This window comes from Bacillus sp. Xin1, from assembly GCF_013314535.1.
Taxonomy (GTDB): Bacteria; Bacillota; Bacilli; order Bacillales; family Bacillaceae_G; genus Bacillus_A.
Genome location: NZ_JABUAE010000006.1, coordinates 115,343 through 169,646, shown reverse-complemented (window position 1 = coordinate 169,646; position 54,304 = coordinate 115,343). Strand labels below are relative to the sequence as shown.

General features: G+C 38.2%; 53 protein-coding genes and 3 pseudogenes. 46 read left to right on the top strand and 10 right to left on the bottom strand.

Annotated elements, in window-relative coordinates; genetic code table 11:
* The coding region (locus HRG09_RS09235; RefSeq protein WP_174100508.1) for a Cna B-type domain-containing protein at positions 1-838 on the top strand (838 nt) is incomplete at its 5' end.
* Between the two features lie 189 nt (positions 839-1,027).
* Here HRG09_RS09235 and HRG09_RS28790 read toward each other — a convergent pair.
* The 3 genes and pseudogenes from HRG09_RS28790 to map form a co-directional block, all read right to left on the bottom strand.
* Positions 1,028-1,209: pseudogene (locus HRG09_RS28790) on the bottom strand (type I methionyl aminopeptidase); the annotation flags it as partial.
* Positions 1,210-1,509: 300 nt separating this feature from the next.
* A complete protein-coding gene (locus HRG09_RS09230; protein WP_174100507.1) occupies positions 1,510-2,910 on the bottom strand; it encodes a M28 family metallopeptidase in 1,401 nt (466 codons plus the stop codon).
* 441 nt (positions 2,911-3,351) lie between these two features.
* The gene (gene map / locus HRG09_RS09225; protein ID WP_174100506.1) at positions 3,352-4,098 is read right to left on the bottom strand and encodes a type I methionyl aminopeptidase; all 747 of its coding nucleotides are present in this window, start codon (positions 4,096-4,098) and stop codon (positions 3,352-3,354) included.
* Between the two features lie 220 nt (positions 4,099-4,318).
* On the opposite strand from map, the gene HRG09_RS09220 reads away from it, so the two are divergent.
* The 4 genes from HRG09_RS09220 to HRG09_RS09205 are packed head-to-tail and all read left to right on the top strand — an operon-like array spanning position 4,319 to position 7,682.
* Positions 4,319-5,221 (top strand): ABC transporter ATP-binding protein, encoded by a 903-nt coding sequence (locus tag HRG09_RS09220; RefSeq protein ID WP_174100505.1) that lies wholly within the window; start codon positions 4,319-4,321, stop codon positions 5,219-5,221.
* Positions 5,218-5,952, top strand: coding sequence for an ABC transporter permease (locus HRG09_RS09215; protein ID WP_174100504.1), 735 nt, complete (start codon positions 5,218-5,220; stop codon positions 5,950-5,952). Before HRG09_RS09220 ends, HRG09_RS09215 begins: the two co-directional genes overlap by 4 nt.
* The gene (locus tag HRG09_RS09210; RefSeq protein WP_174100503.1) at positions 5,953-7,083 is read left to right on the top strand and encodes a sensor histidine kinase; all 1,131 of its coding nucleotides are present in this window, start codon (positions 5,953-5,955) and stop codon (positions 7,081-7,083) included.
* A complete protein-coding gene (locus HRG09_RS09205; protein WP_174100502.1) occupies positions 7,080-7,682 on the top strand; it encodes a response regulator transcription factor in 603 nt (200 codons plus the stop codon). The genes HRG09_RS09210 and HRG09_RS09205 overlap by 4 nt, the downstream gene beginning before the upstream one ends.
* A 53-nt stretch (positions 7,683-7,735) precedes the next feature.
* Here HRG09_RS09205 and HRG09_RS28785 read toward each other — a convergent pair.
* Positions 7,736-8,033 (bottom strand): annotated as a pseudogene (locus HRG09_RS28785) (bacillolysin).
* A gap of 399 nt (positions 8,034-8,432) precedes the next feature.
* On the opposite strand from HRG09_RS28785, the gene HRG09_RS09200 reads away from it, so the two are divergent.
* Both HRG09_RS09200 and HRG09_RS09195 read left to right on the top strand, forming a co-directional pair.
* A complete protein-coding gene (locus tag HRG09_RS09200) occupies positions 8,433-9,308 on the top strand; it encodes a helix-turn-helix domain-containing protein (RefSeq protein WP_174100501.1) in 876 nt (291 codons plus the stop codon).
* Between the two features lie 115 nt (positions 9,309-9,423).
* Positions 9,424-9,561 (top strand): quorum-sensing peptide PapR, encoded by a 138-nt coding sequence (locus tag HRG09_RS09195; protein WP_174100500.1) that lies wholly within the window; start codon positions 9,424-9,426, stop codon positions 9,559-9,561.
* A 178-nt stretch (positions 9,562-9,739) separates the two neighbouring features.
* Here the strand turns inward: HRG09_RS09195 and uvsE are convergent, their stop codons facing one another.
* Both uvsE and cls read right to left on the bottom strand, forming a co-directional pair.
* A complete protein-coding gene (uvsE, locus tag HRG09_RS09190) occupies positions 9,740-10,693 on the bottom strand; it encodes a UV DNA damage repair endonuclease UvsE (RefSeq protein ID WP_174100499.1) in 954 nt (317 codons plus the stop codon).
* A 45-nt stretch (positions 10,694-10,738) separates the two neighbouring features.
* On the bottom strand, positions 10,739-11,932 hold the full coding sequence (gene cls / locus HRG09_RS09185) for a cardiolipin synthase (protein WP_174100498.1): 1,194 nt from the start codon (positions 11,930-11,932) through the stop codon (positions 10,739-10,741).
* 204 nt (positions 11,933-12,136) lie between these two features.
* Between cls and HRG09_RS09180 the strand changes: the two genes are divergently transcribed.
* From HRG09_RS09180 to pyrG, 8 genes and pseudogenes are all read left to right on the top strand, one after another.
* Complete coding sequence (locus HRG09_RS09180; RefSeq protein WP_174100497.1) at positions 12,137-14,242, top strand: (Fe-S)-binding protein; 2,106 nt, start codon at positions 12,137-12,139, stop codon at positions 14,240-14,242.
* Between the two features lie 9 nt (positions 14,243-14,251).
* Positions 14,252-15,536 (top strand): annotated as a pseudogene (locus HRG09_RS09175) (acetyl-CoA C-acetyltransferase).
* A gap of 18 nt (positions 15,537-15,554) precedes the next feature.
* Positions 15,555-16,406, top strand: coding sequence for a 3-hydroxybutyryl-CoA dehydrogenase (locus HRG09_RS09170; protein ID WP_174100495.1), 852 nt, complete (start codon positions 15,555-15,557; stop codon positions 16,404-16,406).
* Positions 16,407-16,499: 93 nt separating this feature from the next.
* A complete protein-coding gene (locus tag HRG09_RS09165) occupies positions 16,500-17,630 on the top strand; it encodes an acyl-CoA dehydrogenase (protein ID WP_174100494.1) in 1,131 nt (376 codons plus the stop codon).
* Between the two features lie 26 nt (positions 17,631-17,656).
* The gene (acdA, locus tag HRG09_RS09160; RefSeq protein ID WP_174100493.1) at positions 17,657-18,796 is read left to right on the top strand and encodes an acyl-CoA dehydrogenase AcdA; all 1,140 of its coding nucleotides are present in this window, start codon (positions 17,657-17,659) and stop codon (positions 18,794-18,796) included.
* A 63-nt stretch (positions 18,797-18,859) separates the two neighbouring features.
* On the top strand, positions 18,860-19,492 hold the full coding sequence (locus HRG09_RS09155; protein ID WP_174100492.1) for a TetR/AcrR family transcriptional regulator: 633 nt from the start codon (positions 18,860-18,862) through the stop codon (positions 19,490-19,492).
* Between the two features lie 594 nt (positions 19,493-20,086).
* A complete protein-coding gene (gene rpoE, locus HRG09_RS09150) occupies positions 20,087-20,605 on the top strand; it encodes a DNA-directed RNA polymerase subunit delta (RefSeq protein ID WP_174100491.1) in 519 nt (172 codons plus the stop codon).
* A gap of 257 nt (positions 20,606-20,862) precedes the next feature.
* Positions 20,863-22,470, top strand: a complete 1,608-nt coding sequence (gene pyrG, locus HRG09_RS09145) for a CTP synthase (protein ID WP_174100490.1) — start codon at positions 20,863-20,865, stop codon at positions 22,468-22,470.
* Positions 22,471-22,502: 32 nt separating this feature from the next.
* On the opposite strand, the gene HRG09_RS09140 is transcribed toward pyrG, so the two are convergent.
* Positions 22,503-23,027 (bottom strand): DUF2529 domain-containing protein, encoded by a 525-nt coding sequence (locus tag HRG09_RS09140; RefSeq protein ID WP_174100489.1) that lies wholly within the window; start codon positions 23,025-23,027, stop codon positions 22,503-22,505.
* A gap of 206 nt (positions 23,028-23,233) precedes the next feature.
* On the opposite strand from HRG09_RS09140, the gene spo0F reads away from it, so the two are divergent.
* From spo0F to HRG09_RS09075, 13 genes are all read left to right on the top strand, one after another.
* A complete protein-coding gene (gene spo0F / locus HRG09_RS09135; RefSeq protein ID WP_174100488.1) occupies positions 23,234-23,602 on the top strand; it encodes a sporulation initiation phosphotransferase Spo0F in 369 nt (122 codons plus the stop codon).
* 211 nt (positions 23,603-23,813) lie between these two features.
* Positions 23,814-24,671: a class II fructose-bisphosphate aldolase gene (locus HRG09_RS09130; protein ID WP_174100487.1), complete on the top strand. Its 858-nt coding sequence runs from the start codon at positions 23,814-23,816 to the stop codon at positions 24,669-24,671.
* Positions 24,672-25,108: 437 nt separating this feature from the next.
* Complete coding sequence (gene murA / locus HRG09_RS09125; RefSeq protein ID WP_174100486.1) at positions 25,109-26,398, top strand: UDP-N-acetylglucosamine 1-carboxyvinyltransferase; 1,290 nt, start codon at positions 25,109-25,111, stop codon at positions 26,396-26,398.
* Positions 26,399-26,560: 162 nt separating this feature from the next.
* Positions 26,561-27,526 (top strand): class II fructose-bisphosphatase, encoded by a 966-nt coding sequence (glpX, locus tag HRG09_RS09120; protein WP_174100485.1) that lies wholly within the window; start codon positions 26,561-26,563, stop codon positions 27,524-27,526.
* A 450-nt stretch (positions 27,527-27,976) separates the two neighbouring features.
* Entirely contained in the window at positions 27,977-29,248 is a 1,272-nt protein-coding gene (gene rho, locus HRG09_RS09115) for a transcription termination factor Rho (protein WP_001053901.1), read from the top strand.
* A 741-nt stretch (positions 29,249-29,989) separates the two neighbouring features.
* The gene (locus HRG09_RS09110) at positions 29,990-30,235 is read left to right on the top strand and encodes a type B 50S ribosomal protein L31 (RefSeq protein ID WP_000643436.1); all 246 of its coding nucleotides are present in this window, start codon (positions 29,990-29,992) and stop codon (positions 30,233-30,235) included.
* A 108-nt stretch (positions 30,236-30,343) separates the two neighbouring features.
* On the top strand, positions 30,344-30,928 hold the full coding sequence (locus HRG09_RS09105) for a thymidine kinase (protein WP_174100484.1): 585 nt from the start codon (positions 30,344-30,346) through the stop codon (positions 30,926-30,928).
* A 263-nt stretch (positions 30,929-31,191) separates the two neighbouring features.
* Positions 31,192-32,259, top strand: coding sequence for a peptide chain release factor 1 (gene prfA / locus HRG09_RS09100; protein ID WP_174100517.1), 1,068 nt, complete (start codon positions 31,192-31,194; stop codon positions 32,257-32,259).
* Positions 32,259-33,110 carry a peptide chain release factor N(5)-glutamine methyltransferase gene (gene prmC / locus HRG09_RS09095; RefSeq protein ID WP_174100483.1) on the top strand — a complete coding sequence of 284 codons (852 nt, stop codon included), beginning with the start codon at positions 32,259-32,261 and terminating at the stop codon, positions 33,108-33,110. Before prfA ends, prmC begins: the two co-directional genes overlap by 1 nt.
* A gap of 381 nt (positions 33,111-33,491) precedes the next feature.
* A complete protein-coding gene (spoIIR, locus tag HRG09_RS09090; RefSeq protein WP_174100482.1) occupies positions 33,492-34,364 on the top strand; it encodes a stage II sporulation protein R in 873 nt (290 codons plus the stop codon).
* Between the two features lie 50 nt (positions 34,365-34,414).
* Positions 34,415-34,873 (top strand): GNAT family N-acetyltransferase, encoded by a 459-nt coding sequence (locus HRG09_RS09085; protein WP_174100481.1) that lies wholly within the window; start codon positions 34,415-34,417, stop codon positions 34,871-34,873.
* A 108-nt stretch (positions 34,874-34,981) separates the two neighbouring features.
* Entirely contained in the window at positions 34,982-36,025 is a 1,044-nt protein-coding gene (locus HRG09_RS09080) for an L-threonylcarbamoyladenylate synthase (RefSeq protein WP_174100480.1), read from the top strand.
* Between the two features lie 368 nt (positions 36,026-36,393).
* Positions 36,394-36,942: a manganese efflux pump MntP gene (locus HRG09_RS09075; RefSeq protein WP_174100479.1), complete on the top strand. Its 549-nt coding sequence runs from the start codon at positions 36,394-36,396 to the stop codon at positions 36,940-36,942.
* A 405-nt stretch (positions 36,943-37,347) separates the two neighbouring features.
* Here the strand turns inward: HRG09_RS09075 and HRG09_RS09070 are convergent, their stop codons facing one another.
* The gene (locus HRG09_RS09070; protein WP_098557877.1) at positions 37,348-37,959 is read right to left on the bottom strand and encodes a flavin reductase family protein; all 612 of its coding nucleotides are present in this window, start codon (positions 37,957-37,959) and stop codon (positions 37,348-37,350) included.
* 201 nt (positions 37,960-38,160) lie between these two features.
* Positions 38,161-39,252 carry a GerAB/ArcD/ProY family transporter gene (locus HRG09_RS09065; RefSeq protein WP_309232069.1) on the bottom strand — a complete coding sequence of 364 codons (1,092 nt, stop codon included), beginning with the start codon at positions 39,250-39,252 and terminating at the stop codon, positions 38,161-38,163.
* 481 nt (positions 39,253-39,733) lie between these two features.
* Here HRG09_RS09065 and HRG09_RS09060 point away from each other — a divergent pair, with 481 nt between their 5' ends.
* The 3 genes from HRG09_RS09060 to HRG09_RS09050 all read left to right on the top strand — a co-directional run bounded on the left by HRG09_RS09060 (position 39,734) and on the right by HRG09_RS09050 (position 43,073).
* Positions 39,734-41,329, top strand: coding sequence for a spore germination protein (locus HRG09_RS09060; RefSeq protein WP_174100478.1), 1,596 nt, complete (start codon positions 39,734-39,736; stop codon positions 41,327-41,329).
* A 189-nt stretch (positions 41,330-41,518) separates the two neighbouring features.
* Positions 41,519-41,749: a hypothetical protein gene (locus HRG09_RS09055; protein ID WP_174100515.1), complete on the top strand. Its 231-nt coding sequence runs from the start codon at positions 41,519-41,521 to the stop codon at positions 41,747-41,749.
* A gap of 112 nt (positions 41,750-41,861) precedes the next feature.
* Positions 41,862-43,073 (top strand): Ger(x)C family spore germination protein, encoded by a 1,212-nt coding sequence (locus HRG09_RS09050; protein WP_174100477.1) that lies wholly within the window; start codon positions 41,862-41,864, stop codon positions 43,071-43,073.
* Positions 43,074-43,308: 235 nt separating this feature from the next.
* Here HRG09_RS09050 and HRG09_RS09045 read toward each other — a convergent pair whose 3' ends face one another.
* Positions 43,309-43,695 (bottom strand): DoxX family protein, encoded by a 387-nt coding sequence (locus tag HRG09_RS09045; RefSeq protein ID WP_174100476.1) that lies wholly within the window; start codon positions 43,693-43,695, stop codon positions 43,309-43,311.
* Positions 43,696-44,086: 391 nt separating this feature from the next.
* Here HRG09_RS09045 and HRG09_RS09040 point away from each other — a divergent pair, with 391 nt between their 5' ends.
* The 15 genes from HRG09_RS09040 to atpA all read left to right on the top strand — a co-directional run bounded on the left by HRG09_RS09040 (position 44,087) and on the right by atpA (position 54,267).
* A complete protein-coding gene (locus HRG09_RS09040) occupies positions 44,087-44,584 on the top strand; it encodes a PTS sugar transporter subunit IIA (protein WP_000473658.1) in 498 nt (165 codons plus the stop codon).
* A 264-nt stretch (positions 44,585-44,848) separates the two neighbouring features.
* Positions 44,849-45,289, top strand: coding sequence for a low molecular weight protein arginine phosphatase (locus HRG09_RS09035; RefSeq protein WP_174100475.1), 441 nt, complete (start codon positions 44,849-44,851; stop codon positions 45,287-45,289).
* Positions 45,290-45,427: 138 nt separating this feature from the next.
* Positions 45,428-45,871, top strand: a complete 444-nt coding sequence (gene rpiB / locus HRG09_RS09030; RefSeq protein ID WP_174100474.1) for a ribose 5-phosphate isomerase B — start codon at positions 45,428-45,430, stop codon at positions 45,869-45,871.
* Between the two features lie 54 nt (positions 45,872-45,925).
* Complete coding sequence (locus tag HRG09_RS09025; protein ID WP_174100473.1) at positions 45,926-46,498, top strand: TIGR01440 family protein; 573 nt, start codon at positions 45,926-45,928, stop codon at positions 46,496-46,498.
* A 381-nt stretch (positions 46,499-46,879) separates the two neighbouring features.
* Positions 46,880-48,121: a serine hydroxymethyltransferase gene (gene glyA, locus HRG09_RS09020; protein ID WP_174100472.1), complete on the top strand. Its 1,242-nt coding sequence runs from the start codon at positions 46,880-46,882 to the stop codon at positions 48,119-48,121.
* Positions 48,122-48,297: 176 nt separating this feature from the next.
* Positions 48,298-48,477, top strand: a complete 180-nt coding sequence (locus HRG09_RS09015; RefSeq protein WP_174100471.1) for a hypothetical protein — start codon at positions 48,298-48,300, stop codon at positions 48,475-48,477.
* Positions 48,478-48,788: 311 nt separating this feature from the next.
* Positions 48,789-49,418 (top strand): uracil phosphoribosyltransferase, encoded by a 630-nt coding sequence (gene upp / locus HRG09_RS09010; RefSeq protein ID WP_003202275.1) that lies wholly within the window; start codon positions 48,789-48,791, stop codon positions 49,416-49,418.
* A 392-nt stretch (positions 49,419-49,810) separates the two neighbouring features.
* Positions 49,811-49,924 carry a DUF4024 domain-containing protein gene (locus HRG09_RS09005; protein WP_174100470.1) on the top strand — a complete coding sequence of 38 codons (114 nt, stop codon included), beginning with the start codon at positions 49,811-49,813 and terminating at the stop codon, positions 49,922-49,924.
* Between the two features lie 26 nt (positions 49,925-49,950).
* Positions 49,951-50,175: an AtpZ/AtpI family protein gene (locus HRG09_RS09000; protein ID WP_001171217.1), complete on the top strand. Its 225-nt coding sequence runs from the start codon at positions 49,951-49,953 to the stop codon at positions 50,173-50,175.
* On the top strand, positions 50,175-50,567 hold the full coding sequence (locus tag HRG09_RS08995) for an ATP synthase subunit I (protein ID WP_000567602.1): 393 nt from the start codon (positions 50,175-50,177) through the stop codon (positions 50,565-50,567). The genes HRG09_RS09000 and HRG09_RS08995 overlap by 1 nt, the downstream gene beginning before the upstream one ends.
* Positions 50,568-50,574: 7 nt before the next feature.
* On the top strand, positions 50,575-51,294 hold the full coding sequence (gene atpB / locus HRG09_RS08990) for a F0F1 ATP synthase subunit A (RefSeq protein ID WP_174100469.1): 720 nt from the start codon (positions 50,575-50,577) through the stop codon (positions 51,292-51,294).
* Between the two features lie 61 nt (positions 51,295-51,355).
* On the top strand, positions 51,356-51,574 hold the full coding sequence (gene atpE / locus HRG09_RS08985) for a F0F1 ATP synthase subunit C (protein ID WP_000052064.1): 219 nt from the start codon (positions 51,356-51,358) through the stop codon (positions 51,572-51,574).
* 127 nt (positions 51,575-51,701) lie between these two features.
* Complete coding sequence (atpF, locus tag HRG09_RS08980) at positions 51,702-52,208, top strand: F0F1 ATP synthase subunit B (protein WP_001142602.1); 507 nt, start codon at positions 51,702-51,704, stop codon at positions 52,206-52,208.
* Positions 52,205-52,747 carry a F0F1 ATP synthase subunit delta gene (locus HRG09_RS08975; RefSeq protein WP_000064098.1) on the top strand — a complete coding sequence of 181 codons (543 nt, stop codon included), beginning with the start codon at positions 52,205-52,207 and terminating at the stop codon, positions 52,745-52,747. The genes atpF and HRG09_RS08975 overlap by 4 nt, the downstream gene beginning before the upstream one ends.
* 11 nt (positions 52,748-52,758) lie before the next feature.
* On the top strand, positions 52,759-54,267 hold the full coding sequence (gene atpA / locus HRG09_RS08970) for a F0F1 ATP synthase subunit alpha (protein ID WP_174100468.1): 1,509 nt from the start codon (positions 52,759-52,761) through the stop codon (positions 54,265-54,267).
* Positions 54,268-54,304 lie beyond the last annotated feature (37 nt).

Here is a 54,304-nt window from a genome sequence, read left to right as displayed (position 1 = left end):
GAACATGATTAAAGTAGACCTACTACAAAATGGTAAAGTAATCGCAACGCAAGAAGTAAGCGCAGCAAGCGATTGGAAGTATGAATTCAAAGATTTAGCGGCATACGATGCAGAAGGCAAAGCATACAAGTATGAAGTGAAAGAACAACCGGTAGACGGATATCAATCTGAAGTAAAAGGATATGACATCACGAATACAAAAGTAGGCGAAACAAAAGTAGAAGGAACGAAAACATGGAAAGACGATAACGCAAAAGATCGTCCAGAAATGATTAAAGTAGACCTACTACAAAATGGTAAAGTAATCGCAACACAAGAAGTAAGCGCAGCAAGCGAATGGAAATATGCGTTTACAGATTTAGCAGCATATGATGAAAATGGTGTAGCTTACAAGTATGAAGTAAAAGAACAAGCAGTAGACGGATACAAATCCGAAGTAAATGGTTATGACATCACGAATACAAAAATCGTAGATCCAAAAGATCCAAACACAGATCCAAAAGATCCAAACACAGATCCAAAAGATCCAAGCACAGATCCAAAAGATCCAAACACAGATCCAAAAGATCCAAGCACAGATCCAAAAGATCCAAACACAGATCCAAAAGATCCAAGCACAGATCCAAAAGATCCAAACACAGATCCGAAAGATCCAAACACAGATCCGAAAGATCCAAACACAAACAACGATTCAAAAGTTCCACCTACTACAGAAAATGATAAGCCGACATTACTTCCTAACACAGGAGGAACATCAGCGGAAATGATTTCAATTGTTGGAGGTATGGTATTGTTCCTTTTAGGTGGAATTCTATTCGCTCGTCAGCGAGTAAAATAATAAAAAAGCTTTAGATTATTGATTACACTGTAATCTAAGTAGCTGACAAATTAAAAAATTACTATTGATATTACTCCCTTTAGGTAGGTATTCAAAAAACTTCACGATAAGGTGAAGGAAAGAATGCCACCTAAAGGGGTTTTTTTTATTGAAAAAAGAGAGCGTTTTTAAAGTGAACTGAATCAGCGGCTCAATAATATGGTCAACTTTCACAGAGATGAATGGTTCTAAATTGATAAAAAAACCATCGTTAAGAAGTGCATTATCCATTGAAGCATAAGCTTAGAATGTGATTTGATACCTCATGTAAGCTTATGATTAATGCCATGTTCCATTAAGTTTTGGATGACTGTATAGCTATTTTTATAAATAATATTTGGTAAAGTTTTGTTTTTGAATGGTTGCAGCGGTAGCTTTTGTTTTTGAAACAAAAGCAGCAACTCCTGTCAGTCCGGCAAAATTTGATACACCTTCAAGAATCGTTTTTTTATAATAAAAATGCCTTCTTATTAGGTAAAATCGTTATTCTTACATTTGGTATTCTACATGATAATACCCTGAAATGAATATGCTATTATGCATATATAACTTGAAGTGAATATGCTATTATGCATATTTATTTTTTCTCAACAAAAAAGCCACCATTTTGGAGTAAGTGGCTTTAGTGATAATTAAGCTGCTTTTTCCTCTGTTTGTACAGCTGGTTTTTGAAGAACATCATAAACACCAGTACCGATGACATCTAACGCCATTTTCATACGTTCTGGTGAAATGTTTTCTCGAATGTTATCTTGTGGTGTGTGGTATACCTTTTCAATATGATAGATAAGTGGATCCCAGCTATCTACTCCCATCCAAATGAATAGGGCTGCAGGAATGCCTGCATAAGTAAATGGAACATGGTCACTAGAGCCGAATTTACCATGAAGAACAAGATCATTATTTAATTGTTTAGCTGCATTTAATGTAGCGTCCGTTACAAGATTCGTAGAACCATCTGGTGTCATTGCATATAAGTTTTTCGCTTTATCATAGTTTGTTGAAACCATATCAGCATTGAACACACCTAAAATACGATCGCGTTCTTTTTGTGATAAGTTATCAACATAGTGCTCAGAGCCAATCAGTCCCATTTCTTCTGATCCAAAAGCAATAAAGCGAATTTCTTTGTCAGTTTCTACATTTTGAAATGCGCGAGCTAATTCTAATACTAACCCCGTTCCAGAGGCGTTATCATTTGCTCCAGGTGCTCCAGCAACGCTGTCATAGTGGGAACTTACGATAACAGCTTTTTCATTTCCAGTGCTGTTTTTCGGTTTCTTTTTCGCAATAACATTTAGTGACTGTAAGTTTGATTCATGTCGTGCTTTTAAAGAAAGGATTGTGTCCCCTTTTTTTGCTAATTCTTCCTTGAAGGCATTTCCTTGTGCATAAGCAAGGCCAAATACAGGGATTGACTGTTTTTTCGTTAATCTTGGATTGAATGTTTGTCCATAGTTACCGCGACCACCAATTAAACTATATAAAAGAACGCCTTTTGCGCCTTTTGCTACCGCATTTTCTACTTGTTTGTTGTAATCTGCTACTGTTGCACCTCGTTCAAATAAGACAATTTTCCCATTAACTTCATTTGGAATTTCGTCTAACTTTGTTCCATTTGGTACAAAAATGAGAGGAGCCGTAACAGCTTCAGCTGAAATAAGGGAATTTGGAGCAGCGCCGGCTTGCCAATTCCGCGATTTGGATAACGGTGATTCAATGAACCCTACATATTGATCGGGTACAGCAAATGGTTGATACTCTACCTCATATCCCATTGATTTTAATTGCATACCAACATAGCGGGAAGCCCATTTTTCTGATTGTGTCCCACCAGGGCGTGGGCCGATGGTTTCTGATAAAAAACGTACATGTTCGATTGCGCGGTTCGCATCAACTTGCTTTGTGATAGGTGGAGTCTCAATCGTTGTTTGCGGGGAATCAGCCTTTACTTGTCCGATTGGAGCTAAGCTGACAGCGAGTGTTGCAGCAAGCAAAGAGCTTACTATTTTTTGTTTCCATGTTTTCTTCATATATTCCTCTCCCATTCTTCTATTCTATCTGACTGACAAAAGAAGACGGATAACGACTATATTCTACCTGTTATTTTTTGTATTTTCAATTAATTTAAGTTGAGAAATAAAAGTAAGAATAATGTATATATGCATATTTACATATTTTTAGAGGAGGTGTATATGCTATTATTTGAAAAGAAGGTTCGCTTTCTTGTTTGAAAGCCCCTAAAATGCATGTCTAGTGTACCCAAACTTTAGATTGTGTAGAGAAACAGAAATTCAGGGTGGGATTTCTGTTTTTCATGCTTGAACCTTTAAACTATGGTAATCATGTTCCCACATTTCATGATTACCATCAGTAAACATGTAAGGCATCCATATGCGAAGAGGAGAAATCAATGCTGATTTCTCTTCTTTTTTTGTATAGAAAAAGGAATGCCATCTGCATTCCTTTTCTTTTTATAGTTCAGTTAAAATAATTGGTTCACCGCGTGTTACGACAACTGTATGTTCACATTGTGCAACAAGGCTTTTATCTGGTGTTACAAATGTCCAGCCATCATCGCCACGTTCGATAATGTGGTCGGCTTTCATAGAAATAAAAGGTTCTACAGCGATAACAAGTCCGTCTTTCAAAAGCGCATTATCCATTGGATCGTAGTAGCTTAAAATATGGTTTGGTGCTTCGTGTAGGCTAAGACCAATACCGTGTCCTGTTAAGTTTTGAATAACAGAATAGCCGTTTTTATGTGCAAAGTTAGAAACCGCGCGACCGATTTGGTTTTGTTTTGAACCAGCTTTTACTTTTTTCATTGCTGCCCAAAATGCGTCTACTGCAGCTTGGCAAAGTTTTTCTTTTTCTTCATCTTGCCCAAGAACAAAAGAAATACCTGTATCTGCATAATAACCGTCAAGTGCTGCAGATACATCAACATTTACTAAGTCGCCTTCTTTTAATACTTGATCTTTTGGAATACCGTGAGCAACTTCTTCATTTACACTAATACAAGTGAAGCCCGGGAAATCATATTCTTTTTCAGGTGCAGAAATAGCACCGTGCTCATCTAATATTTTCTTACCGATTAAATCAAGCTCTTTCGTTGTCATACCTGGCTTTGCTTGTTTTTTCATTTCTTCACGTGCAAGCGCAACAACGCGGCCGATTTTTCGTAAACCTTCCAAGTCTTGTTCATTACGAATAATCATAAAAAACCACTGTCCTTCCTCGATTGTAAATCTTATACGATTGTATCATGTTTATTTTTGTCCTGCTACTTGCGTGAGGTCAGGGCTTTTTTTTGAACGCCTTGACGGGTCTCATAGGAACTTTATGACAATTGTCATATGCATATCATGACGTATCTTACTGTTTTCCATCTCTTCCAATTTATACAATGTAAATATAAGGAACAGCGGAGGTGGAGAGATGGAAAAGATTATTGAAGTAAATGGTGTTTCAAAAACATTTAAACATAAAAGGGCTGTAAATAACGTTTCATTTCATGTGGAGAAGGGGCAAATTGTTGCAATTCTTGGGCCAAATGGCGCAGGGAAAACAACAGCAATTTCAATGATGCTTGGGTTAAGGGATCCATCAGAAGGAAGTGTTTCTATATTTGGGAAGAGTCCAAAGCATCGGGATGTTCGCAATCGCCTTGGTGCAATGCTGCAAGAGGTAAGTGTGATTGATAGTATATCAGTTGGCGAGGCGATTGATTTGTTTCGTAGTTATTATACAAATCCGGTTGCAAAAGAAACATTGCTTCAGTTATCAAACTTAGAGTCTGAAGTAAAGCAACGATGTGAAAAATTATCAGGTGGTCAGAAACGACGTTTAAATTTTGCACTCGCACTTGCTGGAAACCCGGATTTATTATTTTTAGATGAACCGACTGTCGGGATGGATATTACGTCTAGAAAGACTTTTTGGGAAACGATTCGAAAGCTAGCAAACGAAGGGAAAACAATCCTTTTAACAACGCATTATTTAGAAGAAGCTGATGCACTAGCAGATCGGATTTTATTATTTGCGAATGGGAAAATCATTGCAGATGGGACTCCAGAAGAAATGAAAGCAACAATCTCTCGAAAAACGATTTCATTTTATACAAAAGAAAAAATTCCTACAGGTTTGTTGAAGAGCTTACCACATGTAACGACAGTACAGTTTCATGAACAGCGCGTTATTCTCACGACAGATGACACGGATGCTACGTTACAAGCAATTTATCAAAAGGGCTTGCCTGTTACAGATATTTCGGTTGAACGTGGAAGTCTGGATGAAGCATTTGAACAGTTTGTCGCAAATCAGAAGGAGGTTATCGCATGAAAGCATTATGGATGCAATGCAAAATAGAGATTTTGCGTACGTTTCGCAATAAGTTATTTATCTTTTTCTCATTATTAATGCCAGTTTTGTTTTACTATATTTTTACAAACGTAATTCAAGTACCGCAAAATGGTGCAGCATGGCAAGCACATTATTTAATTTCGATGGCAACTTTCAGTATTGTTGGAACAGCACTTTTTAGTTTTGGTGTCAGAATTTCACAAGAAAAAGGGCAAGGATGGACACATCTTTTGAAAATTACCCCACTTCCAGAGGGTGCATATATAACGGCTAAAATTATTTCGCAAACGGTAGTAAATGCTTTTTCAATACTTGTGATCTTTATCGCAGGGATATTAATTAATGACGTATCGTTAACGGTTGGACAATGGATTGGTGCAGGAGTGTGGCTATTACTAGGTGTTACACCATTTTTAGCATTAGGAACGGTTATTGGTTCCATTAAGAAAGCAGATGCAGCTGCGGGGCTTGCTAACATTTTAAATATGAGTTTAGCAGTGTTAGGCGGTTTATGGATGCCAATTGAAGTTTTTCCGAAAGTATTAAGAGCAATAGGAGAGTGGACACCGACATATCACTTCGGAAGCGGAGCATGGGATATTGTCGCTGGGAAATCGATAGGATGGGAAAATATCGCGATTTTAGGAGGTTATTTCCTTATATTTGTTATAATATCAATATATATAAGAAAGCGACAGGAAGCGGTATAAATGACAGAAAAGAAGCAGTTTGAATTTTTCCCAAAACATATGGGGTTCTTCCCGTATATGTGGTTTGTGTATTTACTATTTCCGATTTACAATTTAACGCAAGTATCAGGATGGAAGCTTTTAATGGGGATTGGTATGCTGATTATTTTTGTTATCACATACCGTCAACTTTATTTTGTGAAGAAGACGTTTATTTTATGGGCATGTATTCAAATGGTGCTGATATTCTTATTTTCCTTACTTTATAATCCTTTTATGATCTTTTTTGGCTTTTTTACAGCAAGCGCAATGGGATTCGCACCAAGTAAAAAAGTATTTCGAGTATTATTTTTTCTTTTAATTGTAATGCTTGTAGGCTTTATATTTGTATATTTTGAACAATTAACAACTACAAGTTTAGTTAATATTGTTCCAATGTTTATTTTAATGATTCTTACACCGTTTGGTATGCGTAATTTCAATCAAAAAAAGATGTTAAAGAACCAACTACATCAAGCAAATGAACAAATTAAAGATTTAGTAAAACGTGAAGAACGTCAGCGGATTGCAAGAGATTTACATGATACGTTAGGGCATACATTATCTCTTATTACTTTAAAAAGTCAGCTCGTTGAGAAATTGATTGTGAAAAACCCAGAGCGGGCAAGTGTAGAAGCGAAGGAAATTACGCAAACATCGCGCACAGCTTTAAAGCAGCTGAGAGAATTAATTTCGGATATGCGGATGATTACTGTAGAAGAAGAACTGGAACAAATAAAAGCTATTTTGCAAGCAGCTAATATTTCACTAAAGATAGAGCAGAGGGCAAGTTCTAATGCGTTATCACCACTTGAGCAAAATATTTTAGGGATGTGTTTGCGAGAAGCGGTAACAAATGTCGTTAAGCATAGTAAGGCAGTGATGTGTACAGTTTCTTTATTTGAAACACAGGGAGAACTTATTTTGCAGGTTAAAGATAATGGAGTAGGATTACAAAAGCAAAGTCATGATGGGAATGGCATATTAGGTATGAAAGAACGGCTCGCACTGATTGATGGAGCACTTGAACTAGAAGAACTGCATCCAGGGATGTTGTTAATCGTGAAGGTGCCAATTGTAATTAGAACGGGAAAAGATGAGGTGAGAGCATGATTCGAATTATTATTGCAGAGGATCAACGAATGCTTCGTGGGGCATTAGGAGCGCTTCTTGATTTAGAAGACGATATTGAAGTGGTTGGGCAAGCGGAAAATGGAGAGGAAGCTTTAAAATTAATTGAAAAGTTGCAGCCAGATGTCAGCATTATGGATATTGAAATGCCGATTCAAAGTGGATTAGATGTTGCAGAGATACTGCAGAAGAAAAAATCACCATGCAAGATAATGATGTTAACAACATTTGCACGTCCGGGTTATTTTGAAAGAGCGATGAAGGCTGGTGTTCATGGATATTTATTAAAGGATAGCCCAAGTGAAGATCTAGCGGCGGCGATTCGCAATGTGATGAAAGGGAAAAGGGAGATTTCTCCTGAATTAATGTTTGGATTATGGCAAGAACAAAATCCGCTATCAGACCGTGAGAAAGAAGTACTTTTGTTAGCGAAAGAAGGAAAAACAGCAAGTGAAATCGCTAAGGCACTTTATCTTTCTCCGGGTACGGTGCGAAATTACATTTCAGAAGTATTAACAAAGTTAGATGCTAAAAATAGAATTGAAGCCATCACAATTGCAGAAGAAAAAGGATGGATATAAAAAAGATGTTTACCGTTTATAGTGGTAAACATCTTTTTCTATTATTCTCCTTTTTATTTACTGCTGCTAAGAGGGTATATCCGTGGGTTTGAGAATTGAAACGCATTGTTTAATGCAGATTTTACTTCATTTTTCGACAAAAAATTTGGTATAGTAAGACTAGGTTGCTGTTCTAAACTTTGGGCAACTTTACCACTAACAGTCGTAATTACCCCATTTTTTATCTACTTTAACAATGATGCCTTGCCCGTATACTTTGTAAATTTTACATGTTTTGGAGAGACGTACTTCGGTTTGATTTTCTTTTGTTTCTTTGTTTATAGGTTGAGAATCAACATCTTTTTCAAGGATAACTTGTTCTTGTTGTCCTTTGGTATCACGTACTTTACTAAGTATTTTTTAAGCAATATTTTCTTTTGTACCGTTTTGTGGTTCAGCGAATTTACCAATTGTTAAATTAGGATGGACACTTTTAACTTTTACTGCATTTTTAGCAATTTCTTTGGCAGTAATCACTTCCGTTGATAAAGGAAAGAGTAGAACAAAAGCAAGGGATGCAATACAACTTTTTTATAATTTATCTCTAACGTTTTTAATTTTGTATTTGTATGAAATGAATTGTAAGAAAAGTTTGCCGAATTTTATGTACATATTATGCAATATTTCATATCAAAAAATGTCGAAAAACAATTATTGTAGTGGTATGACAACTTGAAAAGTTAGATTTCTGTAATGGGATGGTGAACAATTATGCACGCAGAAAAGCTAGGAGCAGAAATAAAGAAAATTAGAATGTTAAGAGGTTTAACACAAAAACAGTTATCTGATAATATATGTCATCAATCAGAAGTGAGCAGAATTGAATCAGGTTCAGTATATCCAAGTATGGATATACTCCAAGGAATTGCAGCAAAGCTAAGAGTTCCCATCATTCATTTTTATGAAGTGCTCATTTATTCTGATATTGAAAGAAAGAAACAGTTTAAGGATCAGATTCAAATGTTGGGTAAGAAGAAGCAGTATGGTCAAATTTATAAAATTGTTTCAGAGGAACTTAAGAAAGAAGAGGGGCATCCTGAATTTAAACAATTTCTTCTATGGCACTATCATGTCTCCTCTTATGCTTTAAAGAAAGTTAATTTTGAATACTGCATTTCAGAGCTAAAAAATATAATTCATCAGCAATATGGTGGGGTGGATGTGTTTCAAAATTTATATATTGAAAATTCGATTGCTAGTATTTATGCAGAAAATAATCATTTAGAAAAAGCTATTACATTATTTCAAAATATTTTAAATCAGCTTGAGTCGTTACAGAGTGATCCAGATTTCATTGTTAAGATTCGATATAATTATGCAAAAGCCTTATATTTAAGCGATGAATATGAGAAAGCGCTTCATCAAGTAGAGAAGGCTATTGAAACATCGCGTTCTATAGGAAGTATGAAGCTTCTTGGACAACTGTACTATCAAAAGGGAGAGTGTTTAGAAAAATTAAGTTATCCGCCAAGTGAAATTGCATGTGTTTATGAAAAAGCTTTATTATTTTTTGATCTACTAGATTTACATTCTTATAAAGAAACACTGTTAAAAAAAAGGACTTATCTGGGTGGAACGAACGGATAGTGTTTTCCCGCTAATTTTTAACTAATGCGATTATACGGAAATATGCATAATTGCATTTTTAAAAGAAATTATTTCATGATATATTTAAAGAAAATAGAACATAGGGTGATAAGTGATGAAAAAGTTTCTTGCATGCAGTTTAATGGCGATAGCAATGCTAGCTGGCGTGGCGTTCGGAGTAAGTCAGGATCACACATTAACAAATCAACAGGAACAAGTACAATTAGCTTCAGATTTACCATTTGAACATTAAGATAAAAAAGAACCCAAGTGAGGGTTCTTTATTTTTTGTTAGGGATAAAAGTGCTGGATAGTTCAAAGTTCTTGAATGTAGTCAAAGGTTTAGGTATGTAAGAATGACTATTATTCCTTTCTCTTAACACCTTCGGCAATCACACCAAAGAGAAGAGAATCGTGAAACAGCGTTACAATTACCACTGTAGCGTTGCACCGCTTATTCGTCTCACCCCCCTTATAGAAGCGAGTTCATCTACTAATTGAAAAAGTGCTAAATCTTTTTGTTTGCTTTCAAGCATGATATCAAAATCCTGATTTATTTCTTTTACGATGTATAAAAAAGGTTTTATAAATGTAGTGTTAATATAGTCAGCGTGAGCTCTGAATTCTTTTTCTGATCTTGGTGAAGAGATATGAACTTTAGGAACTATACTTGTATGATTCCATGTTTTGAAAATCGCTGGCAGTAGCTCAGTTAACGGTTCATCACAAAGATTTGCCATGTGATGATGATAATCAAAGACGAAAGGGATTTTTTCCTTTTGACAAATAGCTAATGTTTCAGAGGCTGTATAGGTTTTATCATCATTTTCAAGTGTCATTTGTTGTTTTATATGGGAAGGGAGCGCTTTTATATTCTCATGAAAGCGCCGAACTGCTTTTTCTTTATTGCCATATGCACCCCCTACATGAATGTTAATATAAGAAGAATCGGCTAATCCCATTGCGTCTAATACGTTATAGTGATATGTCATATCTAGAACAGCATTTTCGGTAATGTGAGGTTTGTCACTTGTAAATAATGTGAACTGATTTGGGTGAAAGCTAACCCGTAAGTTATGACTTCGAATTAATTCACCCATCTGACGCCAAAATGGTGTAAATATATCGATATAATCAAAATCAACTTCAGGATGGGTTGCGAGTGGGACGATAGAAGAAGATAATCGATATAACGGAATTTCATGTGCGATATTGTAATGAAGAATACGTAATGTATGCATAAGATTTTGCATTGTAATAGTATATAATTTCTCTTCTCGTTCCTGTTTGCCAAGCTTTTTCCACGTTGTAAATGTCACTGTTTTAGCAGGGGAACAGTCCCACAAAGCGACTGCATGTGAGACATACCCAAAGCGCATAATCATCTGCCCTACCCCCGTTATTTATTATTTCATTATAAAAGTTTCATTTCATAAGAAAAACGCTAGTAACGTCCCAATCCATTCTTTTCCTTTATCGATAAGGGAGAGAGAGGAAACATCTTTCCAAGTAAGCAATGAAGACACTTCAATATCTTTGTTAATTTGAACCTTAATTTCTTGTATAAAAGCTGGGTCATAAAGGAGACAATTTATTTCATGATTGATATATAAACTTCTCATATCGAAATTAGCTGTTCCAATATCACAAATGTGATTATCTACCATAATAATTTTGGCATGAAAAAAACCTTGTTGAAATTCATAAATATTACAACCTGCTTGTATCAATTTTCGGCAGTATGGTAATTTCGCTTCGCGAACGAGCGGATGATCTGCCTTTTTTGGAACGAGAATTGTAACGCGAACACCTCGTTTTTTTGCTTGTAATAATGCGTTCATCACTATTTTTCCCGGAATAAAATAGGGCGTCCCAATGTATAATTCTTCTTTTGCACTTTCAATAAGTGATACGAATGTTTCCTGTAAATAGGCACCGTCTGTTGGAATAAAACGGTGCGCTATAGGGCCTGGTAGCTGTTTTGGAAAAAATGATGTTTCTTCTAACAAATCTTCATTGGTATCATCGCGCCAATCGTGCAAAAACTGTTTTTGTAAATCTTGTACGCCTTCTCCATTCAGGCGTAAATGATAATCACGCCAAAGACCGATTTCTGGATCATGCCCTAAATATTCCTCTCCGATGTTGAATCCCCCAATATAGCCAATTTTTCCATCGATAATCGTAATTTTTCTATGATTTCTTTGGTTTGCAGAAAAAAAGAGAAAAGGGAGCTTGATTTTATGACAATAGGAAAAAGATACACCGTGTTGCTTAAGTGAGCGAATGGCTTCATCTGATAAATGATGACTTCCTATACGATCGAGAAGGAGACGTACTTCTATACCTTGTTTTGCTTTTTCAGCGAGAAGTTGTAAAAAGGTTTGACTAATTTCATCATCTTTGACAATGAAAAATAAAATATGTATATGATGCTTCGCCTCCTGTATATCTAGAAGTAAATCATTGTATAAATTTGTGCCCCATGTATATAATTTAAAATCGCTGCGTCGCAAAGGAAAAGGGCGGGATTTTATTTTTTTTAAATGATGTTTTCTTCCGAGTAAAAGGTCGAGTAAAATCCATATGACTAAGCCTGTTAGTAAGAGAGATAAAAAGACCATTATCAAATTACCTCCTGAGAATTCATTCTTATAGTTTCACCTAAATAAACAGCTTTATGAAAAAATGTGTTGTTGTATAACAAAAAACTGTTGACTGAATGCTCACTCATTATATAATGGGAATAGGGGATATAATTCAGAAAATTATTTATTTTCGAAGATTCTAAAAGAAAGAGGGCTTACAAAGAGAGGGGTAGCATAAAAATGAATAGCTTACTGATTATTAATTGGCTGGCTTCCATTGCTGTTATTGTTTATGCGGGATATTTGTTTGTATATCTTATACGAACGAGGATGGCCTACATACAATTAGGAAAAAAAGTAGAATTTGATCGCCGCTTTAAAGAACGATGGGACCTTCTAAAGGTCAACGTTTTCGGCCAAAAAAAATTGCTGAAAGATAAAAAAAGCGGTATTATGCATGTTATGTTTTTTTACGGATTTATTCTTGTCCAATTTGGAGCAATAGACTTCATTTGGAAAGGACTCGCACCAGGATCACATCTTCCACTTGGGCCACTATACCCTGCATTTACATTCTTCCAGGAAATTGTCACACTAATGATTTTAATCGCAGTTTTTTGGGCTTTTCATAGAAGGTACGTTGAAAAGCTTGTTCGTCTAAAACGTAATTTTAAATCGGGCCTTGTTCTTATCTTTATTGGCGGCTTGATGCTTTCTGTACTACTCGGTAACGGTATGGGCATTATATGGCACGGAGAGGAACTTTCATGGAGCGAACCAATTGCTTCTGGAATCGCTTACGTTTTTTCGGGGATAAATGAAACCGTAGCCATTTCGGTGTTCTATTTCTCTTGGTGGGTGCATCTACTTATTTTGTTAACATTTTTAGTTTATGTACCACAATCGAAACACGCACATTTAATTGCTGGACCGGCCAATGTATTTTTTAGCCGTCTTTCTAATCCAGGAAAGCTTGAAAAAATTGATTTTGAAGATGAGACACAAGAAACATTTGGTGTTGGAAAAATTGAAGACTTTAGACAGAATCAGCTCATTGATTTATACGCTTGCGTAGAGTGTGGGCGCTGTACAAATATGTGTCCGGCAACAGGGACAGGAAAAATATTGTCGCCAATGGATTTAATTGTAAAACTTCGTGACCATCTGACAGATAAGGGGGCAGCGGTAACCTCAAAGGTACCGTGGGTTCCGGCAGTTGCGTTTAACAAGACACAAGGAAATCAGTTAGCGATGGCGGCTGGACAAGGACAACAAGAATCAGCAGCGGCACTTGCCTATGATCCAAGCTTAATTGGGGACGTCATTACAGAAGAAGAAATTTGGGCATGTACAACATGCCGTAACTGTGAAGATCAGTGTCCAGTTATGAATGAGCATGTTGACAAAATTATTGATTTACGTCGTTATCTTGTTTTAACAGAAGGAAAGATGGATGCGGAAGCACAGCGTGCAATGACAAATATTGAGCGCCAAGGAAATCCGTGGGGGCTGAATCGTAAAGAGCGTGAAACATGGCGCCAAGGTGATGATGAAGTAACAGTTCCGACTGTGAAAGAGAAAACAAAAGCTGGCGAAGAGTTTGAATACTTATTCTGGGTTGGTTCTATGGGATCGTATGATAACCGCAGTCAGAAAATTGCGATATCATTCGCGAAGCTAATGAATAAAGCAGGCATATCATTTGTGATTCTTGGTAACAAAGAAAAGAACTCTGGAGATACACCGCGCCGCCTCGGAAATGAATTCGTATTCCAGGAGATGGCAACTAAAAATATTGAGGAGTTTGAAAAAGCAGGTGTGAAGAAAATCGTTACGATTGATCCGCATGCCTATAACACATTTAAAAATGAGTATCCAGACTTTGGCTTACAAGCAGAAGTCTATCACCATACAGAATTATTAGCACAGTGGGTGAAAGAAGGGCGATTAGAGCCAGTTCACCGTATTGAAGAAACGGTTACTTATCATGATTCCTGTTATTTAGGAAGATACAACGAAGTATATGAAGCACCGCGCAATATTTTAAAAGCAATTCCAGGTGTAAATGTTGTTGAGATGGAGCGTAATCGTGAAACAGGTATGTGCTGCGGCGCAGGTGGCGGGCTTATGTGGATGGAAGAAACGACGGGCTCACGCATTAACGTTGCGCGTACAGAGCAAGCACTTGCAACGTCACCGTCAATCATTGGTACGGGGTGTCCGTATTGTTTAACGATGATTAGTGATGGTACGAAAGCAAAAGAAGTAGAGGAACAAGTTCAAACGCTTGATATAACAGAGATTTTAGAACGCTCTGTAATTGGGCCTAAGAAAGAAGTTATCTAATACGTAAGAATCCATACAACTTTAGAAAGAGGTGCAAGATTTGCACCTCTTCTCAGCGTAAGAGTACCGAGCGGGCGCTCAGCGCCGAAAAAAAGAAATGGGGGAAATAAAAGTGGTAAGAACAGTTATTTTAAGTGCTACAAGAACACCGGTTGGAAAGTTTGGAGGATCTTTAAAGGATGTAAAAGCAACGAAACTTGGAGGAATCGCGATAAAAGCCGCGCTTGAGAGAGCGGACGTTTCTGCAAATGATGTTGAAGAAGTTATATTTGGAGCGGTAATTCAAGGAGGACAGGGGCAAATTCCTTCTCGTCAAGCAGCGAGGGAAGCAGGGCTTCCTTGGGAAACGCGTACGGAAACGGTGAATAAAGTTTGTGCATCTGGCCTTCGCTCTGTAACGTTAGCGGACCAAATTATTCGCACTGGAGATCAAACGCTTATTGTAGCAGGCGGAATGGAATCCATGAGCAATAGTCCTTATATTTTACAAGACGCACGCTGGGGATACCGGATGGGACATAATCAAGTTGCTGATTTAAATGTAGTAGATGGCTTAACATGTGCATTTTCTGGTATACATATGGGCGTGTATGGCGGGGAAGTTGCGAAGGAGGACGGAATCCCTCGCGAAGCGCAAGATGAATGGGCATATCGTAGCCATCAGCGCGCAGTTGCGGCGCAAAAAGAAGGAAGATTTGAAGAAGAAATCGTTCCTGTTTTAGTACCGCAGCGAAAGGGAGATCCGATTGTTGTGACAAAAGATGAAGCACCACGTGAAGATACAACGGTTGAAAAGTTAGCAAAATTAAAACCTGTATTTGATCCGTCGGCGGCAGTAACAGCTGGGAATGCACCGGGGTTAAACGATGGCGGGGCAGCGCTCGTATTAATGAGCGAGGACAGAGCGCAGCAAGAAGGAAGAAAGCCATTAGCAACAATTTTAGCGCATACAGCAATTGCGGTGGAATCGAAAGATTTTCCAAGAACGCCAGGTTATGCGATTAATGAGCTTTTGAAGAAAACAGGTAAGACGGTGGATGAGATTGATTTATTCGAAATCAATGAAGCGTTCGCAGCAGTTGCGATTGCAAGTGCTAATATTGCAGGAATTGATCCAGAAAAAATTAACGTAAACGGCGGAGCAGTTGCGATGGGGCATCCAATTGGAGCAAGCGGGGCGCGTATTATTGTAACGCTTATTCATGCACTGAAGAAGCGCGGCGGTGGAATTGGAATCGCATCGATTTGTAGCGGTGGTGGCCAAGGCGACGCGATTATGATTGAAGTTCATTAATAAAAAGGGGGAGAAAAAATGAGTGTACAAAAAATAGTTGTAATTGGTGCGGGGCAAATGGGTTCGGGTATTGCGCAGGTGTGTGCGATGGCAGGATATAACGTGTATATGCAAGACTTAAAACAAGAGCAATTAGATCGAGGATTAGCTATTATTACAAAGAATTTAGCTAGACAAGTAGAAAAAGGGCGCATGGATGAAGAAGTTAAAGAATCGACTTTAAATCGCCTTACAGCAACGCTTGAATTAGATTGTGTAAAGGAAGCAGATCTTGTCATTGAAGCAGCTGTTGAAAAAATGGATATTAAAAAGAAAATTTTCGCGAATTTAGATGAAATTGCACCAGAACATGCGATTTTAGCGACGAATACATCTTCTTTACCAATTACGGAAATTGCAGCGGTCACAAAACGTCCAGAGAAAGTAATTGGGATGCACTTTATGAATCCAGTTCCGGTTATGAAGCTTGTAGAAATCATCCGCGGACTTGCAACAGATGATGTGGTATACGAAACGATTGAAGATATTACAAAGAAAATTGGAAAAGTACCTGTTGAAGTGAATGACTTCCCTGGATTTGTTTCTAACCGTATTTTATTGCCAATGATCAATGAAGCGATTTATACGTTATATGAAGGAGTAGCAACGAAAGAAGCAATCGATGAAGTGATGAAACTTGGAATGAATCATCCAATGGGGCCATTAACGTTAGCAGATTTTATCGGTTTAGATACATGTTTATACATTATGGAAGTTCTGCATGAAGGATTAGGAGATAGTAAGTATCGCCCATGTCCATTATTACGTAAGTATGTAAATGCTGGCTGGCTAGGAAGGAAAACAGGCCGCGGTTTCTATGTGTACGAGTAGAAAGCAAGGATAGGTAGGTCTCCCTCTTTGTATAAAGTAGTGGTCTTACCAGAAATTCGAAAGAAGAAATATAGCAAAATGGAGGCGGGGCATATGAATTTTCATTTTACAGAAGAGCAGCAGATGATGAGGAAAATGGTTCGAGATTTTGCACAGAAGGAAATTGCTCCCTTTGTTCCAGAGATGGAACAAGGGGTGTTTCCTAGAGAGATTTTGACGAAGATGGGTGAACTTGGACTTATGGGTATTCCAGCACCAGCGAAATATGGCGGTGCGGAAATGGATTTTATTTCTTACATTTTAGCTATTGAAGAATTATCAAAGGTGAGTGCGACAATTGGTGTTATTTTGGCGGTGCATACATCGGTTGGAACAAACCCTATCTTATATTTTGGAACAGAAGAACAAAAGCAAAAATATGTTTCCAAACTAGCAACGGGTGAATATTTAGGAGCGTTTGCTTTAACAGAGCCGAATGCTGGGTCAGATGCGGGTAGCCTAAAATCAAGGGCCGTCAAGCAAGGTGACCATTATGTCATTAACGGATCAAAAGTATTTATTACAAATGGTGGTGAGGCGGATACATATATTGTATTTGCTTCTACGAATCCAGATGCAGGGAAAAGCGGGATTTCCGCGTTTATTGTAGAGAAGGATACGCCAGGTTTAATCGTTGGCAAAGATGAACATAAGATGGGATTGCTTGGCTCTCGTACAGTACAACTAACATTTGAAGATATGAAAGTGCCGGCAGAGAATTTACTTGGTGAAGAAGGACAAGGTTTTAAAGTAGCGATGGCGAATCTAGATGTTGGCCGCATTGGTATTGGGGCGCAGTCACTTGGAATCGCTGAGGCGGCGCTAGCGTGTGCAGTGGATTATGCGAAGGAGCGTCAGCAATTTGGGAAGCCAATTGCGGCGCAGCAAGGTCTTGGCTTTAAATTAGCGGATATGGCTACCAGCGTAGAAGCTGCAAGACTACTTGTATATAGAGCGGCATCACTTAGAGCGCAAGGGCTTCCGTGCGGGAAAGAGGCATCTATTGCCAAGCTATTTGCTTCGAAAACAGCGGTAGATGTTGCAATTGAAGCGGTGCAAGTATTTGGTGGTTACGGTTATACAAAAGATTATCCAGTTGAGCGATTTTTCCGTGATGCGAAAATTTGTGAAATTTATGAAGGAACGAGTGAAATACAAAGACTTGTTATTAGCCGGGCACTATAAGAGGACGAGAGCGGGGAGGAAGAAATATGCATTTTAAATTATCAGAAGAACATGAAATGATAAGAAAAATGGTTCGAGATTTTGCGAGAAATGAAGTGGCGCCAACAGCTGCGGAGCGCGATGAAGAAGAAAGATTTGACCGCGCCTTATTTGATCAAATGGCAGACCTTGGTTTAACAGGAATCCCGTGGCCTGAAGAATATGGCGGAATTGGAAGCGATTACTTAGCGTATGTGATTGCTGTAGAAGAGTTATCCCGTGTTTGCGCTTCTACAGGTGTTACGTTATCGGCACATACGTCGCTTGCTGGCTGGCCTATTTTTAAATTTGGAACAGAAGAGCAAAAACAAAAGTTTTTACGTCCGATGGCAGAAGGAAAGAAAATCGGTGCATACGGCTTAACAGAACCAGGATCTGGTTCAGATGCGGGCGGAATGAAAACAACGGCAAAGCGTGATGGAGATCATTACATTTTAAATGGTTCCAAGATTTTTATTACAAACGGTGGTATAGCGGATATTTATGTTGTCTTTGCATTGACTGATCCAGAATCAAAGCAGCGAGGTACAAGTGCATTTATCGTAGAAAGTGATGCAACGGGATTTTCAGTTGGTAAGAAAGAGAGCAAGCTTGGGATTCGCTCTTCGCCAACAACAGAAATCATGTTTGAAGACTGTCGCATCCCTGCTGAAAATTTACTTGGCGAAGAAGGACAAGGATTCAAAATTGCGATGCAGACATTGGACGGTGGACGTAATGGCATTGCAGCGCAAGCTGTTGGTATTGCGCAAGGAGCTTTAGATGCTTCCGTGGAGTATGCGAGAGAACGACATCAGTTTGGGAAGCCGATTGCCGCGCAGCAAGGAATTGGCTTTAAATTAGCGGATATGGCAACAAATGTAGAGGCTGCACGCCTATTAACATATCAAGCTGCTTGGTTAGAATCAGAAGGACTTCCGTATGGAAAAGAGTCAGCGATGTCGAAAGTGTTTGCTGGGGATACAGCGATGAAAGTAACGACGGAAGCAGTGCAAGTATTTGGTGGTTATGGTTATACGAAAGATTACCCAGTAGAACGATTCATGCGTGATGCAAAGATTACACAAATTTATGAGGGAACACAAGAGATTCAAAGACTTGTAATTTCTCGTATGTTAACGAAATAAGAGAAAAAGCGTAGGGATTTTCCTACGCTTTTTCCTTCCAAATAGTAGAGAGAGGTGAAGGGGATGGTTAAGCACAATGTGCATGCATCTGTAAAAGATGAGAAACTAGTCGCACTAAGACGTGAGCAAATGATTAAAGGAGCTGTACAACTTTTTAAGCAAAAGGGATTTCCTCGTACAACGACGAGGGAAATTGCAAAGGCGGCCGGCTTTAGTATTGGGACACTTTATGAATATATTCGCACGAAGGATGATGTGTTGTATTTAGTGTGTGATAGTATTTATGAACATGTAAAAGAGCGATTAGAAGAAGTAGTCTGCACAGAAAAGGGAAGTATTGAAAGTTTAAGAATAGCTATTACGAATTATTTTAAAGTAATGGATGAGTTGCAAGAAGAAGTGTTAATTATGTATCAAGAAGTGCGCTTTTTACCGAAAGAGTCTCTGCCGTATGTGCTAGAAAAAGAGTTTCAAATGGTGGGGATGTTTGAAAACATTTTAGAACAGTGCACGGAAAATGGTACATTTACATTAACGAAAAAGGAAATACAATTGCTGGCTCATAACATTTTCATTCAAGGACAAATGTGGGGATTTAGACGCTGGGCATTGCAAAAGCTTTATACCTTAGAGGAATATACAGAGATGCAGATTAGGTATGTATTGAATGGAGCGCATATGGTTCCAAAAATATAAAAACGACCTTTTTTAGATGGAAGAGAGCATCCGGCCATGGATAGAAGCGGTCAGAGCCTTTTTTGTCCCCATGCCGAGTGAAACCAGAAGGAGAAGATGAGAGGAAAGCTGCTTTTGTATCCAGAGCCGCGATTTATCCCGCTATTTTAGGACAGTAACACTCCCACTTCAAAATTTAGCGAAAGCAATGCCCAACTCTAGCGGCTAGAATCTCCGGTCGTTTCGCCCCCTCAGACGAGGAAAAAAGCGCCTCTCTGCCTAGGGTTCCAACGTCCTGCGATTCTGATCGAGCCGCTTCCGCTTTTCTAAAGAAGTTAGGTGGGAGATGAACTGTCTGTAAAAGCCTGATTGGTGAGGGCTGATAATCAGTAGGGATCGGGAAAACCTCCACTGATTAAAGTTTCACTTTATATAGTCCCTACAGGTTAATCTCGTAAATAATAGTCTGGAATCACTTTTATTGATTCCTCGTAAAAGTTTCCCGTTTTTTTTGTAGCATATTTGTTGGAGTTTTGTTTATAATGAATAGTATGGATTTTTTTAGACAGGCCGTTATATATAGGATTATATTTTAAGAAAGGAAGTGCCGCATAAGTGGATTTTAAGCAATATTCACCAGAAGAGCTAAAAGAATTTTCCATGATTGAAGTTGTACATAGTGTTTTAGAGGATAAAAGACAAGCAACATCATTCCAGGATTTAGTTCAAGAAATCGCTCAAGTGCTGGGACTATCTCAAGAGCAAGTTGCTGCGAAAATCGCACAATTTTATACAGATTTAAATATCGATGGACGCTTCATCAATTTAGGAGAAAATCGTTGGGGACTACGCAGCTGGTACCCATACGAGCAAATTGATGAAGAAATCTTACCTCAACCAAAGGCTAAGAAAAAGCGTAAAGTTGAGGACGAAGAAGACTTTGATGACTACACTGAAGAAGACGAAGAAGACTTTGACGATGATAGTGACGAAGACGACGATGATGTAGAAGATTTGGACGAGGTTCTCGATGAAGACGATGATCTTGATGATTTAGATGATGAAGATGAAGATGAATTCGCTGAAGAAGAACTCGAGTATGATGAAACAGAAGAAGAAGAGGAAGAACTGTAGTTCTTGACTTTTCATTATCGTCCATGTAGAATCATTTTTGGGCTCTTTAAAACAGGACGATAATACTTTTTAAGTGTAAATATAAAAGAAAATTGCTCCCTACTTATTACTTTTCGTGATGAGGGGAGCAATTTTCTTTTTTGTTTTTTGTTTAGAAAATAAAAAGAGTCTAACAATAAGATAGATACGGTGTTATCTACATACGTTGCGCTTTGCAACGGTGATTATATAACAACAAAGTAGAAGGGAGTACTTTCATGACTAAGTATATTTTCGTAACAGGCGGTGTAGTATCTTCTTTAGGGAAAGGGATTACAGCAGCATCTCTTGGAAGACTTTTAAAAAATCGTGGTTTAAACGTAACAATCCAAAAGTTTGACCCATACATTAACGTAGACCCAGGGACAATGAGCCCATACCAACACGGTGAGGTATTCGTAACAGATGATGGCGCAGAAACAGACTTAGACCTTGGTCACTATGAGCGTTTCATTGATATTAACTTAAACAAATACAGCAACGTAACAACAGGTAAAATTTACTCTTCTGTTCTTCAAAAAGAGCGTCGCGGTGAATATTTAGGAGGAACAGTTCAAGTTATTCCTCACATTACAAATGAGATTAAAGAGCGTGTATATCGTTCAGGCCGTGAAACAAATGCGGACGTTGTTATTACAGAAATCGGGGGAACTGTTGGTGACATTGAGTCTCTACCATTCCTAGAAGCAATTCGCCAAATTAAGAGCGATATTGGTCGTGACAACGTAATGTACATTCACTGTACATTAATCCCATACTTAAAAGCAGCGGGTGAAATGAAAACAAAACCAACGCAACATAGCGTTAAAGAACTTCGTAGCTTAGGTATTCAGCCAAATATTATCGTTGTTCGTACAGAAATGCCTGTTTCTCAAGATATGAAAGACAAGCTTGCGTTATTCTGTGACATTGATACAAAAGCAGTTATTGAAGCGCGCGATGCAGATACATTATATGCAGTTCCATTATCTCTTCAAGAGCAAAATATGGACCAAATCGTTTGCGATCACTTAAAACTAGACAACCCAGCTGCAGATATGACAGAGTGGACTGCGTTAGTTGAAAAAGTACGTAATCTTTCTAAGAAAACAAAAATCGCTCTTGTTGGTAAATACGTAGAGCTTCAAGATGCATACATCTCTGTTGTAGAAGCACTTCGTCATGCAGGTTACTCATTCGATACAGATGTAGAAGTGAAATGGGTAAACGCTGAGCACGTAACAGCAGAAAATGTAAAAGAATTAGTGGGCGACACAGACGGTATCCTTGTACCAGGTGGCTTCGGCGATCGCGGTGTAGAAGGAAAAATCGCTGCAATTCAATACGCACGTGAAAATAAAGTTCCATTCTTAGGAATTTGCTTAGGTATGCAGCTTGCATCAATCGAATTTGCACGTAACGTATTAGGATTAGAAGGCGCTAACTCTTCTGAAATTAATCCTGACACGCCTTACGCAATTATCGATCTATTACCAGAACAAAAAGATGTAGAAGATTTAGGTGGTACACTTCGTCTTGGTCTATACCCATGTAAGCTTACTCCAGAAACAAATGCTTACAATGCATATAACGAACCGGTTGTATACGAGCGTCATCGTCATCGTTATGAGTTCAACAATGAATTCCGTAAAGACATGGAAGGCGCTGGATTCATCTTCTCTGGTACAAGCCCAGACGGTCGTTTAGTAGAAATCATTGAATTACAAGATCATCCTTGGTTCGTGGCAGCACAGTTCCACCCAGAACTTGTATCTCGTCCAAATCGTCCGCAACCATTGTTCCATGATTTCGTAAGAGCTTCTATTACGAATAAAGAGAGCAAGTAATAAAAAAAAGCGCCTGAAATAGGGCGCTTTTTTTAATATTCGTTTAACATTTCATCAATTGTAAATTTTAATCCGTGATAAGCAAATAGGGCTAAGATTAAACTTGGGAAACCATAACGGTTACCTTCATCATCAGGGATTAATCCTTTTAGCAATTTTATATCAATATGTACATCTGTGAATTGCTCTAGTGAAACTTCGCCATTTTGGATGGCTGAAATACCAACAATGGAGTGTCCTTCTTCTTGCAGCCCTTTCGCCAATGAAATGATATTTTCATCTGTTGAAAAACGACTGATAAGAAGTACGCGGTCTGCGGATGTAACCTCTGCTTGGTTACCATTTTCTATTAAGCGCTTGGTTTGTTTTAGTGGCTCCGCACCGTGCAATGCTTCTGAAACTACGCCTTCCATTTCTTGTGTACCGTGTAAATAGACGATGCCATCACCAACTAACGCTTGGGCAAGTAGACGGGCACTATCTTCTATGTTCATCTCTTCTTTTTGAGAAATTCTTGTAAAATAGCTACTCAGTTGAGTAGAAAAAATTTTTAACATCGTGATACTCCTTTCTAACGTGTTAGGGCGGCTTTTATTATAGCCTATTTTTTCAGAAAGGCGAAGTAATAGGGTGGCATAACCAAATCGAAGGCGGTAAAATAAGAAAGAAATAGGAAGGAATTTGGTAATCGATAGCGAAAATAAAATCGATATAGATATAAGAAGCGTTTAATCTTGTATTTACTACAGAAAGGTTGGGGATTATGGAAGGGAAAATTTTAATCGTTGATGATCAATATGGCATTCGTGTGTTACTGCATGAAGTGTTCCAAAAAGAAGGTTATCAAACGTTCCAAGCAGCAAATGGATTTCAAGCTTTAGATATTGTGAAAAAGGATAATCCAGATTTAGTTATTTTAGATATGAAAATTCCAGGTATGGATGGTATAGAGATTTTAAAACATGTAAAAAAAATTAATGAAGATATTAAAGTTATTTTAATGACTGCTTATGGGGAGCTTGATATGATTCAAGAAGCAAAGGATTTAGGAGCTTTAATGCATTTTGCGAAGCCGTTTGATATTGATGAAATTCGTCAAGCGGTACGAAATGAAATTACTGTAGAGGCTTAAAAAATGAATTTTTTATAAAAAATATGGAAAAAAGCGTTTACATGGGCTGATGAGCAGGTGAATACAGTTGAGTTTTTGAGTACAAGTTGTTATCCTATTGAGTGTAGAAAAAAGTCCGGTATGTAAATATACATGTTTTACCTTATTCTGGTCATACTACCAGCGATAAGAACTTATCGGATACAAAAAACGTTTTTTAGGAGGATTCACCATGCCTTTAGTTTCCATGAAAGAAATGCTAAACGAAGCACTAGAAGGAAAATACGCAGTTGGTCAATTCAACATGAACAACTTAGAGTGGACTCAAGCTATCTTAGCTGCTGCGGAAGAAGAAAAGTCTCCTGTAATCCTAGGTGTATCTGAGGGTGCAGCTCGTCATATGACTGGTTTCAAAACAGTTGTAGCTATGGTTAAAGCTTTAATCGAAGAAATGAACATCACTGTTCCTGTAGCGATTCACCTTGACCATGGTTCAAGTTTCGAAAAATGTAAAGAAGCAATCGATGCAGGTTTCACGTCTGTAATGATCGACGCTTCTCACCACCCATTCGAAGAAAACGTAGAAACTACTAAAAAGGTAGTAGAATACGCACACGCTCGTAACGTATCTGTAGAAGCTGAGCTTGGTACAGTTGGCGGACAAGAAGACGATGTAATCGCTGAAGGCGTTATCTACGCTGATCCTGAAGAGTGTAAACACCTTGTTGAAGCAACAGGCATCGATTGCCTAGCTCCGGCTTTAGGTTCTGTACACGGTCCTTACAAAGGTGAGCCTAACTTAGGATTTAAAGAAATGGAACAAGTTCGTGACTTCACTGGTGTACCTTTAGTACTTCACGGTGGTACTGGTATCCCAACTGCTGATATCGTAAAAGCTATTTCTTTAGGTACTTCAAAAATCAACGTAAACACTGAAAACCAAATTGAGTTTACAAAAGCTGTTCGTGAAGTATTAAATAAAGACCAAGAAGTTTACGATCCTCGTAAATTTATCGGACCTGGCCGCGAAGCTATCAAAGCAACTGTTATTGGTAAAATTCGTGAATTCGGTTCTAACGGTAAAGCGTAAGAATAAAATTCCGTTTTGGAAACCGTCTACTCTTTTAGACGGTTTCCTTTCGTTGTATAATGAAAGCGTGAACATGTCTTAAGATTAATTAAATTTCTACATTTCTTCGTATTATCTATGTGTGAAGGGAGTTTTCTTCTCCTTTTCAATATAAAAATGGAACATAATGTGCATAGTCCTATTAATAAATGTAATAACGTATCTAGAGCAATCGATAAACAAATCTTGACAAGCAGTTAGTCTTCATCTGCTCACTTAAGGTATAGCTATTTTTAGGTGGGGTCCTACTGCTTGTTAAGTTTAGGCCAGGGAAGAGAGAATACAATATTTTGTTTAATAGTTTGCTGAACGAATGAGATTCTTAAGGAAAGGTTTTCTGTTTTCTTTATGAAAAGGGGAAACTGAAAGTAAATACATTCACAAGAAGGGAGCTCAACATGGAAAAGTTGCTGATTGAAGGTGGACGACCTTTAAACGGATCAATTCGCGTGAGCGGTGCGAAGAATAGTGCTGTTGCTTTAATTCCAGCGACCATTTTAGCTGATACTCCAGTGACCATCGGTGGTGTACCTAATATTTCAGATGTGAAGATGTTAGGAGACCTATTAGAGGAAATTGGAGGGGTTGTAACGTATGGTCAGGAGGAAGAGATGACAGTTGATCCTTCCAAAATGGTTGCTATGCCCTTGCCAAATGGGAAAGTAAAAAAATTACGTGCTTCTTATTACTTGATGGGCGCTATGCTTGGCCGTTTTAAAAAAGCTGTAATTGGGCTTCCTGGTGGATGTCACTTAGGACCAAGACCAATCGATCAGCACATCAAAGGTTTTGAAGCATTAGGTGCACATGTCACAAATGAGCAAGGTGCAATCTATTTAAGAGCAGATGAATTACGAGGAGCTCGTATTTATTTAGATGTTGTTAGTGTAGGAGCAACAATTAATATTATGCTAGCAGCTGTGCGTGCAAAAGGTAGAACAGTGATTGAAAATGCTGCGAAAGAACCAGAAATTATTGATGTAGCGACATTATTAACAAGTATGGGAGCGCGAATTAAAGGTGCTGGTACAGATGTGATTCGTATTGATGGGGTGGACTCCCTGCACGGATGTCACCACTCTATTATTCCAGACCGAATTGAAGCGGGTACGTACATGATTTTAGGTGCAGCGTCTGGTGGGGAAGTAACAGTTGATAATGTAATCCCGCAACATTTAGAGTCAGTCACTGCAAAGTTAAGAGAAGCTGGTGTACAAGTGGAGACGAACGATGATCAAATTATAATAAATGGGAATCGTAAGTTAAAGACAGTTGATATAAAGACCCTTGTGTATCCAGGTTTCCCGACAGACCTGCAGCAACCTTTTACAACCCTTTTAACAAAGGCATATGGAACAGGAGTTGTAACAGATACGATTTACGGTGCTCGTTTTAAACATATTGATGAATTGCGCCGGATGAATGCGCAAATTAAAGTAGAGGGTCGTTCTGCGATTGTAACAGGACCTGTTTCATTGCAGGGAGCAAAGGTAAAAGCGAGTGACTTACGAGCAGGTGCTGCACTTGTAATTGCAGGATTAATGGCCGAAGGAATTACAGAAGTAACAGGGCTTGAACATATTGATCGAGGCTATGAAAATATAGTAGACAAGCTTAAAGGTCTTGGTGCAAATATTTGGCGAGAACAAATGACGCAGCAAGAGATTGAAGAAATGAAAAATGCATAATATTGTATGTTTTACTAGTTGGTAAAGCGTGCGAATAAAGTGGTGATGCTTCCGTTAATGGGGGACGAAGAATCACCATCACTGACGGAAGTTTCACTTTATAGAAAGAAAACAGTTCACAAAATATGGCATAAATATAAGGCTTAAAGGAGAGGGATTATTGTGGAAAGAAGTTTATCTATGGAGTTAGTACGTGTAACAGAGGCTGCAGCATTATCATCAGCGCGTTGGATGGGACGCGGGAAAAAAGATGAAGCAGACGGTGCAGCAACATCAGCAATGCGCGATGTGTTCGATACAATTCCGATGAAAGGAACAGTTGTAATTGGCGAAGGAGAAATGGATGAAGCGCCAATGCTATACATCGGGGAAAAATTGGGTACAGGTTATGGACCACGTGTCGATGTTGCAGTTGATCCGTTAGAAGGAACAAATATTGTGGCAGCTGGGGGCTGGAATGCACTTGCTGTTATTGCGATTGCGGATCATGGTAATTTGTTACATGCTCCTGACATGTACATGGATAAAATTGCGGTTGGACCAGAAGCGGTTGGTGCAGTTGATATTGACGCACCTATTATCGATAACTTACGTGCTGTTGCAAAGGCAAAAAATAAAGATATTGAAGATGTTGTGGCAACAGTTCTAAACCGTCCACGTCACCAAGCAATTATTGAAGAAATTCGTAAAGCTGGCGCTCGTATTAAATTAATTAATGATGGCGATGTAGCTGGAGCAATTAATACAGCATTTGATCGTACAGGTGTTGATATTTTATTCGGTTCTGGTGGCGCACCGGAAGGCGTTCTTGCAGCAGTTGCATTAAAATGTTTAGGTGGAGAAATTCACGGAAAGCTTCTTCCTCAAAATGAAGCAGAATTAGCGCGTTGCAAGAAGATGGGTATTGAAGATCCTAATCGTATTCTTCGTATGGAAGACTTAGTAAAAGGTGACGATGCAATCTTTGCAGCAACAGGTGTAACAGATGGAGAATTACTACGCGGCGTTCAATTTAAAGGAAGCGTCGGTACAACACAATCCCTTGTTATGCGTGCGAAATCCGGAACAGTTCGTTTCGTTGATGGACGTCACAGCCTAAACAAAAAACCAAATTTGGTTATTAAATAAAAAGTGGAAATGGCTCGATCAGCTCTGACTGGCTAAGGTTCTTTCGTACACAAGGAGATTTTTGCCTTTTGTGCGGAAGGTTCTTAGACACGAAGAGCTCGCCATTGGAACTGGATTACAATAAAAAGCGGAAGTAGCTCGCTTAGAATGGGAGGGGGATGGAGCTTCTGACGAAGAGGCGAAGCCACCGACTATTCTAGCTGCTGATCTAGCCCTATCCAAATGCTATAAATAGAGAAAAACGGAAGCGGTATAAAAGCGGAGACAATTTTTCTTGTCTTCGCTTCTTGTATTTGTGTTACAACGTATTGATTAAAACTAGACAAAAGGGTTACAATAGTGAATATTACCCTACTTGAACTTATTGCCTTTCATTATTATGTATTTGCCTTCCGTATATTTTCCCTTTACCCATTTGAAAAGAGAATAATGTTAAAGTGTGGTGTCTGAATGAATTTGTCAATTGCAGCATTAGAAAACATGAAATTAAAAGAGTTATATGAGCTTGCGAAAGAATTTAAGATTTCGTATTACAGCAAATTAACAAAGAAAGAGTTAATTTTTGCTATATTAAAAGCTCGTGCAGAAAAAGAAGGTTTCTTCTTTATGGAAGGTGTACTCGAAATTATTCAATCAGAAGGTTTTGGGTTCCTACGTCCAATCAACTATTCTCCAAGCTCAGAAGATATTTATATTTCAGCTTCGCAAATTCGTCGCTTTGATTTGCGTAATGGAGATAAGGTTTCTGGTAAAGTACGCCCGCCGAAAGAGAATGAACGCTATTTTGGATTGCTACAGGTTGAAGCAGTAAATGGGGATGACCCAGAATCTGCAAAAGAGCGTGTACATTTTCCTGCATTAACGCCATTATATCCAGATCGTCAAATGAAATTGGAGACGGAGCCGAAGAAGCTGTCAACACGCATCATGGATTTAATTGCACCAGTTGGATTTGGACAACGTGGTTTAATTGTTGCGCCTCCAAAGGCTGGTAAAACGATACTATTAAAAGAAATTGCTCATAGTGTCACAACGAACCATCCAGAAGCAGAATTAATCGTACTTTTAATCGACGAACGTCCAGAGGAAGTAACGGATATCGAGCGCTCTGTTAAAGGTGATGTTGTAAGTTCTACTTTCGATGAAGTGCCAGAAAATCATATTAAAGTAGCTGAACTTGTATTGGAACGTGCGATGCGTCTTGTAGAACATAAAAAAGACGTTATCATTTTAATGGATAGTATTACCCGTTTAGCACGTGCTTACAACCTTGTTATTCCACCAAGTGGGCGTACATTGTCAGGTGGTATTGATCCGGCTGCATTCCATAGACCAAAACGATTCTTTGGAGCAGCTCGTAATATCGAAGAGGGCGGTAGCTTAACAATTTTAGCGACGGCACTTGTTGATACAGGATCTCGTATGGACGATGTCATTTACGAAGAATTTAAAGGAACAGGAAATATGGAGCTTCATTTAGATCGCTCGTTAGCTGAGCGTCGTATCTTCCCAGCGATTGATATTCGCCGTTCTGGTACGCGTAAAGAAGATCTATTAATTCCAAAAGAACATTTAGACAAGCTATGGGGTATTCGCAAAACAATGCGTGATACACCAGACTTTGTTGAAAGTTTCTTACGTAAACTTCGTCAAACGAAAACAAATGAAGAATTTTTACAAAACATTGTTGCAGATTCCAAAAGATATGTAACAACAAAGTAAAGGGAAACGGTGAAAACTCGCTTATTTTTATGCTAAGCGAGTTTTTTTCATGTCTTTTTGTGAGAGAACCTTAGCCGGTCAGAGCTAAGCGAGCCACCTCCACTTTTAAAGATATCTAGTTCCAGCGGCAAGAATGGTCGGTGGTCCTGCGAGGCAAAAAGCGCCTCTACGTCAGAAGCTCCATCCCCCTCCCATTCTGAGCGAGCCGCTTCCACTTTTATTTTATATCCAGTTCCGACGGCAAGAATCTCCGGCCATTTCGCTTCCTCGGTCGAAGCAACAAAGCGCTTCTCGGTCGGGAGCTCCAATGACCTGCGATTCTGAGCGAACCGTCTCCACTTTTATTTTATATCCAGTTCCGACGGCAAGAATCTCCGGCCATTTCGCTTCCTCGGTCGAAGCAACAAAGCGCTTCTCGGTCGGGAGCTCCAATGACCTGCGATTCTGAGCGAGCCGTCTCCACTTTTATTTTATATCCAGTTCCGACGGCAAGAATCTCCGGCCATTTCGCTTCCTCGGTCGAAGCAGCAAAGCGCTTCTCGGTCGGGAGCTCCAATGACCTGCGATTCTGAGCGAGCCGTCTCCACTTTTATTTTTATAATGCTAAAAACAGGTAGTTGCAAAATGAAGTTAGCCTTGTTATAATTTCATCATATGTGTTTCATCAATATAGTTGTGATTGCAGCTAAAGATGAAAAACTCTGTTTCGAAAATGATTCAGGGCGGAAGGAGATGAAAAGAATGAAAGCAGGAATTCATCCGGATTACAAGAAAGTTGTATTCATGGACACAAACACAGGCTTCAAATTCTTAAGCGGATCTACTAAAGGATCTAGCGAAACGGTTGAGTGGGAAGATGGAAACACTTATCCATTACTAAAAGTTGAGATCAGTTCTGATTCTCACCCATTCTACACTGGACGTCAGAAGTTTGCTACTGCAGACGGACGTGTTGACCGCTTCAACAAGAAATACGGTCTTAAGTAATAAAAACATAAAACAGGCAAGTGTATCTATTCGCTTGTCTGTTTTTTTTGCGAAAATATTAAACCTTTACCTACTTTGGATAAAAAAAGTAGATGAAAGGAGAGCTCAATGTACTTAATAAATCAAAACGGTTGGATTGAAGTGATTTGCGGGAGTATGTTTTCTGGAAAATCAGAAGAGCTCATCCGCCGCATACGCCGTACACAATTTGCAAAGCAAAATGCAATTGTATTTAAACCATGTATTGATAACCGTTATAGTGAAGAAGATGTTGTATCACATAATGGATTAAAGGTAAAAGCAGTTCCTGTTTCAGCTTCAAAAGATATATTTGATCATATAACAGAGAAAATGGACGTTATTGCAATTGATGAGGTGCAATTCTTTGATGGGGACATTGTGGAAGTGGTGCAAGTATTGGCAAATCGTGGCTATCGTGTCATTGTAGCCGGTTTAGACCAAGATTTCCGTGGTCTACCATTTGGACAAGTTCCTCAGCTGATGGCGATTGCCGAGCATGTAACGAAGCTGCAAGCAGTTTGCTCTGTATGTGGATCTCCAGCAAGTCGTACACAGCGTTTAATTAATGATGAGCCAGCTTCTTTTGATGATCCAATTATTTTAGTTGGAGCTTCAGAGTCATATGAACCGCGCTGTCGTCATTGTCATGCTGTACCTACAAAACAAAGATAAGTAAAACTCGCTACATAGAGCGGGTTTTTTTCGAAAATAGATGAAGGTGAGCCGCTTGCGCTTTTAAGTGGTATCTAGCTTCAGCGGCAAGCTCTTCGCATCTAAGAACCTTCCGCACAAAAGGCAAAGAGCGCTTGTGTGCGAAAGAACCTTAGCTGGTCAGAGCTGAACGAGCCGCCTACGCTTTTAAATATAATTTGCGTTTTTTTGATTAAGTACCATATACTATTTGTATTAGATACTAGGATGTTGAGGTGAATGATGTGTTAGATCGTTTGCAAGCTGTAGAAGATCGTTATGAGAAGTTAAACGAATTGTTAAGTGATCCAGAAGTTATTAGTGATTCGAATAAGCTTCGTGAATATTCAAAAGAACAATCTGATATACAAGAAACGGTAGAGGTGTACCGTGAGTATAAAGATGTTCGTGAGCAATTACGAGATGCAAAGGCAATGTTAGAAGATAAGTTAGATGCTGACATGCGTGAGATGGTAAAGGAAGAAGTTTCTGAATTAGAAGGACAAGAGAAGGAATTATCAGAGCGTCTGAAAATTTTACTTGTTCCAAAAGACCCGAACGATGATAAAAACGTTATCGTGGAGGTACGTGGTGCTGCTGGTGGCGATGAAGCTGCTTTATTTGCTGGTGATTTATATCGTATGTATAGCCGTTATGCTGAGGTGCAAGGTTGGAAAACTGAAATTATCGAAGCAAGCTATACAGAATTAGGTGGATATAAAGAAATTATCTTTATGATTAACGGGAAAGGCGCTTTCGCAAAATTGAAATTTGAAAATGGTGCACACCGTGTGCAACGTGTTCCAGAAACAGAATCTGGAGGACGTATCCATACTTCTACAGCAACTGTAGCTGTATTACCGGAAGCAGAAGAAGTAGAAATCGAGATTCATGAAAAAGATGTTCGTGTTGATACATTTGCTTCTAGTGGTCCTGGTGGACAAAGTGTTAATACAACGATGTCAGCGGTACGTTTAACGCATTTACCGACTGGTGTAGTTGTTTCATGTCAGGATGAAAAGTCGCAAATTAAGAACAAAGAAAAAGCAATGAAAGTATTACGTGCGCGTGTTTATGATAAGTTCCAACAAGAAGCTCAGGCTGAGTACGATCAAAACCGTAAGCAAGCTGTTGGTACGGGAGACCGTTCAGAGCGTATCCGTACGTATAACTTCCCGCAAAACCGTGTTACAGACCATCGAATCGGTTTAACGATTCAGAAGCTAGATCAAATCTTACAAGGTAAGTTAGATGATTTCATCAACGCCTTAGTGATGGAAGATCAAGCGCAAAAGATGGAGGCAGCTGAGTAATGCGTGTCTATGAAGCCCTGAAATGGGCTTCTTCTTTTTTACAGGAAAATGGCCGAGATGAAAATGCGGGAGAAATCGTCCTTTGTCATGTATTAAAGACGAACCGAACAGGTTTAATGATGAATATGCGTGAAGAAATATCTGAGGAACAAGAGAAGAATTTTACGGAATTTATCCACAAACACGTTGATGGAATTCCTGTTCAATATATGATGGGATATGAAATGTTTTATGGTCGTTCTTTTTTTGTAAATGAAGAAGTGCTAATACCAAGGCCAGAAACAGAAGAGCTTATCGTAGGTGTCCTAGATAGAATTCAGCGTATGTTTGGGAAGCAGGAACTTCATGTAGCTGATATTGGCACAGGAAGTGGGGCTATTTCAATTACACTTGCTTTAGAAAATCAAAATCTTCATGTGTATACAGTAGATATTGCACAAGAATCGATTGAAGTTGCGAAAGAAAATGCGAATGCACTAGGTGCGAATGTAACGTTTTATCATGGCGATTTATTGTCACCATTTTATGAAACGGGACAAAAGTTAGATGTTGTTGTTTCCAATCCGCCGTATATCCCAGAGGAAGACTGGAGAGGGCTTTCTCCAGTTGTAAAAGAGCATGAACCAAAGCGTGCCCTTGTTGGCGGAGAAGATGGCCTTGATTTTTATCGCCGTTTTATGGAAGAATTGCCAAACGTCTTGCAAAGAAAAGCGATTGTTGCTTTTGAAGTAGGTATAGGGCAAGGGGAAGATGTGAAAGGATTATTGCAGCAAACATTTCCACATGCGCATGTAGAAGTTGTTTTTGATATTAACGGAAAAGATCGTATGGTCTTTGCGGAGATGGAGTAAGGGAGAACTTTACTCCTTTTTTTGAGGTTATTGAGAAAGAGGATATTGCAAAACTACAAGAAGAAATATGGTGAAATGCTGAGATTTGGGTAGTGGGGAAGTAGTGAATGAAATTTTATCGGCGCAAATTCAAATATATTAGCGATTCGACAAAGGATATCGACCAACCGACGAATAACGAAAAAAACAAGAGCATGCTCGGTCCTGTTTTTACATGGAATGGGGTAGAAAAAGGATCTGACCGCATCTACGCATGGCTAGCTGCTCTCTCCCACACGAAAAGAAAGGCTTTAAATATTTTTTTCTATAGATTTAGAATTTAATAGTTTAGAAAGAGACAAGTATGTCTACACTGTTTACCAGAAGGGACGGTGCAAAGACATGAAAAAACAAGCGATTGCCTATTTTCTTTTATTATTAATTGGTGCACAGCTACTTGTGCAGTTTGGATATATGAAAGCTGATGCAAAGGGGCCTACAGTGATTCCAAAAGAAGCTGTTCGATTACGTATTTTAGCAAATAGTGATTCAGATAAAGATCAAGCGTTAAAGCGTAAAGTGCGCGATGAAGTAAAGGCGCAAATCGATGGTTGGGTAGCAGATTTGAAATCGTTTGAAGATGCACGTCGTGTCATTCAAAGTCACATCCCGGAAATCGAAAAAACGGTTGCGAAAACATTACAACGAGAAGGAAGTAAGGAATCGTTTCAAGTTACATTTGGTAAAAACATTAAATTTCCTACAAAGGTCTATGGGAATTTTATTTATCCCGCAGGGGAATATGAAGCAGTACTTATTTCAATTGGTAAAGGTGAAGGCGCAAATTGGTGGTGCGTGCTATTCCCGCCGATGTGTTTTCTAGATTTCTCGAGTGGATCAGCTGTCAAAAAGGAGGAGCATGTTGTAAAGGCGGAATCAATTGATGAGGAAGAACAGCTAGTAGAAGAAACAGAGGAAGAAAAAGAAGAGGTATCGAAGAAACAAGATAAAGAAGTTGTAGAGAAACAAAAATCAGAACAAGAGTCATCGAAAAAAGAAGTCGCTTCAAAAGTAGAGACTACTGTGAAAAAAACGAACGAAAAAGTTGTACAAGAAAAAAGCGTAAAACAAGAGGAAAAACAACTTGTGGATAAAACAGAACAACCCGTGGAAGAGAAGCAAAAGATTGAAACAGTAGAAGTAGAAGAAGAGCAGGAGGAACCAGAAGTTAAATTGTTTATTGTAGAAGCCTTCTCTTCGTTATTTTCTAAATAAGTACTAATTTTAAATCCCTTCTCATATATAGAAATGAGGAGGGATTTGCTGTGAAAAAGACTTATTTTGCTACAAAAGGTGATGTTGAGAGGTTGCATTCTTTTTTCGGACAAGCTAATAAGAAAGATGATAAAATAAATGAGTTATATGAACAATTTATGATTTTGGAAGATAACGGAGAAATCCAAGCTGTGATTGGTTATGAACAAAAAGGAGAGGATGCACTCATTCGTTCTTGTTTGTTCACACCCGCTGTGGATAACAGGACTTTCTTATATTTTTTTGAAATGTTTTTGCAGTATATGAAAGAGAAGAGTATCTTGCAAGTATATTTACTCACAAATCATCCACAATCTGTGACGATATTTCAGTTTTTTCACTTTACAGCTGTGGAAAAAGATCAAGTTCCAGATGATATTCAGCAACTAGAACATTTTTGTGAAAATATAAAACAGCAGAATGTAATAATACTAAATTGTCAGCTATTAACAAAGTTATCCACTGATTAATCAGGTTTATCCACATTTTGTGGATAAACCTTGTTTGTCTTTTAGATAAATGTCATAGTAAACTAACAATAGACAAGTATTTCATGGAAGAAAAGGACGTGTAAAAAAATGCATACAAATATGTGGGTTGTGGATAATGTTGTGGAAATAAAAAAAGATTATCCACAATTACAAGAAGCAGCAAGATTATTAAGAGAAAATGAAGCGATTGCCTTTCCAACTGAAACGGTGTATGGACTAGGCGCAAATGCGATGAATGATGAAGCGATTGCGAAAATTTTTGAAGCAAAAGGTAGACCGAGTGATAATCCACTTATTGTCCACATTGGTGCAAAATCACAATTAGGGGAAATTGTTAGAGAGATTACGCCAGTTGCAGAAGTATTAATGAAGCATTTTTGGCCGGGACCATTAACGATTATTTTGCCTAAAAAAAATGGGATTTCAGAGAAGGTTACAGCAGGATTAGATACGGTTGGAGTGAGAATGCCTGATCATCCAGTAGCGCTTGCTCTTATTGAAGCAGCGAATGTACCAGTTGCAGCACCAAGTGCCAATCGTTCTGGACGTCCAAGTCCGACACTTGCGCATCACGTATATGAGGATTTAAATGGGAAAATTGCTGGTATTGTTGATGGCGGTGCAACTGGTGTTGGTGTTGAATCAACCGTAGTAGATTGCACAAGTGAAGTGCCAACGATTTTACGTCCAGGCGGTATTACAAAGGAACAATTAGAAGAGGTAATCGGAACCGTTTCTTTAGATCCTGCACTAAAAGATGAAAAAGAGAAACCGAAGGCGCCAGGAATGAAATATACGCATTATGCACCGAAAGCACCACTTAGTATCGTTGAAGGATCTCGTGAGTTCATTCAACAACTTGTGGATAAAAAGAAAGAAGAAGGATATACGGTGGGTGTATTAACAACAGAAGAGTATCAACATGTGTATAAAGCGGATGTTGTGCTATCTTGTGGTGTGCGAAGTGATTTAGCAAGTGTTGCGACGAAATTATATGATGTGTTGCGTACGTTTGATGCAAGTAAAGTAGATGTAATTTTTAGTGAGTCATTTCCGAATGAAGGAATTGGAAATGCAATTATGAACCGTTTAACGAAAGCGGCAGGGCATCATATTATTATTGAAGAGTAGGCGAGTAAAAAATTAAAATCTATTTTTTAGGGTGGAAGAGAGGACATAGCCATGGATAGAAGCGGTCATTGTCTTTTTCTTCGCCCTCTTCAGTTAGAACAGAATGAGGAAATGAGCGCGGGGTTACTTTTTATTTTCATAGCCTGTAATTTGAAGGAGAATTTTCACTTTATCCCGCTATTTTAGGACAGTAACACTCCCACCTCAAAGTTCAGCGAAAGTAAAGAAGTTAGGCGAGAGATGAACGGCCTGTAAAAGACCAATTGGTGAGGGGTGATGAAAGTTTCACTTTATAGAGACGACTTGCATAGATTCTATTTTTCCTCGGATGAGCATATTGTGAAGTAGCACGTCCGAGGAGGGACAAAATGACGGTTGAACAGCTAGTACCTTTAATTATAATGGCAGTTGCCTTAGGAATGGATGCATTTTCTGTAAGCCTCGGCATGGGGATGGTAACGTTAAGAATGCGACAAATCATTTATATCGGTATGACAATAGGGCTGTTCCATATTGTTATGCCGTTTCTTGGTATGATACTAGGTCGTTTTTTATCAGAGAAGTTTGGTCATATTGCGACTGTTGCTGGGGCTATTTTGTTAATTGGATTAGGTTTTTATATTGTGTACTCAGCAATTTTAGAAGGGGAAGAGACAAGATCTGCTCCTGTAGGAATAAGTTTATTGGTATTTGCATTTGGTGTGAGTATTGATAGTTTTTCAGTTGGGCTCAGCCTAGGGATTTACGGAGCGCAAATGATTGTAACAATCTTATTATTTGGGTTGGTTAGTATGGTACTAGCATGGGGTGGTTTACTAATTGGAAGACATGCAAAGCGTTTGCTTGGTATGTATGGTGAGGTGCTTGGTGGTCTCATTCTTGTTGGTTTTGGACTTACCCTTCTTTTTCCAATGTAATCTTGTTACCAATAACCAATGATAGTGAGAGAGGTCGATGACCATTTTAGACTCTTTTATCTTCTTCTATGAATCCCCTACTTATACTGGTGGAGGATTTTTTATAAGACGAAAAATCCCCTCCAAGTAATAGTGTAACACCCATGTATGTACATGGTCTTTTTACACTGTCTACTTAAAGGGGATAATACCATAAGCTGGTCTTTTCTTTGTTACGAAAGGATGGAGCTGCCTCTATCAGAAGCTCCATCCCCCTCCCATTCTGAACGAGCCACTTCCGCTTTTAGAGATATCCAGCTCCGACGGCTAGAATCTCCGGTCATTTCGCCCCCTCGGTCGAAGCCAAAAGCGCTTCTCAGTCGGGAGCTCCAATGCCCTGCGATTCTGAGCAAGCCGTCTCCGCCTTTAAATAGGCCTTACAAGCTCGAATTGTTCTCCTAGTTTTGCGTAGTTGTGTCCTGCGAGTCTGCTTACTGGTTTTAGTCCTTCTGCATGAATTCGGCCGTTTTCATATAAATGTTCTGCGACGTGGAAGCGGACGACGCGGCCGATTAGTAGGTCGCATGCTGGAGAGTCTTCTGTTCCACCTAGTGGGATGGCGCGTTCTAATATACATTCCATTCGAATGTTTGCCTCTTTTACGCCCGGTACCGAGATGACATCGCTTTCGATAGGGGTTAGTTTCGCTAACTCAATTTCACTTTGATTTGGAGGAAGGTTTGCAGCAGTTTCATTGATGGCCTCCACATAAGATTCATCGGAAATATGTACAACAAATTCACCTTTTTCAATGGCGTTTCGAGAAGTATCTTTGCGTTCTCCTCCTTTACGTTGCACTGAAACAGAGATGAGCGGTGGATTAGCAGCGACGATATTAAAATAGCTATATGGAGCCCCGTTTAAAACACCATCTTTTGTTACAGAAGTCACGAATGCTACAGGGCGCGGAATAATACTCCCTGTTAATAATTTGTAATTATCTTTTTCTGTTTGTTCATTTGGATTAATCGAAAGCATATTTGTAATCTCCCTTCCTCGATATGAATACTCTTTGTTTGTTTACAAGATGAGGAGGGAAAATTCCTGCTAAAAAATATTTTTTGGCGGTTTTTGTAAAATTCACGAAGAAAACTTTACACTTCGGTAAACAAGCTTCAATAACAAGACCATAATGTGCATGTTCCACGTTTTGTCAGCGATACTCTTCAAAGAAAATAACTATTCTCTTTGTTCTTTCTTTCTTTTTCTCCTAACTATACTGACTATTAACATGATTAAAGGTAAAAAAAGCCCAACTGACAACGAATAGGCTATAGTTGCTGTAGCGTCGAAGTTTTGTTGTTTTACGACGTCTTCATACATAATGATAGAAAGAACACCTACAATCATCGCTAAAGGTAATACTAATGAGCGATAATATTTCAGATTCAAAATTTGTGTAATACCTAAAACAGAAGCGTAAAAATAAAGAGCCATCTTAAAATAGATCGTAATAAACCACATGATCGCTATTGTTCCTTCGATACGTTGGATAAAATCACCTACGTTTATTTTTCTTGCTAGTATAAAGCTTGGATAATTGTGTCTTGCAGTAGTTTCGGCACCTAAAACCAAAATGCTTAAAATTGTGATGATAATAATGACAACTCCCCCAATTATATTTCCAATATAAAACGATTTTCTGGCTTCTTTCGGTTGATTAACTAAGGCAGGAAAAATCATTAATAAAATCACAGAGTTTACAGAAGATGTAGTAATCAAGTGTAAGGATGCTCGTAATATCGTTTTTGTCTCTACCTCAAATACAGGTTGAATATTTTCAAACTTGATTTGTGGAATAAGAAAGACGACTAAAATGATAAAAAGGATAAAGAAAATAGGCATGAATATTTCTGCGGAGCGAGCGATTGTTTCGAGTCCAAGACGTACTCCCATTACCAAAATGAGTATCATCAATAGGTTAAGGGCCAGGGCGGGTGTATTAGGCATCATATGTGTGTTTAAAAAGCTACCATTATAAATCAAAAGAATAGAAGTATAAAGTAATGGCATAGAAACAAAGAAAAGAGACACTGTTTTCCCTAACCATTTTCCAAACAATTGTTCATTGATTTGTACAATAGTCATGTTAGGAAAATTACGAACTAAAGTGTTAAATATCCATATTACAAAAACTCCTATCCCTGTACCCACTAGAGATACAATCCAAGCGTCTTGCTTTGCTTCGGCCGCTAATCCTCCTGGAATAATTAAGATAGTCGTACCAATTGTAAATAAAGTTACTAAAGTTAAAAATTGATGTGAATTGATCTTTTCATTTTTTACAATAGGAACCTACCCCATTTTCTCATTAGTTTATACCTACCCAATAGAATTCTTAAAAAGAAAATCTTTTTTAAATAATCCTGAGTAAAAGTTTCACTTTACATTATCTGGTGAGGTTTTGTTATTTCATAAGTATGGTCAGGTTTTAACAGTTCCATAACAATTTCCGTATCCAGTAGAAGATATTCGAGGGGGGAATTATTTTGTTGGATTTTGGTAATGGGAATGCTATACCGTACTTATTGGAGGTTCAAGTATAATTCAAGTTTAATTGGTAAAAATGAACCTGAAAGAACAAGGTCGAGTAATAGTTATGCGAAAAATCACCGTGAATCAAGAGATTGTTTTCGTAGGTATTCACTAACGTGTTTTTAAATCCTTCGATTACAAATAACGGCTATGAAGTGAAATAGATTTCAAAATTTATATAAGCAATGAATCAACATTATGAGAGAGGATAAATTGTATGCGTTTTTTTAAGAAACAAAGAAAAAACAGTGTAATATACTCCTCATTCGAGCAAGAAGATGAAAATAAGGAAGATAAAAAAGTCCTATTAAAAACGAGCCTCGAAGGAAATATTCAATATGTAAAGAAAATGCTTGGGAATAGTAGCGATATAGTGATTAGAGAAATACAAATTGGTAAAGAGGGATTTATTAAAGCGGGCATTCTCTATACGGATGGATTGGTAGATACGAATTCCATTCAGAACTTTATTTTGGAATCGCTCATGTTAGATATTCCTATCGAACAGAATCAAACCATATCACCTCAACAGAACGTTTTACAAATATTGAAAGATCGTATTCTTACGGTTGGAGATATAAAAGATGTTACTGAATTCAGTTCTTTATTCAATTCTTTGTTATCAGGGGATGTTATCTTCTTATTGGATGGGCATGAACAAGGTTTCATGATCTGTATGCGCGGTTGGAGAGACCGTGGTGTAATGGAATCTAGTACGGAAACCGTCGTTCGAGGGCCTAAAGAAAGTTTTACGGAGAGCTTGCGTACCAATACGGCACTAATTCGCCGAAAAATAAAAGCCCCCAATCTTTGGGTTGAATCGAAAAAGATTGGAATAATAACCCAAACAGATGTGGCGATCGTGTATATTGATGGGATTGCGAATGATAGAGTTGTCGAAGAAGTGCATAGGCGTCTAAATAAAATTGATATCGATGGGGTTCTAGAGAGTGGTTATATTGAGGCATTGATTGAAGATGAACCGTTCAGTCCTTTTCCGACTGTATTTCATTCGGAACGACCTGATGTGATTGCTGCAGAGCTTTTAGAAGGAAGAATTGCTATCGTAGTGGATGGAACGCCGATTGTTCTAGTTGTCCCGGCACTGTTCGTTTCTTTCATACAGGCTGCGGAAGATTATTATCAACGTGCAGACATTAGTACTCTTATTCGTTTGCTTCGTTTTTTAAGTGTTTTTACCGCTCTACTAGGACCATCCCTATATATTGCCATCACTACGTTTCATCAAGAAATGTTACCAACTCCTCTGTTAATCGGTTTAGCTGCTCAACGGGAAGGAGTTCCCTTTCCTGCATTCATTGAAGCTCTCATGATGGAAGTGGCATTTGAAATTTTGCGAGAAGCCGGTTTACGAATGCCAAAGGCTATTGGACAAGCGATATCTATTGTAGGAACATTAGTGATTGGTACTGCAGCAGTTGATGCGGGGATTGTATCGGTTGCTATGGTAATCGTTGTTGCAGTGACGGCGATTTCAAGTTTTGTGCTCCCTGCATCTACCTTTTCTATGTCTATTAGGATACTCCGTTTCCCAATGATGGTGCTTGCCGCCTCTTTTGGCTTATTCGGGATATTCATTGGGTTTATTGCACTTATTCTTCACTTGTGCAGCTTGCGTTCTTTTGGGATTCCTTATATGAGCCCTTTTGGTCCTTTTATCCGTGAGGACATTAAAGATACGTTTATTCGGGTCCCTCTATGGCGGATGTTCTCTCGCCCGCGTTTAATTAGTCAAAAAAATGTTAGACGTGAACAAAATTCAGCTCCGAAACCGCCTCGAGATAAAGTTTAAATGAGCATAAAAGCTATCAATTCTAAAAATGAAAAACCTGTCTAGTTGGAATTGATAACGTCAGTAGTGATACCAATTTCAAGCTTGCAAAAAGGGATAAGTATAGATAGGTATAAAGACTTGACGACTAGATGCCTCTATATCCCTATTCTCTAATAAATCAAAGGAAGAAAGGAGTACACAAAAGTGATGGCTGTTGCTGGAATCTTTGTCATTGTCACTGCCATTATTGCGATCGATGTTCCTTTTCTGTTAAAAGAAAAATTAAAAGGAGAGTTATGGGTATTTTCTATTCTTCTATTCTTCGGTACTTCGTTAAGCGTTGCTACCGCCTTGAAAATTAATATTCCAAATCCGCTAGATTGGATTACGGCTATTTATAAGCCGCTGTATTACGTTATTGAGGGATTATTAAGGTGAAAATGATTTTACATAGTTGCAATTTTTGGGAACTGCCGATCCAATACAGAATAAATGAAACTTTCCTCTTAGATATAAGCATGTATAAATAAATTCGAAAGGTGTTTAATCTATGAAACGCTACTTTACAATGCTTATCATACTGCTTGTATTTCTATTATTTACTACAGGCTGCTGGAATCGTCGTGAATTAAATGAATTGGCTATCACATTAGCCTTAGGAATAGATCGTACAATGGATGGACAATATCTTGTAACCGCCCAGGTGGTAAATCCAGGAGAAGTAGCTATTACAAAAGGCGGTGGCAGTGGTGGCCGTTCACCGGTAGTTATCTATCAGGCGAAAGGGCAAACCATATTTGAGGCGATCCGAAAAATGACAAAGGACTCCCCGCGGAAAATTTATCCTTCACACCTTCGGATGCTCGTAATTGGTGAGTCATTAGCGAAAAAAGGAATTGGCAAATCGTTAGATCTTCTCTCGAGGGACTGGGAACTACGATCAGATTTTTATATCGCTGTAGCTAAGGGAATGAACGCAGAAGATGTTTTGAAGGTGCGTACACCTGTAGAAAAAATACCTGCTAATAAATTGTTTAATACCCTTAAGGCCTCATCAGAAGCATGGTCAGCGACAAGTTTCGTTACATTAGACAAGCTAATTGCAGATATGGTAAGTGATGGGAAACAACCAGTGTTAACAGGAATCTCCTTACATGTAAAAGATGATGAAGAAGCAGCTCTAAGTAAACAGAATATAGAAGTGATTGATACTCCTGCTCGAATACTTTTTCAAAAATTAGCAGTATTTAAAAAAGATAAATTAGTTGGTTGGTTAAATGAGAAACAAAGCAAGACGTATAATGTCATTACGAACAATGAGTCAAGTACAGTTGTGAATGTATCGTGTCCAAAAGGGGGGAAATTTGTTTATCAAGTGATGAACTCAAACACAGAAATGAAGGGTAAGATAAAGAATGGAAAGCCGGAGATAGATCTAAATATTCGTGTGAAAGGTAATGTCGGTGAATTAGCATGCGATATCGATTTAAAAAAAACGGGATCGATTGAAAAATTAGAGGAGATTTATGAAAAAGAATCGGTGGAATTCTTTAAAACAGCAATAAAAGAAGTACAGGAAAAATATAAAATAGATATATTTGGATTTGGAGAAGCGATTCATCGAGCTGATCCTAAAACTTGGAAAAAACTCAAAAAAGATTGGAATGAAAATTTCGAGAACTTGCCCGTAAATCTACATATACAAGGAGAAATCGAACAGGTAGGAACAGTAACTAATTCTTTTTTTGAAAAAATAAAGTAACTTGTTTAGTTTATACAAGGACTAGAGATTCGAAAATAGCGGTCAAAAATCTATTCAAAATTATGCATGTTTAGCGTGAAATTTAATTTTAAGCAAGTGTTACATAGATCAAAGCTATAAGAACACTAAAAGACCATCAAGCAAAAACTTGATGGTCTTTTAGGTATTTGAGTTTTAGAAATAAAACACTTCATTATTTGTGGTTCAATAACTATCTTGAAATTGAGATAAATAATTAAAGTAAAACGTAAGCGCCAGGGCCAGTTAATGCAACACCAACTGCAACTGCGATTAAGATCATGTTATATTCAAATCCATTTTGTGTTACCCAGTAGCCATTTTTGCCATGGACTGTAAAGATTGCAACTAGCATTGTACCTACGATAAATAATGCGCCAACCCAAGTGAAGATACCTGCTGCGAATAAGAATCCACCTAACAGTTCAGTTGCACCAGCCATAAATGCCATAAATACGCCAGGGCGTAAGCCGATTGATTCCATCCATCCGCCTGTTCCTTTTAGGCCGTGACCACCAAACCAACCGAATAATTTTTGAGCACCATGACCCATGAATGTAATTCCGATAATAAGACGAATAATAATAAGACCGATGTCCATCATTTATAAAACCTCCAAAAAGTTATTTACTTACATTACGTAAGTAAATAATAAATAAGTTACTTATTTTAGTCAAGTTATTTTCGTAGAAAATATGAAGAAAATTTTACAAATCGACAATAAAAAACAAATACGTCGTAAAGACCTCTAGATAAGCGAGTGGAAAAAAGAGAAAATATAAGAAAGAAGTTAATTCTGATAATTGTTATTCAGACAATCTGAATTGACTGGAATTTTGCAAAGCGATACAATAAGAGTCTATGGGTAATAACGTGATTCTTTTCGAAAGCGTTTTTACAATATAATATTTGAAGTATGAAGTCTTACATGTATCTCAATTATTACTAGGGATTGCCCTATACATTTTCAACCTAATTATAAGGAGGACTATCCTATGTTTAAAAAATTATTTGGTCTTGGTTCAAAAACAAATGCAGAAACAATTGTAGCTCCATTAACTGGAGAAGTGAAAAATATTGAGGAAGTACCAGATCCAGTATTCGCTGGTCGTATGATGGGTGACGGTGTTGCAATCGTTCCAACTGAAGGTGTAGTTGTATCACCAGTAGACGGTGAAATCGTACAATTATTCCATACAAAACATGCTGTTGGAATTAAAGCGAAAAACGGTACAGAAATCTTAATCCATGTTGGTTTAGAAACTGTAAAAATGGAAGGCGAAGGTTTCGAAGCTCACGTGTCGGAAGGACAAGCTGTGAAAGCTGGCGACAAATTAATTTCTTTCGATTTAGAATTAATTCGCGAAAAAGCAAAAAGCACAATTACGCCAATCGTTATTACAAATACAGATGCAGCTGAATCTATTAATACAACTGTAGGTGTTTCAGCTACAAAAGGTTCAACAGAAGTAATGAAAGTTACAATGAAGTAATAATTTTTTGTAAGGAATCCACTTTATATGAAATGGATTCCTTATTTTATTTTATGGTGGGACTTTTCCAGTGGATGTTTCCGTCAAGTATGTTATTATATTTAAGGCACTTGAAACTAGGGTTTCACATATATGTGGATAAGGCGCATTTCTCTTAGAAAAAATAAAGGAGAAATGCGCCTTTTGTATGTTCACATTTCTTTTGTTCCATTGTTAAGTACGTTATGATAAATGTAGAACATTCACTATAAGGAGTGAGCTTGGATGAAGCGAGTGTTATTTGTTTGCACTGGAAATACATGTCGTAGCCCAATGGCAGAGGCGTTGCTTCGTCACTATGGGAAAGGGAATTTTGAGGCGAAGTCTGCTGGTGTTTTTGCCAATCCTGGAAGTGATGCATCTTTGCATGCAAAAGATGCATTAGCCGAAAAGGGAATTAAGGCAGCACATGCTTCGCAGCAAATTACAGAAGAATTACTTGAGTGGGCTGATATGATACTTACGATGACAGAAAGCCATAAACAACTTGTGCTCGGGCACTATCCGAGTGCTGGGAAAAAGGTGTATACATTTTATGAATTTGTAGAGGGTACAAGTAAGGATATTTCAGATCCGTTTGGCGGTTCTCTCTCTATTTATAAATCGACATTAGTAGAGATGGAAAAACTTGTACAAACTTTATTGAAAAGACATTCAGAAGGTTAATGTTTCGTGTATAATACGATATTGGAGATGATCTTGCTCGGAATGAGCAAGTAAGGATAAGTACTTTACAATCATTTATCAGTGGGCTAAAGAACCCTACTCGATAGAAGTTTCACTAAAATTTTGGAGGGGTAAATAATGAAAGTAGTAGTAGCATCTGATCACGGTGGAATGAATATCCGCAAAGAAATCGTAAGTTTATTAGAAGAACTAAATATTGAATATGTTGATTTAGGGTGTGAATGTGAAGCGGGTTCTGTTGATTATCCTGATTTTGCATTTCCAGCGGCAGAAATGGTTGCAAACGGTGAAGTAGACCGTGGTATTTTAATTTGTGGGACAGGTATTGGGATGTCAATTGCAGCAAATAAAGTACACGGTATTCGTTGTGCGTTAGTTCACGATACATTTAGTGCAAGAGCAACAAGAGAACATAATGATACAAATATGTTAGCGATGGGTGAGCGCGTAATTGGTGCTGGTTTAGCACGTGATATCGCAAAAATTTGGCTAACAACTGATTATGAAGGTGGACGTCACGAAAACCGCGTAGGGAAAATTAAAACATACGAAACGAAGTAATTTTCTATTGGGCATACTAATTTGTTGAACCAATCTGTGAAAGGAAGAGGCGTCATGACGGAAATAGTAAAAGTGAAAGAGCAAATGCAAACATCGCTTTCTGATTTTCAAAAGCAAGCTTCACTGCAAAGCGGTCAAATTTTTGTAGTGGGCTGTAGTACGAGCGAAGTGCTAGGAGAGAGGATTGGGACATCGGGAACGATGGAAGTAGCAGAAGTGATTTTTTCTGAGCTAAAACAATTTCAAGCGCAAACGGGTATAGAATTGGCATTCCAATGTTGTGAACATTTAAATCGTGCTTTAGTAGTTGAGGGAGAAGTGGCAATGAAGTATCAACTTGAAATTGTAACCGTTACGCCCGTTAGATCAGCCGGTGGTGCATTAGCAACATATGCCTATCACTATCTAAAGGATCCTGTAGTAGTGGAGTTTATAAAAGCAGATGCAGGTATGGATATCGGTGATACCTTTATTGGTATGCATCTAAAACATGTTGCAGTTCCAATTCGCACAAGTGTAAAAGAGATTGGAAGTGCACACGTAACGATGGCCAAAACACGTGCGAAACTTATTGGTGGTGCGCGTGCTGTGTATGCGGCAGTAGAAGAAACAGTTACTTGTAGCTAAAGATAAAGTGAAACTTTCGTCAGTGAGGACATCCCCTACTGATGAAAGACCTTCACGAATTGTGCATCGATAGGCGGTTATTTGTTATCTACCATTTGCACCTTAAGGTAGAGCGCTTACAGCTTGTGAATAGTGGGATGAAAAAGAAACAGAAATGTAGTATCTCATATAAAGAGGTATGTAGTCTGACTTTATCAAAGATAAAAAGAAAAGACCAAACTCGGTCTTTTTTTTCTTTTATGATATAGAAAGTCATGTTAGAATGTAGTTGAAAACATGAAGGTTCTAAAGAATTACAACTTGAATTTTCGTTTTTTTCTCAATAAATTAAGAAAAAACTATCGGGAATCAGTGTAATTCGTTCAGAAAAGGGGGATTTTGGTGGATCATTTAAAACGTCAAGATGAAAAGGTATTTGCTGCAATTGAAGCAGAACTAGGAAGACAACGTTCGAAAATTGAATTAATCGCTTCGGAAAACTTCGTAAGTGAAGCTGTAATGGAAGCACAAGGTTCTGTTTTAACAAACAAGTATGCAGAAGGGTATCCTGGTAAACGTTACTATGGAGGTTGTGAGCATGTAGACGTAGTAGAGGATATTGCACGTGATCGCGTAAAAGAAATCTTTGGCGCAGAGCATGTGAACGTTCAACCACACTCTGGTGCACAAGCGAATATGGCTGTATACTTCACGATTTTAGAGCAAGGCGATACAGTACTTGGTATGAATTTATCCCACGGTGGTCACTTAACACACGGAAGCCCTGTTAACTTCAGTGGGGTACAATATAATTTCGTAGAATATGGCGTAGATGCTGAATCACATCGCATCAATTATGATGATGTGTTAGCAAAAGCGAAAGAACATAAACCAAAACTAATCGTTGCAGGTGCAAGTGCGTACCCTCGTGTTATCGATTTCAAGAGATTCCGTGAAATCGCGGATGAAGTTGGTGCATACTTAATGGTAGATATGGCACATATTGCAGGTTTAGTTGCAGCAGGCTTACATCCAAACCCAGTGCCACATGCACATTTCGTTACAACAACAACACATAAAACATTACGTGGCCCACGTGGCGGTATGATTTTATGTGAAGAAAAATTTGCAAAGCAAATTGATAAATCAATCTTCCCTGGTATTCAAGGTGGACCACTTATGCACGTAATTGCTGCGAAAGCTGTTGCATTCGGTGAGGCACTTCAAGATGACTTTAAAATATATGCACAAAACATCATTAATAATGCAAATCGCTTAGCGGAAGGTCTTCAAAAAGAAGGACTTACACTTGTTTCTGGTGGAACAGACAACCATCTTATCTTAATTGATGTTCGTAACTTAGATATTACAGGTAAAGTAGCAGAGCATGTATTAGATGAGGTTGGTATTACAGTGAACAAGAACACAATTCCATTTGAAACAGCAAGCCCATTTGTAACAAGTGGCGTACGTATCGGTACAGCAGCAGTAACATCTCGTGGCTTCGGATTAGAAGAAATGGATGAAATTGCATCAATCATTGCTCATACATTAAAAAATCATGAGAATGAAGCTGCACTAGAAGAAGCAAGGAAGCGTGTAGAAGCATTAACAAATAAATTCCCAATGTATACAGATCTATAATAGATGAGATGAAGACTGCTGAAGCATATATTGTTTCAGCAGTCTCTTTTTTATTTGAAACACAAATTCTTAATAGATAGTTTTTTAGAATATCGTTTATTCAACATTTTCTTTATATACAGGAAAAATAATGTAATATTATTCGTGGAAAACATATACATTTGCGCACGTAATGAATGGATGATGGTGGTCAGTCTTATCAAATTGCTATGTTGAAATCAGCTGGAGAAAATGTATTTGAAAAAGATACAATTCAGTTCTGGGGTGTTCCAGTTGGTCCGTCATCTTTTGAAAATGTTTCTGGTGGAACAACAAATGTACAGTTCTTTGTTGGTTCTCATGTAGAAAAGTTATAATTTCATATTTTAAATAGTAGAGAAAGAAAGCAGCCTAAATAAAAAAATAACGGCTGCTTTTTTATAAAAAATAATAATAGGTTAGAAGGGCATATATTGTCTCTCAAGTATGTATACAAACGGTGAAGAAATTTTGGATATATAATGAAGGATAGGACTTCCATAATTGGTAAAGATACTGGGTAGGTTCATGATGAATTTGATATTTTTCCAAATTTGCCCTTGAATATTAGTAGCGTTTTCTTTACAATCGTAAATAGTGCAAAACGGCGTGTACACACGCATGAATATCATCTGAAGGAGAGATTCACATGGGAAAACTGTATGTATTTGATCACCCGTTAATTCAACATAAGATTACATATATTCGCGATAAAAATACAGGTACAAAAGAATTTCGTGAATTAGTGGATGAAGTAGCAAGCTTAATGGCATTTGAAATTACACGCGACCTTCCACTTGAAGAAATCGAAATTGAAACACCTGTAAGCAAAGCGAAAACAAAAGTAATCGCTGGTAAAAAGTTGGGTCTAATTCCAATTTTACGTGCAGGCTTAGGAATGGTAGATGGAATTCTGAAATTAATTCCAGCAGCAAAAGTAGGACACGTTGGTTTATACCGTGATCCAAAAACATTGCAACCGGTAGAATACTATGTGAAACTTCCAACGGATGTAGAAGAACGTGACTTTATCGTACTTGATCCGATGTTAGCAACAGGTGGTTCTGCGGCTGAAGCAATTAACTCTCTGAAAAAGCGCGGTGCGAAGCAAATTAAATTAATGTGTATCGTAGCTGCCCCAGAAGGAGTAAAAGTAGTACAAGAAGAACATCCTGATGTTGATATTTATGTAGCGGCATTAGATGAGAAATTAAATGACCATGGTTATGTTGTTCCAGGTCTTGGCGATGCTGGTGACCGTTTATTTGGAACGAAGTAAGACAACAGACGAGAGGGGATTCCCTGCTCGTCTTTTTTATATGTAAATAAGGGGAGTAGGGGAGGGGACCTGAATCTATATGTGTATGGGATTTTTTGTATATACAACATAACTTGCATATATATCACATATAATATAGAAGTCTAACTTCTATGGAACACTATACTATAGAAGAAAAACGTTATATCGTAAAAATGTAATCGTGACAAACTTGTGAACTTTTTCTTCTATTATAAGAGAAAAACTTCTAGAAATTGCATATCTTTCACCAGTATTTAGAAGGGGAACGTTTTCATTTTTGGCAAGAAATTACTGATACTCAAATTTTTTGATTTTTTACGATTTCTCGTTGACAGTGCTAATACCCTATTGTATGCTAACAACGGGGATAGATGGTAGGGCTTTCAGTGACAAATTTGCATCTATTCCGTGACGAAAAAGTAAACTTTTTATTTTGTATAGAATTTATACAAAAAAATGAGTTATTATTAACACATCGTGAATGAGGGTTACATATTGGAGGGATGAATCCTTGCAAAAAAACGATCGCAACCCGGTAAAAGCTTATGCTTTAATGTCAGGTATTCTTGCTCAGCTAGTCGGTTCCATTCTTGTTGGGATTTTTGGTGGGCAATGGATTGATAGCAAGGTTGGAACGTTTCCGTTGTTTCTCATTATAGGCTTATTGCTAGGGTTAGGAACAGGGATTTACGCAATGATTCGACTCATTCGACATTACTATTCGGGAGAGCAATGATGATAGACGTACATGGACTTGTCCAAAGACAAAAGAAATATATGTACTACTTGCTTGCGCTTCTAGTGCTAGGATGGGGATTTACCTCTTACAAGGATGTATTTCTTGGGCTGATTATCGGAACGATTTTCAGTTTTCTTAGTTTGCGCATCATTGCACGTAGAACAGACAAGCTATTAGATCGCGTTACCAATGGAGAAAACGTGAAATTTAAAGCGACGGCTGTTAGTACATATTCGAGGTTTGCCACGATTGGGTTATTAATTTTATTTGCAGCGAAATATCAGCATTTAATTGCGATGTGGAGCTTAGGTGTAGGATTGCTGACAGGATACCTTGTCATGATCATAGATTTTCTTTATTTAGAGTATAAGAGCAGGGAAGAGAGGTGAATTACTAGTGGAACACGGTAAATTAGTTGAATTTCTAGGTTTAACGTTCGATTTATCCTCAGTCATGATGGTTACTGTTGCAGCACTTATTGTTTTCATAATCGCTGTTATCGGGACTCGTAGCTTAGCTCTTCGTCCAACAGGAATGCAAAACTTCTTTGAATGGATTTTAGACTTCGTGAAAGGGATCATTAACAGTACGATGGACTGGAAAACAGGTGGACGCTTCTTAACACTCGGCGTTACGCTTATGATGTTTATTTTCGTATCAAACATGCTCGGTCTACCATTCATGTACTCAACAACTGAGGCTGGCGAACACATTGCATGGTGGAGATCGCCAACGTCTGACCCAGCAGTTACATTAACATTAGCCGTGATGGTAGTTACCCTCACCCATTATTATGGAATTAAGATGAAGGGTACGAAAGAATACTTAAAAGGTTATTTCCAACCTATGAAATTCTTATTCCCATTAAAGGTTATTGAAGAATTTGCTAACACATTGACGTTAGGTCTTCGTCTATTCGGTAACATCTATGCAGGTGAGATTTTATTAGGATTACTTGCTAAATTAGGTGGAGCTACAGTACTTGGAGCATTGGGTGCTATTGTGCCAATGTTAGCGTGGATGGGATTCAGTGTATTCGTTGGTTCAATCCAAGCGTTTATCTTTACAATGTTAACAATGGTTTATATGGCTCATAAAGTAAGTCATGACCATTAATATACTTTAATAAGTAAGTAAAAAAATCTATTTTTTTATAATACAAAGGAGGACAAATTAAATGAGTTTAGGTGTAATCGCAGCTGCAATTGCAATTGGTTTATCAGCATTAGGTGCAGGTATTGGTAACGGTCTTATCGTATCACGTACAATCGAGGGTGTTGCTCGTCAACCAGAATTAAAAGGCGCACTTCAAACAATTATGTTCATCGGGGTTGCATTAGTTGAGGCACTTCCAATCATCGGTGTAGTTATTGCATTCATCGTAATGAACAAATAAGGGAGACTCCCCTTACATAGATGGCGAAGAGTGTTTTTAGACTTTCTTCGCCATTGCTTTATGAACGAAATGTATGTCTTTTTTTTTCATATGGTCAAATTAGATATCTCGAAGGGAGTGAATCCTTGTGCCAACTTTAATTTTAGGAGCTGCCATTCCATTTGGAACAATCGCTTATACATTGCTAGTTTTCCTAATTTTATTAGTAATGCTACGTAAATTTGCTTGGGGTCCTTTAATGGGAATTATGAAGGAACGTGAAGAGCATGTTGCTAATGAAATCGACGCTGCAGAACAAAACAATGCAGAGGCGAAGAAGTTAGTAGAAGAACAACGTGAAATGTTAAAACAATCACGTGTTGAAGCACAAGAGTTAATCGAAAGAGCGAAAAAGCAAGCTGAAGATCAAAAAGATGGTATTGTTGCTGCTGCTAAAGAAGAAGCAGAATCAATTAAAGCATCTGCAGTACAAGAAATTCAACGCGAAAAAGAGCAAGCAATTGCTGCTCTGCAAGAACAAGTCGCTTCTTTATCTATTCAAATTGCTTCTAAAGTAATTGAAAAAGAACTAAAAGAAGAAGATCAAGTGAAGTTAATTCGCGATTATATTAAAGAAGTAGGAGAAGCGCGATGAGCAATGAGATTGTAGCAAAACGTTATGCTGTCGCTCTTTTTCAAATTGCAAAAGAAAAACACGTATTAGAAATGTTTGAAGAAGAATTACGCCTTGTACAAAACGTTTTTGTAAAAAACGGAGAACTACATAGCTTTTTAACACAACCAAACATTTCAAAGGAGCAGAAAAAAACGTTCCTTTCTAACGTATTCTCTTCTGTTTCTGAATCAATTTTAAATACGTTATATATTTTAATTGATAACAAACGCATTGAAATTCTACCTGAAATTGCAAATGAATATGTCGTTCTTGCTAATGAAGAACGTAACGTAGCAGATGCAACTGTATACTCAGTTCGTCTTCTATCAGAAGAGGAAAAGCTTAACATTGCAGAATCATTTGCAAAGAGAACAGGAAAAGATGCAATTCGTATTAAAAATGTTGTAGATGAAGATTTACTAGGCGGCATTAAAGTACGCATCGGAAATCGCATTTATGATGGTAGTTTACAAGGAAAGTTAGCACGTATTCAGCGTGAACTTATGAAGAATAGATAGGGGTGAAGCACATGAGCATCAGAGCTGAAGAAATTAGCGCACTGATAAAGCAACAAATCGAGAACTATCAGTCTGAAATCGAAGTTAGTGATGTTGGTACAGTTATCCAAGTTGGTGATGGTATCGCACGTGCTCATGGTCTTGATAACGTTATGGCTGGTGAACTTGTAGAGTTCTCTAACGGCGTTATGGGACTAGCACAAAACTTAGAGGAAAACAACGTAGGTATTATTATTTTAGGACCTTACACAGAAATCCGTGAAGGTGACGAAGTTCGTCGTACTGGTCGCATCATGCAAGTGCCAGTAGGGGAAGAACTAATTGGTCGTGTTGTAAACCCATTAGGTCAACCAGTAGATGGTTTAGGCCCAATCAATACAACAAAAACTCGTCCAATCGAAAGTCCAGCACCAGGTGTAATGGATCGTAAATCTGTTCATGAGCCACTTCAAACAGGTATTAAAGCGATCGATGCTCTTGTACCAATTGGTCGTGGTCAACGTGAGTTAATCATCGGTGACCGTCAAACAGGTAAAACGGCAGTTGCACTTGATACAATCATTAATCAAAAGGATGAAGATATGATTTGTATCTACGTTGCAATTGGCCAAAAAGAATCTACAGTACGTAACGTAGTAGAAACACTGCGTAAGTACGGTGCATTAGAGTACACAATCGTTGTAACTGCATCAGCTTCTCAACCAGCTCCATTATTATACTTAGCTCCTTATGCTGGTGTAACAATGGGTGAAGAGTTCATGTACAACGGAAAACACGTATTAGTAGTATATGATGACTTATCAAAACAAGCAGCTGCTTACCGTGAGCTGTCATTACTATTACGTCGTCCTCCAGGTCGTGAAGCATATCCAGGGGATGTATTCTACTTACACTCTCGTTTACTAGAACGTGCAGCAAAATTAAGCGATGCAAAAGGCGGCGGTTCTTTAACGGCTCTACCTTTCATCGAAACACAAGCAGGGGACGTATCAGCTTACATCCCAACAAACGTAATCTCTATCACAGATGGACAAATCTTCTTACAATCTGACTTATTCTTCTCTGGCGTACGTCCAGCAATCGATGCAGGTACTTCAGTATCTCGTGTTGGTGGATCTGCTCAGATTAAAGCGATGAGTAAAGTATCAGGTACACTTCGTCTTGACCTTGCATCTTACCGTGAGTTAGAAGCGTTCGCTCAGTTCGGTTCTGACCTTGATAAAGCAACACAAGCGAAATTAAACCGTGGTGCTCGCACAGTTGAAGTATTAAAACAAGGATTACACAAACCACTGCGAGTAGAGAAACAAGTTATCATTCTTTACGCTCTAACACGTGGATTCCTAGATGATATCCCAGTAGTAGATATCACTCGTTTTGAAGAAGAATTCCATGCTTGGTTAGATTCAAATGCAGCTGATTTATTAAGTGAAATTCGCACAACGAAAAAACTTGCGGATGACGACAAATTTGCAGCAGCAATTAACGGATTTAAGAAAGTATTCGTAGCTTCTGAATAATGATAAAAAGCGGAGGTGGCTTGTCCAGAAGGGGAGG

Excerpts from the sequence above, each read along its gene's own strand:
- HRG09_RS09215 (WP_174100504.1), top strand. The coding sequence starts at position 5,218 with ATGAAAGCATTATGGATGCAATGCAAAATAGAGATTTTGCGTACGTTT.
- HRG09_RS09105 (WP_174100484.1), top strand. The coding sequence starts at position 30,344 with ATGTACTTAATAAATCAAAACGGTTGGATTGAAGTGATTTGCGGGAGT.
- prmC (WP_174100483.1), top strand. The coding sequence starts at position 32,259 with ATGCGTGTCTATGAAGCCCTGAAATGGGCTTCTTCTTTTTTACAGGAA.
- cls (WP_174100498.1), bottom strand. The coding sequence starts at position 11,932 with ATGGTCTTTTTATCTCTCTTACTAACAGGCTTAGTCATATGGATTTTA.
- spoIIR (WP_174100482.1), top strand. The coding sequence starts at position 33,492 with ATGAAAAAACAAGCGATTGCCTATTTTCTTTTATTATTAATTGGTGCA.
- upp (WP_003202275.1), top strand. The coding sequence starts at position 48,789 with ATGGGAAAACTGTATGTATTTGATCACCCGTTAATTCAACATAAGATT.
- HRG09_RS09130 (WP_174100487.1), top strand. The coding sequence starts at position 23,814 with ATGCCTTTAGTTTCCATGAAAGAAATGCTAAACGAAGCACTAGAAGGA.
- HRG09_RS09195 (WP_174100500.1), top strand. The coding sequence starts at position 9,424 with ATGAAAAAGTTTCTTGCATGCAGTTTAATGGCGATAGCAATGCTAGCT.
- acdA (WP_174100493.1), top strand. The coding sequence starts at position 17,657 with ATGCATTTTAAATTATCAGAAGAACATGAAATGATAAGAAAAATGGTT.
- HRG09_RS08995 (WP_000567602.1), top strand. The coding sequence starts at position 50,175 with ATGATAGACGTACATGGACTTGTCCAAAGACAAAAGAAATATATGTAC.
- rho (WP_001053901.1), top strand. The coding sequence starts at position 27,977 with ATGAATTTGTCAATTGCAGCATTAGAAAACATGAAATTAAAAGAGTTA.
- rpiB (WP_174100474.1), top strand. The coding sequence starts at position 45,428 with ATGAAAGTAGTAGTAGCATCTGATCACGGTGGAATGAATATCCGCAAA.
- HRG09_RS09170 (WP_174100495.1), top strand. The coding sequence starts at position 15,555 with ATGAGTGTACAAAAAATAGTTGTAATTGGTGCGGGGCAAATGGGTTCG.
- HRG09_RS09055 (WP_174100515.1), top strand. The coding sequence starts at position 41,519 with ATGGCTGTTGCTGGAATCTTTGTCATTGTCACTGCCATTATTGCGATC.
- atpA (WP_174100468.1), top strand. The coding sequence starts at position 52,759 with ATGAGCATCAGAGCTGAAGAAATTAGCGCACTGATAAAGCAACAAATC.
- HRG09_RS09005 (WP_174100470.1), top strand. The coding sequence starts at position 49,811 with ATGGTAGGGCTTTCAGTGACAAATTTGCATCTATTCCGTGACGAAAAA.
- HRG09_RS09050 (WP_174100477.1), top strand. The coding sequence starts at position 41,862 with ATGAAACGCTACTTTACAATGCTTATCATACTGCTTGTATTTCTATTA.
- atpE (WP_000052064.1), top strand. The coding sequence starts at position 51,356 with ATGAGTTTAGGTGTAATCGCAGCTGCAATTGCAATTGGTTTATCAGCA.
- HRG09_RS09035 (WP_174100475.1), top strand. The coding sequence starts at position 44,849 with ATGAAGCGAGTGTTATTTGTTTGCACTGGAAATACATGTCGTAGCCCA.
- spo0F (WP_174100488.1), top strand. The coding sequence starts at position 23,234 with ATGGAAGGGAAAATTTTAATCGTTGATGATCAATATGGCATTCGTGTG.
- map (WP_174100506.1), bottom strand. The coding sequence starts at position 4,098 with ATGATTATTCGTAATGAACAAGACTTGGAAGGTTTACGAAAAATCGGC.
- HRG09_RS09200 (WP_174100501.1), top strand. The coding sequence starts at position 8,433 with ATGCACGCAGAAAAGCTAGGAGCAGAAATAAAGAAAATTAGAATGTTA.
- HRG09_RS09180 (WP_174100497.1), top strand. The coding sequence starts at position 12,137 with ATGAATAGCTTACTGATTATTAATTGGCTGGCTTCCATTGCTGTTATT.
- HRG09_RS09075 (WP_174100479.1), top strand. The coding sequence starts at position 36,394 with ATGACGGTTGAACAGCTAGTACCTTTAATTATAATGGCAGTTGCCTTA.
- HRG09_RS09015 (WP_174100471.1), top strand. The coding sequence starts at position 48,298 with ATGGATGATGGTGGTCAGTCTTATCAAATTGCTATGTTGAAATCAGCT.
- HRG09_RS09205 (WP_174100502.1), top strand. The coding sequence starts at position 7,080 with ATGATTCGAATTATTATTGCAGAGGATCAACGAATGCTTCGTGGGGCA.
- murA (WP_174100486.1), top strand. The coding sequence starts at position 25,109 with ATGGAAAAGTTGCTGATTGAAGGTGGACGACCTTTAAACGGATCAATT.
- HRG09_RS09040 (WP_000473658.1), top strand. The coding sequence starts at position 44,087 with ATGTTTAAAAAATTATTTGGTCTTGGTTCAAAAACAAATGCAGAAACA.
- pyrG (WP_174100490.1), top strand. The coding sequence starts at position 20,863 with ATGACTAAGTATATTTTCGTAACAGGCGGTGTAGTATCTTCTTTAGGG.
- HRG09_RS09210 (WP_174100503.1), top strand. The coding sequence starts at position 5,953 with ATGACAGAAAAGAAGCAGTTTGAATTTTTCCCAAAACATATGGGGTTC.
- HRG09_RS09165 (WP_174100494.1), top strand. The coding sequence starts at position 16,500 with ATGAATTTTCATTTTACAGAAGAGCAGCAGATGATGAGGAAAATGGTT.
- HRG09_RS09140 (WP_174100489.1), bottom strand. The coding sequence starts at position 23,027 with ATGTTAAAAATTTTTTCTACTCAACTGAGTAGCTATTTTACAAGAATT.
- HRG09_RS09080 (WP_174100480.1), top strand. The coding sequence starts at position 34,982 with ATGCATACAAATATGTGGGTTGTGGATAATGTTGTGGAAATAAAAAAA.
- HRG09_RS09060 (WP_174100478.1), top strand. The coding sequence starts at position 39,734 with ATGCGTTTTTTTAAGAAACAAAGAAAAAACAGTGTAATATACTCCTCA.
- HRG09_RS09025 (WP_174100473.1), top strand. The coding sequence starts at position 45,926 with ATGACGGAAATAGTAAAAGTGAAAGAGCAAATGCAAACATCGCTTTCT.
- HRG09_RS09230 (WP_174100507.1), bottom strand. The coding sequence starts at position 2,910 with ATGAAGAAAACATGGAAACAAAAAATAGTAAGCTCTTTGCTTGCTGCA.
- HRG09_RS09220 (WP_174100505.1), top strand. The coding sequence starts at position 4,319 with ATGGAAAAGATTATTGAAGTAAATGGTGTTTCAAAAACATTTAAACAT.
- HRG09_RS09110 (WP_000643436.1), top strand. The coding sequence starts at position 29,990 with ATGAAAGCAGGAATTCATCCGGATTACAAGAAAGTTGTATTCATGGAC.
- HRG09_RS09045 (WP_174100476.1), bottom strand. The coding sequence starts at position 43,695 with ATGATGGACATCGGTCTTATTATTATTCGTCTTATTATCGGAATTACA.
- HRG09_RS09070 (WP_098557877.1), bottom strand. The coding sequence starts at position 37,959 with ATGCTTTCGATTAATCCAAATGAACAAACAGAAAAAGATAATTACAAA.
- uvsE (WP_174100499.1), bottom strand. The coding sequence starts at position 10,693 with ATGATTATGCGCTTTGGGTATGTCTCACATGCAGTCGCTTTGTGGGAC.
- HRG09_RS09155 (WP_174100492.1), top strand. The coding sequence starts at position 18,860 with ATGGTTAAGCACAATGTGCATGCATCTGTAAAAGATGAGAAACTAGTC.
- HRG09_RS08975 (WP_000064098.1), top strand. The coding sequence starts at position 52,205 with ATGAGCAATGAGATTGTAGCAAAACGTTATGCTGTCGCTCTTTTTCAA.